53 protein-coding genes and 1 other RNA gene (1 of these 54 running past the window's edge) are annotated in these 57,671 nt (G+C 47.2%); 21 read left to right on the top strand and 33 right to left on the bottom strand.

Annotated elements, in window-relative coordinates; all coding sequences use genetic code 11:
- The coding region (locus H595_RS0108655) for a transposase (protein WP_027670855.1) at positions 1 to 326 on the top strand (326 nt) is incomplete at its 5' end.
- Between the two features lie 106 nt (positions 327 to 432).
- On the opposite strand, the gene lpdA is transcribed toward H595_RS0108655, so the two are convergent.
- The 6 genes from lpdA to ampD all read right to left on the bottom strand — a co-directional run bounded on the left by lpdA (position 433) and on the right by ampD (position 9,022).
- The gene (gene lpdA / locus H595_RS0108660) at positions 433 to 1,845 is read right to left on the bottom strand and encodes a dihydrolipoyl dehydrogenase (protein ID WP_027670856.1); all 1,413 of its coding nucleotides are present in this window, start codon (positions 1,843 to 1,845) and stop codon (positions 433 to 435) included.
- 156 nt (positions 1,846 to 2,001) lie between these two features.
- Positions 2,002 to 3,678 (bottom strand): dihydrolipoyllysine-residue acetyltransferase, encoded by a 1,677-nt coding sequence (gene aceF / locus H595_RS0108665; RefSeq protein ID WP_027670857.1) that lies wholly within the window; start codon positions 3,676 to 3,678, stop codon positions 2,002 to 2,004.
- Between the two features lie 11 nt (positions 3,679 to 3,689).
- Positions 3,690 to 6,356: a pyruvate dehydrogenase (acetyl-transferring), homodimeric type gene (aceE, locus tag H595_RS0108670; protein WP_027670858.1), complete on the bottom strand. Its 2,667-nt coding sequence runs from the start codon at positions 6,354 to 6,356 to the stop codon at positions 3,690 to 3,692.
- A 65-nt stretch (positions 6,357 to 6,421) separates the two neighbouring features.
- The gene (gene pdhR / locus H595_RS0108675; protein WP_027670859.1) at positions 6,422 to 7,180 is read right to left on the bottom strand and encodes a pyruvate dehydrogenase complex transcriptional repressor PdhR; all 759 of its coding nucleotides are present in this window, start codon (positions 7,178 to 7,180) and stop codon (positions 6,422 to 6,424) included.
- Between the two features lie 430 nt (positions 7,181 to 7,610).
- Positions 7,611 to 8,468, bottom strand: a complete 858-nt coding sequence (gene ampE, locus H595_RS0108680) for a regulatory signaling modulator protein AmpE (RefSeq protein WP_027670860.1) — start codon at positions 8,466 to 8,468, stop codon at positions 7,611 to 7,613.
- Complete coding sequence (gene ampD / locus H595_RS0108685; RefSeq protein WP_027670861.1) at positions 8,465 to 9,022, bottom strand: 1,6-anhydro-N-acetylmuramyl-L-alanine amidase AmpD; 558 nt, start codon at positions 9,020 to 9,022, stop codon at positions 8,465 to 8,467. Before ampD ends, ampE begins: the two co-directional genes overlap by 4 nt.
- A 68-nt stretch (positions 9,023 to 9,090) precedes the next feature.
- Here ampD and H595_RS0108690 point away from each other — a divergent pair, with 68 nt between their 5' ends.
- From H595_RS0108690 to yacG, 10 genes are all read left to right on the top strand, one after another.
- Positions 9,091 to 9,624: a retropepsin-like aspartic protease family protein gene (locus tag H595_RS0108690; protein ID WP_027670862.1), complete on the top strand. Its 534-nt coding sequence runs from the start codon at positions 9,091 to 9,093 to the stop codon at positions 9,622 to 9,624.
- Positions 9,625 to 9,626: 2 nt separating this feature from the next.
- Entirely contained in the window at positions 9,627 to 10,496 is an 870-nt protein-coding gene (gene nadC / locus H595_RS0108695) for a carboxylating nicotinate-nucleotide diphosphorylase (protein WP_205623198.1), read from the top strand.
- 87 nt (positions 10,497 to 10,583) lie between these two features.
- Positions 10,584 to 11,249 (top strand): DUF1294 domain-containing protein, encoded by a 666-nt coding sequence (locus tag H595_RS0108700; RefSeq protein WP_027670864.1) that lies wholly within the window; start codon positions 10,584 to 10,586, stop codon positions 11,247 to 11,249.
- Positions 11,250 to 11,567: 318 nt separating this feature from the next.
- Positions 11,568 to 11,903, top strand: coding sequence for a pilin (locus tag H595_RS24760; protein WP_027670865.1), 336 nt, complete (start codon positions 11,568 to 11,570; stop codon positions 11,901 to 11,903).
- Between the two features lie 279 nt (positions 11,904 to 12,182).
- Positions 12,183 to 13,880, top strand: a complete 1,698-nt coding sequence (gene pilB / locus H595_RS0108710) for a type IV-A pilus assembly ATPase PilB (RefSeq protein WP_027670866.1) — start codon at positions 12,183 to 12,185, stop codon at positions 13,878 to 13,880.
- Between the two features lie 81 nt (positions 13,881 to 13,961).
- Positions 13,962 to 15,197 (top strand): type II secretion system F family protein, encoded by a 1,236-nt coding sequence (locus tag H595_RS0108715; protein ID WP_027670867.1) that lies wholly within the window; start codon positions 13,962 to 13,964, stop codon positions 15,195 to 15,197.
- A gap of 4 nt (positions 15,198 to 15,201) precedes the next feature.
- Positions 15,202 to 16,080, top strand: coding sequence for a prepilin peptidase (locus H595_RS0108720; RefSeq protein WP_027670868.1), 879 nt, complete (start codon positions 15,202 to 15,204; stop codon positions 16,078 to 16,080).
- Positions 16,080 to 16,685, top strand: coding sequence for a dephospho-CoA kinase (coaE, locus tag H595_RS0108725; RefSeq protein ID WP_027670869.1), 606 nt, complete (start codon positions 16,080 to 16,082; stop codon positions 16,683 to 16,685). The genes H595_RS0108720 and coaE overlap by 1 nt, the downstream gene beginning before the upstream one ends.
- 46 nt (positions 16,686 to 16,731) lie before the next feature.
- Positions 16,732 to 17,478 carry a cell division protein ZapD gene (gene zapD, locus H595_RS0108730; RefSeq protein ID WP_027670870.1) on the top strand — a complete coding sequence of 249 codons (747 nt, stop codon included), beginning with the start codon at positions 16,732 to 16,734 and terminating at the stop codon, positions 17,476 to 17,478.
- Positions 17,479 to 17,537: 59 nt separating this feature from the next.
- Entirely contained in the window at positions 17,538 to 17,765 is a 228-nt protein-coding gene (gene yacG / locus H595_RS0108735; protein ID WP_027670871.1) for a DNA gyrase inhibitor YacG, read from the top strand.
- Positions 17,766 to 17,778: 13 nt separating this feature from the next.
- Here yacG and mutT read toward each other — a convergent pair whose 3' ends face one another.
- Positions 17,779 to 18,198 carry an 8-oxo-dGTP diphosphatase MutT gene (mutT, locus tag H595_RS0108740; protein ID WP_205623199.1) on the bottom strand — a complete coding sequence of 140 codons (420 nt, stop codon included), beginning with the start codon at positions 18,196 to 18,198 and terminating at the stop codon, positions 17,779 to 17,781.
- Between the two features lie 87 nt (positions 18,199 to 18,285).
- Positions 18,286 to 21,003, bottom strand: coding sequence for a preprotein translocase subunit SecA (gene secA / locus H595_RS0108745; protein ID WP_027670873.1), 2,718 nt, complete (start codon positions 21,001 to 21,003; stop codon positions 18,286 to 18,288).
- 198 nt (positions 21,004 to 21,201) lie between these two features.
- Here secA and H595_RS0108750 point away from each other — a divergent pair, with 198 nt between their 5' ends.
- Complete coding sequence (locus H595_RS0108750) at positions 21,202 to 21,675, top strand: DciA family protein (protein ID WP_027670874.1); 474 nt, start codon at positions 21,202 to 21,204, stop codon at positions 21,673 to 21,675.
- A 32-nt stretch (positions 21,676 to 21,707) separates the two neighbouring features.
- Here H595_RS0108750 and lpxC read toward each other — a convergent pair whose 3' ends face one another.
- The 16 genes from lpxC to mraZ form a co-directional block, all read right to left on the bottom strand.
- Entirely contained in the window at positions 21,708 to 22,619 is a 912-nt protein-coding gene (lpxC, locus tag H595_RS0108755) for a UDP-3-O-acyl-N-acetylglucosamine deacetylase (protein ID WP_027670875.1), read from the bottom strand.
- 132 nt (positions 22,620 to 22,751) lie between these two features.
- Positions 22,752 to 23,921, bottom strand: coding sequence for a cell division protein FtsZ (gene ftsZ, locus H595_RS0108760; RefSeq protein ID WP_027670876.1), 1,170 nt, complete (start codon positions 23,919 to 23,921; stop codon positions 22,752 to 22,754).
- 27 nt (positions 23,922 to 23,948) lie between these two features.
- Positions 23,949 to 25,184: a cell division protein FtsA gene (gene ftsA, locus H595_RS0108765; protein ID WP_027670877.1), complete on the bottom strand. Its 1,236-nt coding sequence runs from the start codon at positions 25,182 to 25,184 to the stop codon at positions 23,949 to 23,951.
- On the bottom strand, positions 25,181 to 25,933 hold the full coding sequence (locus tag H595_RS0108770; RefSeq protein ID WP_027670878.1) for a cell division protein FtsQ/DivIB: 753 nt from the start codon (positions 25,931 to 25,933) through the stop codon (positions 25,181 to 25,183). The genes ftsA and H595_RS0108770 overlap by 4 nt, the downstream gene beginning before the upstream one ends.
- 2 nt (positions 25,934 to 25,935) lie before the next feature.
- Complete coding sequence (locus tag H595_RS0108775) at positions 25,936 to 26,865, bottom strand: D-alanine--D-alanine ligase (protein ID WP_027670879.1); 930 nt, start codon at positions 26,863 to 26,865, stop codon at positions 25,936 to 25,938.
- The gene (gene murC / locus H595_RS0108780; RefSeq protein WP_027670880.1) at positions 26,862 to 28,316 is read right to left on the bottom strand and encodes a UDP-N-acetylmuramate--L-alanine ligase; all 1,455 of its coding nucleotides are present in this window, start codon (positions 28,314 to 28,316) and stop codon (positions 26,862 to 26,864) included. Before murC ends, H595_RS0108775 begins: the two co-directional genes overlap by 4 nt.
- Positions 28,313 to 29,413: an undecaprenyldiphospho-muramoylpentapeptide beta-N-acetylglucosaminyltransferase gene (gene murG, locus H595_RS0108785; protein ID WP_027670881.1), complete on the bottom strand. Its 1,101-nt coding sequence runs from the start codon at positions 29,411 to 29,413 to the stop codon at positions 28,313 to 28,315. The genes murC and murG overlap by 4 nt, the downstream gene beginning before the upstream one ends.
- A complete protein-coding gene (ftsW, locus tag H595_RS0108790) occupies positions 29,406 to 30,617 on the bottom strand; it encodes a putative lipid II flippase FtsW (protein ID WP_027670882.1) in 1,212 nt (403 codons plus the stop codon). Before ftsW ends, murG begins: the two co-directional genes overlap by 8 nt.
- Complete coding sequence (murD, locus tag H595_RS0108795; RefSeq protein WP_205623200.1) at positions 30,614 to 31,951, bottom strand: UDP-N-acetylmuramoyl-L-alanine--D-glutamate ligase; 1,338 nt, start codon at positions 31,949 to 31,951, stop codon at positions 30,614 to 30,616. The genes ftsW and murD overlap by 4 nt, the downstream gene beginning before the upstream one ends.
- 5 nt (positions 31,952 to 31,956) lie before the next feature.
- Entirely contained in the window at positions 31,957 to 33,039 is a 1,083-nt protein-coding gene (gene mraY / locus H595_RS0108800; protein ID WP_027670884.1) for a phospho-N-acetylmuramoyl-pentapeptide-transferase, read from the bottom strand.
- Positions 33,033 to 34,409 (bottom strand): UDP-N-acetylmuramoyl-tripeptide--D-alanyl-D-alanine ligase, encoded by a 1,377-nt coding sequence (locus H595_RS0108805; RefSeq protein WP_027670885.1) that lies wholly within the window; start codon positions 34,407 to 34,409, stop codon positions 33,033 to 33,035. The genes mraY and H595_RS0108805 overlap by 7 nt, the downstream gene beginning before the upstream one ends.
- Entirely contained in the window at positions 34,406 to 35,863 is a 1,458-nt protein-coding gene (locus H595_RS0108810; protein WP_027670886.1) for a UDP-N-acetylmuramoyl-L-alanyl-D-glutamate--2,6-diaminopimelate ligase, read from the bottom strand. Before H595_RS0108810 ends, H595_RS0108805 begins: the two co-directional genes overlap by 4 nt.
- On the bottom strand, positions 35,853 to 37,604 hold the full coding sequence (locus H595_RS0108815) for a penicillin-binding transpeptidase domain-containing protein (protein WP_027670887.1): 1,752 nt from the start codon (positions 37,602 to 37,604) through the stop codon (positions 35,853 to 35,855). Before H595_RS0108815 ends, H595_RS0108810 begins: the two co-directional genes overlap by 11 nt.
- Positions 37,601 to 37,909 carry a cell division protein FtsL gene (ftsL, locus tag H595_RS0108820; RefSeq protein ID WP_027670888.1) on the bottom strand — a complete coding sequence of 103 codons (309 nt, stop codon included), beginning with the start codon at positions 37,907 to 37,909 and terminating at the stop codon, positions 37,601 to 37,603. Before ftsL ends, H595_RS0108815 begins: the two co-directional genes overlap by 4 nt.
- On the bottom strand, positions 37,902 to 38,846 hold the full coding sequence (rsmH, locus tag H595_RS0108825) for a 16S rRNA (cytosine(1402)-N(4))-methyltransferase RsmH (protein ID WP_027670889.1): 945 nt from the start codon (positions 38,844 to 38,846) through the stop codon (positions 37,902 to 37,904). The genes ftsL and rsmH overlap by 8 nt, the downstream gene beginning before the upstream one ends.
- Positions 38,847 to 39,311 carry a division/cell wall cluster transcriptional repressor MraZ gene (gene mraZ, locus H595_RS0108830; RefSeq protein WP_027670890.1) on the bottom strand — a complete coding sequence of 155 codons (465 nt, stop codon included), beginning with the start codon at positions 39,309 to 39,311 and terminating at the stop codon, positions 38,847 to 38,849.
- A gap of 371 nt (positions 39,312 to 39,682) precedes the next feature.
- Between mraZ and H595_RS0108835 the strand changes: the two genes are divergently transcribed.
- Entirely contained in the window at positions 39,683 to 40,528 is an 846-nt protein-coding gene (locus tag H595_RS0108835) for a MurR/RpiR family transcriptional regulator (RefSeq protein WP_027670891.1), read from the top strand.
- 27 nt (positions 40,529 to 40,555) lie between these two features.
- On the opposite strand, the gene H595_RS0108840 is transcribed toward H595_RS0108835, so the two are convergent.
- Together H595_RS0108840 and H595_RS0108845 are read right to left on the bottom strand one after the other, a co-directional pair.
- Positions 40,556 to 41,650, bottom strand: a complete 1,095-nt coding sequence (locus tag H595_RS0108840) for a dipeptide epimerase (protein ID WP_027670892.1) — start codon at positions 41,648 to 41,650, stop codon at positions 40,556 to 40,558.
- Positions 41,651 to 41,661: 11 nt separating this feature from the next.
- A complete protein-coding gene (locus H595_RS0108845; protein WP_027670893.1) occupies positions 41,662 to 43,038 on the bottom strand; it encodes an SH3 domain-containing protein in 1,377 nt (458 codons plus the stop codon).
- A gap of 284 nt (positions 43,039 to 43,322) precedes the next feature.
- Between H595_RS0108845 and H595_RS0108850 the strand changes: the two genes are divergently transcribed.
- Positions 43,323 to 46,166 carry a TonB-dependent receptor gene (locus H595_RS0108850; RefSeq protein WP_027670894.1) on the top strand — a complete coding sequence of 948 codons (2,844 nt, stop codon included), beginning with the start codon at positions 43,323 to 43,325 and terminating at the stop codon, positions 46,164 to 46,166.
- Between the two features lie 103 nt (positions 46,167 to 46,269).
- Here the strand turns inward: H595_RS0108850 and H595_RS21930 are convergent, their stop codons facing one another.
- Positions 46,270 to 47,511: a hypothetical protein gene (locus H595_RS21930; protein ID WP_037054217.1), complete on the bottom strand. Its 1,242-nt coding sequence runs from the start codon at positions 47,509 to 47,511 to the stop codon at positions 46,270 to 46,272.
- An 83-nt stretch (positions 47,512 to 47,594) separates the two neighbouring features.
- Between H595_RS21930 and H595_RS0108860 the strand changes: the two genes are divergently transcribed.
- Positions 47,595 to 48,221, top strand: a complete 627-nt coding sequence (locus tag H595_RS0108860; RefSeq protein ID WP_051219805.1) for a methylamine utilization protein — start codon at positions 47,595 to 47,597, stop codon at positions 48,219 to 48,221.
- A 14-nt stretch (positions 48,222 to 48,235) separates the two neighbouring features.
- Here H595_RS0108860 and rnpB read toward each other — a convergent pair.
- Both rnpB and rsmI read right to left on the bottom strand, forming a co-directional pair.
- An RNA gene (rnpB, locus tag H595_RS23455) (RNase P RNA component class A) lies at positions 48,236 to 48,608 on the bottom strand.
- A 20-nt stretch (positions 48,609 to 48,628) separates the two neighbouring features.
- Positions 48,629 to 49,480 (bottom strand): 16S rRNA (cytidine(1402)-2'-O)-methyltransferase, encoded by an 852-nt coding sequence (gene rsmI, locus H595_RS0108865; RefSeq protein ID WP_027670896.1) that lies wholly within the window; start codon positions 49,478 to 49,480, stop codon positions 48,629 to 48,631.
- A 71-nt stretch (positions 49,481 to 49,551) separates the two neighbouring features.
- Between rsmI and H595_RS0108870 the strand changes: the two genes are divergently transcribed.
- From H595_RS0108870 to dolP, 4 genes are read left to right on the top strand one after another with little or no spacing between them, the layout of a single operon-like run.
- Positions 49,552 to 51,399 (top strand): penicillin-binding protein activator, encoded by a 1,848-nt coding sequence (locus tag H595_RS0108870; RefSeq protein ID WP_027670897.1) that lies wholly within the window; start codon positions 49,552 to 49,554, stop codon positions 51,397 to 51,399.
- A 6-nt stretch (positions 51,400 to 51,405) separates the two neighbouring features.
- Entirely contained in the window at positions 51,406 to 51,753 is a 348-nt protein-coding gene (locus H595_RS0108875; RefSeq protein ID WP_027670898.1) for a YraN family protein, read from the top strand.
- A gap of 21 nt (positions 51,754 to 51,774) precedes the next feature.
- Positions 51,775 to 52,356: an SIS domain-containing protein gene (locus H595_RS0108880; protein WP_027670899.1), complete on the top strand. Its 582-nt coding sequence runs from the start codon at positions 51,775 to 51,777 to the stop codon at positions 52,354 to 52,356.
- Entirely contained in the window at positions 52,353 to 52,928 is a 576-nt protein-coding gene (dolP, locus tag H595_RS0108885; RefSeq protein ID WP_027670900.1) for a division/outer membrane stress-associated lipid-binding lipoprotein, read from the top strand. The genes H595_RS0108880 and dolP overlap by 4 nt, the downstream gene beginning before the upstream one ends.
- Positions 52,929 to 52,997: 69 nt before the next feature.
- Here dolP and H595_RS0108890 read toward each other — a convergent pair whose 3' ends face one another.
- The 3 genes from H595_RS0108890 to H595_RS0108900 all read right to left on the bottom strand — a co-directional run bounded on the left by H595_RS0108890 (position 52,998) and on the right by H595_RS0108900 (position 55,152).
- Complete coding sequence (locus tag H595_RS0108890) at positions 52,998 to 53,675, bottom strand: DUF599 domain-containing protein (protein WP_027670901.1); 678 nt, start codon at positions 53,673 to 53,675, stop codon at positions 52,998 to 53,000.
- A 35-nt stretch (positions 53,676 to 53,710) separates the two neighbouring features.
- A complete protein-coding gene (gene rarD, locus H595_RS0108895) occupies positions 53,711 to 54,619 on the bottom strand; it encodes an EamA family transporter RarD (RefSeq protein WP_027670902.1) in 909 nt (302 codons plus the stop codon).
- An 80-nt stretch (positions 54,620 to 54,699) separates the two neighbouring features.
- Positions 54,700 to 55,152 (bottom strand): thioesterase family protein, encoded by a 453-nt coding sequence (locus H595_RS0108900; RefSeq protein WP_027670903.1) that lies wholly within the window; start codon positions 55,150 to 55,152, stop codon positions 54,700 to 54,702.
- Between the two features lie 148 nt (positions 55,153 to 55,300).
- Between H595_RS0108900 and recQ the strand changes: the two genes are divergently transcribed.
- Complete coding sequence (recQ, locus tag H595_RS0108905; RefSeq protein ID WP_027670904.1) at positions 55,301 to 57,124, top strand: DNA helicase RecQ; 1,824 nt, start codon at positions 55,301 to 55,303, stop codon at positions 57,122 to 57,124.
- Here the strand turns inward: recQ and H595_RS0108910 are convergent.
- Positions 57,094 to 57,399 (bottom strand): c-type cytochrome, encoded by a 306-nt coding sequence (locus H595_RS0108910; protein WP_084153542.1) that lies wholly within the window; start codon positions 57,397 to 57,399, stop codon positions 57,094 to 57,096. The genes recQ and H595_RS0108910 overlap by 31 nt on opposite strands.
- A gap of 199 nt (positions 57,400 to 57,598) precedes the next feature.
- Between H595_RS0108910 and H595_RS21935 the strand changes: the two genes are divergently transcribed.
- Positions 57,599 to 57,671, top strand: partial view of a diguanylate cyclase domain-containing protein gene (locus H595_RS21935; RefSeq protein ID WP_084153543.1) — the 5' end (the start) only. 2,501 nt of this gene lie beyond the right edge of the window; 73 of the gene's 2,574 nt are visible here — the first part of the coding sequence; its start codon is at positions 57,599 to 57,601; its stop codon lies beyond the right edge, outside the window.

Raw genomic sequence — 57,671 nt, forward strand, 5'->3', positions numbered from 1 at the left:
TGGATGAATTTGCTGCGACTTGGGATGAAAAACACCCTGGGATCAGCCAGTCTTGGCGAAACAACTGGAGCCGGCTGAGTGTATTCTTCGACTATCCACCTGAAATCCGGAAGGTTATTTACACGACCAACGCGATTGAATCTCTGAATGCCAGCTTGCGGAAAGTGACTAAAACCAGACGTTCATTCCCGAACGACGAAGCCGTGTTAAAACTGCTATATCTGGCTTTACATCAAATTGCGAAGAAGTGGACAATGCCACTTAGGGACTGGAAACCGGCGATGAATCAGTTCATTATCATGTATGGTGACCGTGTATCGCTATGAGAAACAGCCACTTACACAGAAAATTTTACATACTCATAGTATGGATTCTTATTATTGATAAAAAAGGCCGCAGTTGCGGCCTTTGTTTTACTTAGCAAAAAAAACCTTACTTTTTCTTCGCTTTCGGGTTTGGCAGGTCAGTGATTGAGCCTTCGTACATTTCTGCTGCTAAGCCGATAGACTCGTTCAACGTTGGGTGAGCGTGGATGGTTAACGCGATATCTTCTGCGTCGGCACCCATTTCTACTGCTAAACAGATTTCACCTAACATTTCACCGGCGTTAATACCGACAATAGCGCCACCGATAATGCGGTGCGTGTCTTTGTCGAAAATCAGCTTAGTGAAGCCTTCAGTACGGGCTGAGGCGATAGCACGGCCTGACGCTGCCCATGGGAAGGTAGCGGTTTCATATTTTAAGCCCTGCTCTTTCGCTTCTTTCTCAGTAACGCCTGTCCAGGCCATTTCCGGGTCGGTGTAGGCTACTGATGGAATGCAGCGTGGGTCGAAGTAGTGCTTCATGCCCGAGATAACTTCTGCGGCCACGTGGCCTTCGTGTACGGCTTTGTGCGCTAACATTGGCTGACCGATAACGTCGCCGATAGCATAGATATGGCCAACGTTAGTACGCAGTTGCTTATCTACATTGATAAAGCCGCGCTCGTCGACGTTAACACCGGCTTTTGCCGCGTCTAACAGGTTGCCGTTTGGCTTACGGCCAACTGCTACCAGAATTTTGTCATAACGAACCGCTTTTTCTGGTGCGTTTTTACCTTCAAATGTAACGTACAGGCCGTCGTCTTTAGCTTCAACTGCCGTTACCTTGGTAGATAACATGATGTTGAAGTTTTTGCTGTTGTACTTGGTGTAGGCTTTAACTAAGTCAGCATCGGCTGCGGGTACTAACTGGTCAGCAAATTCTACTACCGATACTTTAGAACCCAGCGCACGGTAAACAGTGCCCATTTCTAAACCGATAATACCGCCGCCCAATACCAGCATTTCGCCCGGGATGTCTTTTAATTCCAGTGCGCCGGTTGAGTCGATAACGCGGTCGTCATCTTTTGGAATGAATGGCAGTGCAACTGGCTCTGAACCAGCAGCAATAATAGCCTGTTCAAAGGTGATAGTGGTGTCGCCAACCTGTAAGGTGTTCGCACCGGTAAATTTACCGAAGCCATTAACTACCTTAACTTTACGCATTTTCGCCATGCCGCCCAAGCCGTTGGTTAACTGACCAACTACTTTGTCTTTCCAGGCACGGATTTTATCTAAATCAATTTCTGGTGCGCCAAAAGTCACACCGTGTGACGCCATATCGCGGGCATCGTCAATCACCTTAGCAACGTGTAATAAGGCTTTAGACGGAATACAACCTACGTTTAAGCACACGCCACCTAAGGTGCTGCGGGCTTCAACCAGGGTAACGTCTAAACCTAAATCTGCTGCACGAAACGCTGCAGAATAACCGCCAGGGCCTGCGCCCACGACTACTACCTGAGTTTTAATATCGTTGCTCATCGTATTACCTTTTATATCGGGTCAGTTCGGGTGACTGATAGCAGCATGTAGGGCAAGGCTATCAGGCGAAAAAAGTGGCAGAATTTTAACATCCTACCTGAGCGATGTCCCGTAACTTTTCAACACGGGACCCAAAATTTGCTCAAGTAAAATGTATTACATAATGATCTGGCGAATATCGGCCAGATAACTTGCCAGTGTTGCAGTAAAACGCGCCGCTAAAGCACCGTCTATAACGCGGTGGTCGTAAGACACACTTAACGGCAACATCAGCTTAGGCTCAAACTCTTTACCGTTCCATTTTGGCTTAATGTCAGACTTCGATACCCCTAATATGGCAACTTCCGGCGCATTTACAATAGGCGTAAACGCCGTACCGCCAATGCCGCCTAAGCTTGAAATGGTAAAACAGCCACCTTGCATGTCGGCAGAGGTTAATTTACCTTCACGCGCTTTTACCGAGATTTCTTGCAGCTCGCGCGACAGCTCGATAATGCCTTTTTTGTTAACGTCTTTAACTACCGGCACCACTAAGCCATTGGGTGTATCTACCGCAATACCTAAGTGCACGTATTTCTTTAATATTAAGCTTGCACCGTCTTCTGACAACGAGCTACAGAAGGTTGGGAACTCTTCCAGTGCTTTGGCCACGGCTTTCATAATAAATACCAGCGGCGTGTACTTAACACCCAGTTTTTTCTTCTCGGCCAGGGCATTTTGCTCTTTGCGGAAGTCTTCTAAGCCGGTGATGTCTGCTTCGTCAAACTGGGTAACATGCGGAATGCGCACCCAGTTACGGTGTAAATTGTTACCAGACAGTTTTTGAATACGTGATAGCGGCTTGGCTTCAACTTCGCCAAACTTAGCAAAATCCACTTTAGGCCAGGCGATTAAATCAAAGCCCATGCTATTGCCTGAACCTGAAGTAGCACCGGAGCCCGAGGCACCCGACTCGACCTGTTTCACCAGTTGCTTCACATAGTTTTGTACGTCTTCTTTTACCACACGGTCTTTACGACCGGTACCTTTAACCTTGGCCAGGTTAATACCAAATTCACGCGCTAAACGGCGAATAACCGGTGATGCATGCGCATAAGCACTGTTTTCGACAAAGCCGTCAGCCGCTGTTGCAGAAGCAGCCGGTGCCGCTTCAGCTTTAGCTGTCGGAGCTTCGGTTTTCGTTTCGGCTTTAGTTTCGGCTTTAGTTTCGGCTTTGCTCTCAGCTTTTGGCGCTTCAGCAGCGGTATCGCCGTTGCCTTTTGCATCGCCTGCAGTTTCAAACACCATAATCAGGCTGCCGGTAGACACCTTGTCGCCAACACTAATTTTAATTTCTTTAACCTTGCCACCGAACGGCGCCGGTACTTCCATACTGGCTTTGTCGCCTTCAACACTAAGCAATGACTGATCTTCGGTTACCGTGTCGCCCACTTTAACCATAATCTCGGTAACTTCTACTGCGTCACCGCCAATATCAGGCACGTTAACGTCTTGTACGGCAGCTTTGCTTTCTGTCTTGGCCGCCGTGTCAGCTTTTGCGTCGGTTTTAGTGTCAGCTTTCGCTTCTTGCTTCGCCGGTGCGGCGTCGGCTTTAGCAGCGGCTTCGCCTTCAAAAATCATAATCAGGCTGCCGGTGTTTACCTTGTCGCCTACTTTAACTTTAATTTCTTTTACCACGCCAGCTTCTGCCGCTGGTACTTCCATTGACGCCTTGTCACCTTCAACGCTAAGTAAAGACTGATCTGCGGCAACCTTATCGCCTACCTTGACCAGAATCTCAGTGACTTCAACTTCATCAGCACCAATATCCGGAACTTGAATTTCAATAGTCATTTGCAATCCTCTTATGCGTACAGCGGGTTGGTTTTACCGGTGTCGATGCCAAATTTCTTAATGGCATCAACCACTACCGCTTTTTTCAGTTCGCCTTGTTTTACCAGCTCGGTTAACGCAGCTACCACGATATAACCGGCGTTAACTTCAAAGTGACGACGCAAATTCTCACGGCTGTCAGAGCGGCCGTAACCGTCGGTACCCAGCACCTTGTAAGACGCCGCTGGTACAAAAGCGCGCACTTGATCAGCATAGTTTTTCATATAGTCGGTTGCTGCAATAGCCGGCGCCGCGTTCATAACACTGGCAATAAATGGCGTTTTGGCATCGGCTTCCGGGTTAAGCATGTTAAAACGCTCGCAGTCCTGGCCGTCACGGGCCAGCTCGTTAAACGAGGTTACCGAGTACACATCAGACGCTACACCGTAATCTTTGCTTAAGATTTCAGCGGCTTTACGCACTTCATTTAAAATGGTGCCAGAGCCTAACAATTGCACTTTACCGCGGTCGCCATTTAAGCTTTCCAACTTATAAATACCGCGACGAATACCGTCTTCAGCGCCTTTAGGCATTGCCGGGTGATGGTAGTTCTCGTTCATTACGGTAATGTAGTAGTAGATGTTTTCCTGTGCTTCGCCATACATGCGGTGAATACCGTCATGCAGAATAACCGCCAGCTCAAAAGCGTAGGTGGGGTCGTACGAAATACAGTTAGGCACGGTGCTGGCTAAAATATGGCTGTGGCCATCTTCGTGCTGCAAACCTTCGCCATTTAACGTGGTGCGCCCTGCTGTGGCACCTAACAAGAAACCACGGGCTTGTTGATCACCCGCCATCCACGCCATATCGCCAACACGTTGGAAACCAAACATGGAGTAATAAATGTAAAACGGGATCATCGGTAAATCGTTGGTGCTGTAAGACGTTGCTGCAGCAACCCAGGATGACATAGCACCCAGTTCGTTAATACCTTCTTGCAGTACCTGTCCACCGATATCTTCTTTGTAGTAGCTCACTACAGAACGGTCTTCCGGCGTATAGGTTTGGCCGCCCGGGTTATAGATACCAATTTGACGGAACAAGCCTTCCATACCAAACGTACGGGCTTCGTCGGCAATAATAGGCACAATTTGCTTACCTATGTGCTGATCTTTCAGCAAAATATTCAGCGCCCGCACATAAGCCATGGTGGTAGAGATATCCCGCTTTTGCTCTTCCAACAATGCATCAAAAGCAGATAATGCCGGCAGTTCCAGTTTTTGCGTAAAATTAGGCAAACGTACTGGTGTGTAGCCATTTAACGCCGCACGGCGGTCGTGCAGATATTTCAGCTCTGGCGAGCCTTCCGGCAACTTAATATACGGTAAGTCGGCCACCGCATCTTCGCTGATATAATCTTCCAGACCTAAACGCTTGCGCAATTGCAGCACGTGCGTCATGTCCATTTTCTTCACCTGGTGCGCGATGTTTTTACCTTCTGCCGCATCGCCCATGCCGTAACCTTTAACGGTTTTAGCTAAAATAACCGTCGGTTTATCGGTACATTCTTGTGCTGCTTTAAACGCAGCAAACAACTTAGACGGCTCATGACCACCGCGTTTTAACGCGAAAATTTCTTCGTCAGTCATATCGGCCACCAGCGCGGTGGTTTCCGGGTAACGACCAAAGAAGTGCTTGCGCACATAGGCGCCATCGTTAGCTTTGTAAGTTTGGTAGTCGCCGTCGACGGTTTCGTTCATCAGTTGCAGTAATTTACCAGTGGTGTCTTTGGCCAGTAATTTGTCCCAGCCACGACCCCATACCACTTTAATGACGTTCCAACCGGCGCCACGGAACAAGCCTTCCAGTTCCTGAATAATTTTACCGTTACCCATTACCGGGCCATCAAGGCGCTGCAGGTTACAGTTAATTAAGTAACACAGGTTGCCCAGCTTCTCACGCGCGGCGAAGCTGATAGCACCGCGTGATTCTGGCTCGTCCATCTCACCGTCACCTAAAAAGGCATATACGCGCTGCGCACTGGTGTCTTTTAAACCACGGCCGTGTAAGTACTTTAAGAAACGCGCCTGATAAATAGAAGCAATAGGGCCTAAACCCATCGACACCGTAGGGAACTGCCAAAACTCTGGCATCAATTTAGGGTGCGGGTAGCTAGATAAGCCTTTGCCGTCTACTTCCTGACGGAAGCTGTCTAACTGTTCAGCCGTTAAGCGGCCTTCAACAAAAGCGCGGGCATAAATACCCGGTGAAATATGGCCCTGGTAATACACTAAATCGCCACCGTCTTTGTCGTTTGGTGCGCGGAAAAAGTGGTTAAAACAGGTTTCATAAAACGCAGCTGAAGACTGGAACGATGCCATGTGGCCGCCCAAATCCAGCTCTTTTTTCGAGCCGCGCAGTACGATCATAATGGCGTTCCAACGGATAACCGAACGAATACGTCGCTCCAGGTTAACATCGCCCGGATAAGCCGGTTCTTGCTGCGTAGGAATAGTATTAATGTAGTTCGTTGTTACGCCGGTTGGCATAGCCACACCGTCTAACCGGGCCTGCTCCAGTACTTGCTCTAACAAGAACTGTGCCCGCTCTACCCCTTCGGTGCGAACAACTGATTCCAGCGCTTCAAGCCACTCTTTGGTTTCCAGAGCGTCGATGTCAACTTTACTGACTTCAGACATATCGAGGTTTCCTTTGGTTATGCACGCCTGTGCTATAGATGCCCATGTGCGTTAATAATAAGATACTAGCCTTGCTGCGTGCGCCGTAAAGACCGCTCAATACGCGAGCGCTCTTTACCAACATCCAGCAAAGCTTCTTCAATAAAGGCCAGATGGCCATTGCTAGCCTGGCGGGCTTTTTCTGGCTCGCCATTAATAACCGCTTGCATTAGCCGTTGCCGATGCGAATTCAGCTGGCTGACAATGCCTTCTTTTTGCTGCAGTGTTTCCAGGTTTACCCGGATATTCTGCTCTACTAATGGTGTTAGGCCGCGAACTAAATGCAGTATAACCACATTGTGCGACGCTTCTGCGACGGCTAAATAAAAACTGCCTACAGCACGGGCTTCTGCGTCTATATCGTTTAGCTGCTGCGCCTGACAAATAGCGTCATAGTGTGCAGTAATTTGCGCAAAGTCGGCATCTGTGCCACGCAATGCTGCGTAGTACGCACAAATACCTTCCAGTGCGTGCCTGAATTCCAGTAAATCAAATTGTGACTCTGGATGGCGGGCGATCAGTTCAAACAACGGATCAGTAAGCCCAACGGCTAAATTGTCACACACGTAGGTGCCACCACCTTGACGCCGGCTAACTAAACCCTTGGCTTCCAGTTTTTGAATGGCCTCACGCAACGATGGCCGCGACACCGCAAACATTTCAGCTAAATCACGTTCTGGTGGCAGCTTTTGCCCTGGCGTAAAACTGCCTTCAAGCAACATATTCTCTAGCTGCTCGACAATGCGATCAGAGAGTTTTGCCGGTTTAATTTTTAAATCTGCCATGCTGCGCTGTATGCCCTGGTACAGAGCCCGCATTGGACTCGATGTAAATTGGTCTTACCAATTTATTGTTAATGGTGATAAGGTAGCAGTTTCTGCATAACAAGTAAATAAAGCAGAGAATCTATGCAAAGGCAAAAGCGGAAAATAGTTAGAGTAATAACTCAACATGGCTAAGGTGTGACAGGCAGAGAATGAATTGGTCTGACCAGAGTGGTAGGGCGATGACGATACCAGCCCGGCCACCAGCGCCAACTTCCGCAGTGCTCGCCACAATGGACTTTCGGCAGCCGGTCCGCCTTCAAGCAGGCGGACCGGCTGCGCGAAATGAGTTTGTGGCTGTACTATCGGAGTTAACGCCTACTACGGTTACCCCCCCTCTTTAGCAAAGAGGGGGAGATTCGATGGCTGGGGGAGAGATTCAGACGTTTGCCTAACCCAGCCAGCCAGTCAGCGTTAAAATAGCTGTAAAGGCTAAGAAAAACAGCATATTGCGCTTAGCTAGCTGCACCATATAGCTGCTGTCTTCCAACGTATTTAAGCTCTCAACAGGTAAGGGCTCGGCTGCGGTAGCCACATCAGCAACGACGTGTTCGTTGTCGGCGGTAAAATCAAGGAAATAACTTAGCAGCGTGGTTGAGGCACGTGAAAAATGCCCCACCAACGCAAAACCCAAACCAAATAAACGCGCAGGAAACCAGTGCGCCCAGTGAGCAATACAATGCACCGCCTTGTTGTCATCACCCAAGCAAACGGCATAATCTGCCGCATCGTCGTCTACTACAGTTTCTTGTAGGTGCCTTACCAGCGCATAAGTTATGACACCAAATACGCCAAGTAACAAAAACCAAAACACGACTGTGGCGTAATAGCGAAAATTCAACCACACCAACAGTTGGCCATAGCTGCTTTGCTCACGTTGACTGCCCATATCGGTGCGTATTTGTTGCATGGCCAGAAATGCGGCTTCTTCGTCGCCTCGTTCCATGGCATTTAAATACTGCTTGTACAGCTGACGATAATGCCAACAACCAATTGCCACTAACAACACCAAGGTGCTGACAACCAGTGAGAGCAAATGACTGTCGGCTAAATAAAGTAGCAATGTTAGCGCGGCACCTGGCAATGCCAGCCAGAGATACTGGCCAAGCTGATGCGATGCCAGTTTATTAAGGGCCGACCCTGCGCTAAACCTTACATAAGCCCGACAATAACGACTCGCCTGCCAGGCGTTACTGCGCACCGCCAACCGTTCAATAATTAACGCCAGCAGCATACTAATTAATGTCATACAGAAAACTCCTTGATGGCTCTTTGGTAACGCTTCCAGTCAAACGCGATGCCCGGGTCAGTTTTTCGCCCGGGCGCAATATCACAGTGTCCCACTATACGCTCTGACGTAATAGCCGGATGCTGCTGTAACAAAAAATCCGTCAGCTGTATCAAACTAAGATATTGCTGCTCAGTATAAAGTAAATTGTCGGTGCCTTCTAACTCGATACCAATAGCAAAGTCGTTGCAGCGCTCACGGCCATTAAAATCACTTTTACCTGCATGCCAGGCACGCTTGTCAAAAGGGACATAATTAAAAATGCGGCCATCGCGCCAAATAACACAATGCGCAGACACCCTCATTCCGCGCAAATCGTTGAAGCTAGGATCCGCGTTGCAATCCAAAGTGCCCATAAACAAGGCATCAACGTAACTTTGTTCTGGTTGCAACGTAAAGTGGCCAGCAGGCAGGCTAATATTGTGGATCACTAACAAGCTGATGCTTTCGCCCTCAGGGCGCGCATCAAAATGCGGGCTATGGCGAATGGTCATGGTAGGCGCATGGGCACTCATTAGAAGTTTTGCCTTTGCCGGATGGTATCAGTAAGCTATAGCGCTATTGTCAACGCAGGACGCTATTAATGCAAGCACCTGAACCAACTAACAAATATGGTAAGACCTTTGCCATTATTGCCTGGTTAATACTGATGGTACTGCTGTTTATGTTTTTTCAGGACACCATTGATAAACAGCTTAACCCTAACCAGCAACTACACAGCATACAGGGCAGTGGCGGTGAAACCCGCACAGTATTAATTCGCAATAAAAGCGGCCATTATGTTGGCACTGCACTTATTAATAACCAACCGGTCAATTTTATGCTCGACACCGGCGCCACCACTATCGCCATAGATGACAGCACCGCTAAGCAGCTTGGTATGCCATTTGGTCAACCTATGCAGGTTAGCACGGCCAACGGTGTGACTCAGGCATTTTTAAGCCGGGTAGACAGCCTGCAACTGGGCGATATTAAACTGTACAATATTCCTGCCAGTATAGTACCTAATTTGGCTAATGGTCGTGGCGATGCTGAGATATTACTGGGCATGAGTGCGTTAAAACAGTTAGAATTCCATCAACAAGGCAACCAACTTACCCTGATTCAACATCAATAATTATGCATACTGACTACCTAGATTTGCTGCAACACGAAATACAACGCGCTGTCGCCAGTGCACTATCTGAAGACCTGGGCTTTTTACCGGTAGCGCAAGGCGATATTACCGCGTCGTTAATTCCTGCAACCCAGTTAGCCAGCGCCAACATTATTACCCGTGAAGATTGTATTATTTGTGGTACCGCCTTTGTCGATGAGGTATTTAAGCAACTGGGTAACGACGTCACGGTTGTTTGGCAGGTTAAAGACGGCGATAAGGTTAGCGCCAATGCCACGCTATGTACACTGCAAGGCCCGGCGCGTATTTTGCTCACCGGTGAACGCAGCGCATTAAACTTTTTGCAGCTACTCAGTGCCACCGCAACACAAACTGCGCATTATGTGCAGTTTTTAGCCGGCAGCAACACGCGGTTACTGGATACACGCAAAACTATTCCCGGTTTGCGCTTTGCGCAAAAATACGCCGTCTTTGTTGGCGGTGGAAAAAACCATCGTATAGGCCTGTTCGATGCCTTTTTAATTAAAGAAAACCACATAGCCGCCGCAGGCTCCATTGCCAAAGCTGTGGCAACCGCCCGGCAGAATTTTCCTGACAAACCGGTTGAAGTAGAAACAGAAAACCTCGACGAGCTGCAACAGGCTCTTACTGCAGGTGCGGATATTATTATGCTGGATAACTTTAGCCTGGCCGACATTAAACAGGCGGTTAGGCTTAATAACGGCCGGGCCAAGCTGGAAGTGTCAGGTAATATTACCAGTGAGCGTTTAGCTGAGCTCGCGGCAACGGGTGTCGATTACATATCCAGTGGCGCATTAACTAAACACGTGCAGGCCATTGATTTGTCTATGCGACTAAAGAATACCCCCTAAACAATGCCTAAATAATATAATGTTGTTTAAACTTCTGGTACGTTGTTGTGGTCTCAGGGAGCGAGGCGATGATCCAGGATATGTTTAATGCATTTAACCGGTACAGTGGTGTTTTGGCGCGACGATAAAGGCTTTGGTTTTGTGTTGTGCGACAACACGGCTGAAAAATTGTTTTTCCATATAAGAGACAACACCGACCGCACAGAACGGCCAACACAAGGCGATCGGCTGCAATTTAGCTTGGCACAAGATAAACAGGGCCGTAATATCGCCGCACCTTGGCAGTTAATGGCAACCCGCACTGCCAGTACAAGTAAAAAAGCCATTTCTACTTCTTACCAAGCCGCTGAAGGTTTTAGCATTCAGTATGCGCATCAAATTGCACTTATTTTTCGTATTAGCTTCTTAATTGCGGTTGCGGCTGCACTGCTATTTGGCCGGTTAATCTATGTGCTACCACTACTGTATGTTGAAGCCAGTATTTTTACCTATTGGCTGTATAAAACAGATAAAGAAGCGGCCATAGCGCGGCATGGTAATCGTTTAACTGAAGAAAGCCTGCAATTGTTTAGCCTAATAGGTGGCTGGCCCGGCGCTTATCTGGCGCAGCAGCAACTGGCACATAAAAGCCGAAAACATCAATTTCGGCGTGAATTCGGCTTTGTTATTTTGGGCAATGCGTTGTTGGTAATCTGGTTATTTTCATCCTGGGGCCAGGCGTTTCTTAGCAGAATGGCGCTACTGGCAAATTAGGTTGTCTAGCTAGTAGTTCAAGTTATGCACATTGTGCCCGCAACACACTTTACCCTCGCCAAATTCGCCGGGCAAAAAGGAACAGGCTAAAAAAGTCAAAAAAACAGGCAAAACAAGAAAACTTTTAGAGCAACTAAACTAGTAATTTTATACTAGTATTTTCTAAAAAAAACCTAGCGCCATTCAGATAATATTCATAAATAGCAGTAATTTAGAAATAACTGACAAAATTAGTTACATTTAGCTTGCACCTGAGGCGAAAATGACCAAAATATGAGGTAGCCCCAAGCGGCTATTACAACATCAGGAGAAGTAATTATGAAACGCGTACAACAAGGTTTTACCTTAATTGAATTAATGATCGTGGTAGCGATCATCGGTATTTTGGCTGCCATCGCATTACCAGCGTACCAAAACTACACTATTCGTTCTGCAAATAATGCTTGTTTAGCTGAAACTAAAGCCTACGTAAATACCGCATTAGCTGAATTACATGACGGAAATGCACCTGGTGCTCCAAACTTATCCGCATGCACTTCAATTACGACACCAACTTCTTTTGCAGACACAGTAGCGGGAGATCCAGCTGATCCAGGCACTGGATCTATCTCTTGTGTGTTAGCTGATGGTGGCAACTGCATACTAACGCCTTAATAATTTGTTTAATTAAAAAACCTCCTTTGGGAGGTTTTTTTGTAACTATATAACCCTTACTAATAATTAGCCTTTAATAATTAAACCCTTCTACTGATGGCTCGCATCAGCTTATACCCAAAGCAATAATCGTATCTTTTAAAAATTTTATGAAATTTAAACTAGATGCTTGGGCTTATCACGTTGCAACAGTACTATAAACTTGAATAACCCGCGTTTAGTGGCATAATCAACTGACTATGCAAAGTCTTATTAGCAATATCAGGATGTTTTCGCTTAATGGCCGTTACGACTACCTCTACCTTATTTAGACGCTTAGTGCAGCTGGGCATTATTAATGGCGAGCAAGCCACTAAAATTATTACCGACAAAGGCGGCCAATTTAAAAACCTGCCTGAGCTGCTGATAAGTGAAAAACTGATTACCTCAGATGCCCTTGCCAGGGCGGCAAGCGGTATTAGCCAGGCTATTAGCCTGGATTTAGAACATTACGACCTTGCTTTTGTACCCGAAGATTTACGCAACGAAAAGTTAATCCGCAAAACCGATATGCTGCCGCTAGGCAAACGCGGCCGCAATATGTATTTAGCTGTTGTCGACCCCACTAACATTCAAACCATTGAAGATTTTGAATTTAATACCGGCTTAAACGCCGAAGTGGTTGTGGTGGAATACGACAAACTGCACAAGCTGATTGATAAGCTATTTGATAACAGCATGGGCGGCGATTTTAGCGACAGCGACTGGGATTTAGGCTCAATGGGTATTGAGCAAGCTGAAGAAGACGACGGCCCGGGCGCACAGCCCGATAAAGAAGACCAGCCGATTATAGCCTTTATTAACAAGATGCTGCTGGATGCCATTCGCAAAGGGGCCTCTGATTTGCACTTTGAGCCCTACGAAAAAACCTACCGTATCCGCTTTCGTATTGACGGCATTTTAAATGAAGTTGCCAGCCCACCCGTAGCCTTATCTACGCGGTTATCGGCGCGATTAAAAGTCATGTCACGCTTGGATATTGCGGAAAAACGGGTACCTCAAGATGGCCGTATTAAACTAAAACTGTCGGCAAAAAAATCTATCGATTTCCGTGTGAGTACCCTACCTACGCTTTGGGGCGAGAAAATTGTAATGCGTATTCTTGACTCAGACAGTGCCATGCTGGGTATTGATGTGCTGGGTTATGAAGAAAACCAGAAAAAGCTCTATCTAGATGCGTTGGCCCAACCGCAAGGTATGATACTGGTAACAGGCCCAACAGGTTCGGGCAAAACGGTATCTCTCTATACCGGTTTGGCGATTCTTAATACCAGCGAAACTAATATATCAACCGCAGAAGACCCGGTAGAAATTAACTTAGCCGGGGTAAACCAGGTACAGGTTAACCCACGTGCAGGCCTAACATTCGCCTCTGCGTTAAAAGCCTTTTTACGACAAGATCCCGATGTCGTTATGGTGGGTGAAATCCGGGATTTAGAAACTGCTGAAATTGCTATTAAAGCCGCACAAACCGGTCACTTGGTATTATCTACCCTGCACACTAACTCGGCGCCGGAAACCTTAACCCGCTTGCTTAATATGGGTGTGCCATCTTATAACGTTGCCAGCTCGGTATCATTAATTATTGCCCAGCGCCTAGCCCGCAGGCTTTGTGGTCAATGTAAACAACTAGAAGTATTACCTGAAGCTGAACTGTTAAAGCAAGGCTTTACACCTGAGCAGCTACCTAGCATAAAAATATTTAAACCGATAGGTTGCGACCATTGCACTAATGGTTATAAAGGCCGGGTAGGTATTTATGAAGTGATGCCAATCAGTGGCAAGATGGCCGACATCATTATGCAAGGCGGTAACTCGTTAGATATTGCCACCCAAGCCCAGAAAGATGGCGTGAATAATTTGCGTCAGTCAGGTTTAATTAAAGCAGCTGCTGGTTTAACCAGCCTTGCTGAAGTAAACCGGGTAACCAAAGGTTAAATTTATCTTTACAATCATTAAGCGGTGCGGCAATTTACCCCGCTTAGAAAGTGCGTTTAAGTTCAGCAACAGGATACAATTATGGCTCAGGCACAACAATTTAAAATAAAAGAGCTGGAAGCATTTAGCTATAAGGGCGTAAACCGGCGCGGTAAAAAAGTTGACGGTGAAATTAAAGGCACCAGCATATCGGAAGTAAAAGCCTTACTGCGTCAGCAAGGCATTACGCCATCGGGAGTTAAGCGCAAACCGAAATCGCTATTTGGCGAAGGCAAACCGATTAAACCAGTAGATATCGCGATCTTTACCCGACAAATAGCCACCATGCTGGGTGCTGGCGTGCCGTTAGTGCAATCAATTGATTTGATAGCTAATGGCTCTGACAATAAAAATATGCGAACTTTAATGCAGAAGATATCGGTAAAAATACAAGCTGGTTTACCGTTGTCAGACACCTTGCGCGAACACCCTAAGTATTTTGATGCATTATATTGTGACCTGGTGAAATCAGGTGAATCATCAGGCTCATTAGATGCGATCTTTGACCGCCTGGCCGTTTATAAAGAAAAGGCTGAGGCACTTAAATCTAAAATTAAAAAAGCCATGTTTTACCCGATAGCTGTTGTCGTCGTTGCAGCAATCGTTACCTCTATTTTGTTAATTTTTGTGGTTCCACAATTTGCCCAAATTTTTGCCGGCTTTGGGGCTGAGCTACCCGCATTTACCTTATTTGTATTAGGCATATCGGAATTAATGCAAAAATACTGGTGGATTGTTTTAGGTGTAGTAGTGGCAATTGGCTACATGGTGAAAAAAAGCTATGCCAATAACTTAACGTTTCGGACCTGGGCAGACGGTCGCATCATTAAACTGCCCGTTATTGGCAATATATTAAATAAGGCCGCAGTCGCACGTTATGCACGTACACTCTCTACCACCTTTGCTGCCGGCGTGCCATTAATTGAAGCGTTAGAGTCTGCTGCAGGCGCCGCCGGTAACGAAGTGTATAAAAACGCCATCTTGTTTATTCGGGAAGAAGTCTCCTCAGGTAATCAAATGTATTTAGCCATGAAACAAACCGACCAATTCCCTGAAATGGTGGTGCAGATGGTATCTATAGGTGAAGAGTCAGGCGCGCTCGATGGTATGCTGGGCAAAGTGGCCAATATTTATGAGCAAGAAGTAGATGATGCTGTAGATGGCCTAACCGCACTACTTGAGCCAATGATTATGGCTGTTTTGGGTGTAGTTATTGGTGGCTTAATTATTGCTATGTACCTGCCAATTTTCCAACTTGGTGATATTGTAGGGAGATAATAGATTGCAGGAACTGTTTATCACTTTGCAAGAATATCAAACGTTATTTATCAGTTTAGTAATTATTTTTAGCCTGATGATTGGCAGCTTTTTAAATGTGGTGGTCTACCGGCTGCCAAAAATGATGGAAAACGACTGGCAACAAGAATATCAGGCCTATTTTAACGCGGACCAAACGCAGCCTGAGGCTGGTAAGTTTAACCTGGCCGTGCCACGCTCTGCCTGCCCTAGCTGTAATGCACAACTTAAGGCACGAGATAATATACCCGTGCTTAGCTGGCTGCTATTAGGCGGTAAATGCCGCAACTGTAGCGCACCGATTAGTAAGCGCTACCCGGCTGTAGAGACGCTTACTGCGGTTATGTCTGGTGTCGTAGCGTGGCAGTTGGGTTTTGGTGTTCCGGCGTTGTTACTTATTATCATTACCTGGGCGCTTATTGCACTCACGTTTATTGATATCGACAGGATGCTACTGCCTGATCAATTAACGTTACCTCTCTTGTGGTTGGTACTGGTATTTAGTCTGTCAGATTCAGCCTTTGTTAATCCTTCACAGGCCATTATTGGCGCCGCTGCAGGTTACCTTAGTTTATGGTCGGTATACTGGCTATTTAAACTGCTTACCGGTAAAGAGGGCATGGGCTACGGTGACTTTAAGTTAATGGCCGTGTTTGGTGCTTTGTTAGGCTGGCAGCAGTTGCCACTGATTATTCTATTGTCGTCGTGCGTTGGCGCGGTAGTGGGCATTACATTACTAAGTGTGCAGGGTAAGGACAAGGCGACACCAATACCTTTTGGCCCTTACATCGCCGCCGCAGGCTGGATAGCTATGCTGTGGGGTGAGCAACTAACAAACGCCTATCTACGCTATTTAGGCGTGTAATGTCGGGCTTTGTAGTGGGCCTTACCGGTGGCATAGGCTGCGGCAAAAGCACCATTGCTACGCTTTTTGCCGACTTAGGTGTTGGCTATGTTGATGCAGATATTGTGGCACGTGAAGTGGTGTTACCTGGCACGCCTTGCCTTCAGGCAATTGTACAGCGATTTGGTAACACCATTTTGCAAGCAAATGGCGAATTAAACCGCCATAAACTGCGGCAGCATATTTTTAGCCATGCCTCCGACAAAGCCTGGCTGGAACAATTGCTTCATCCTGCAATAAGGCAGCAGCTACTCGAGCAATTGCACACGCTAACGTCACCCTACGCTTTGCTGGTGGCACCCTTATTGTTGGAAAACAAGCTAAACCAATATGTGCAACGGGTGTTGGTTATAGATTTACCTGAAAGCCTGCAGCTAGAACGCGCGATGACACGTGATGCAGCCAATGCTGAACAGATTAATGCCATAATGGCTGCACAGATGTCGCGTACGCAACGGCTGAAACTGGCCGACGATATTATTACTAATGACAGCAGTCTCTCTGAATTGCCCGCTAAAGTTGCCGCCCTGCATAAGCAGTATTTGTTGCAGGCAACATCACAGTAGTTTCTGGCGTTGAGTGTGTTGTCCTAACAGGTGTAACAACATACCAATGACTGAAATACTTTATGAACACCCACTCAATGAAAAAATGCGCACCTATTTGCGCCTAGAACACTTACATAATCAACTGCAAAATTTAACGTCGCTTGAAAATGAATGGCAGCAACAAGCTTTTTTTAACGTACTGTTTGAAGTGATAGATGTGTTAGATCGTAATGATATCCGGCCTGAACTGATTAAAGACTGCGAACGAACCGAGTCAGCCCTGGTTGCATGGTCTAAACATCCATCGGTGTCTGACGATAAGCTAACACCGGTATTGCAACAAGCTGTACGCTTACAAAGTGAGCTGTTACGCAATGGCAAGCTGGTAGGTAATTTAAAAGACGACAAGTTTCTCGCCCCACTGCGACAACGTTTCGCCATACCTGGCGGCACCTGCTATTTTGATGTACCACAATTGCACTATTGGTTTAACTTAGCCATTGAGCTGCGTCAACCCGCCGCACAGCAGTGGTGTAGCGAACTTAGCCTGGTGCAGCAGGCTGTTAGTTTTATACTGGGTTTTACTCGCGAGAAAGGCGCCTTTGTTGAGATAAAGGCCAAGAACGGATTTTACCAAAGTAATACCGAGCAACACGAGCTATTGCGTATTCGCTACACACCGCTAGAACATGCTTACCCAACAGTCAGTGGCAACAAATATCGCTATGCCATCAGGTTCATGCAGCTTTGCGAAGAAACCGGCCGCAGTAATAGTGATAAACATGTCAGTTTTCAATTGGCATGCTGTTAACGTTCAAACAATAGACTTGAAAATGCTAGAATGACGGCAACTGAATTCGGAGTTACGTTATGAAAATTAAATGCCCTACCTGTGATAAAGATGTCGTCTGGTCGGCTGATGCCCCCTTCAGGCCGTTTTGTTCTGAACGTTGCAAATTAATAGACTTGGGCGACTGGGCAGCAGAAAACCACCGTATTCCCGACAAGGCACCAATAGATGCGGCCTTGTCAGAAGAATATCTAGCAGAGCTGGAACAAGAATTTATTGCACAGGACAACAATTTTTTCAAACACTAACACCATCTGTGTGTTAGCTCTGTGACAAATACTCTTGGATACGCTCAACGATGGGCTGATTTGCATCGGGGAATTCGATAGTGCTCAACTCGGTTGAACTTGCCCAGCGTAGCGGTTGCCCTTCACGGCCATGCGGCTGGCCGTCAAAGCCGGTAACCAGATATATATCCAGCAATACCGTTTTCTCGGGGTAGGCGTACTCTAGCTGCATAAAAGCGCTGCTTTGTGTTACGGTAATGGTTATCTCTTCATACAGCTCACGGCTAAGCGCTTGTGGCACTGTTTCACCAGCCTCTACCTTGCCACCGGGAAACTCCCATTTACCGCCCTGATGCTGTGTGCTGCTGCGTAGCGCCAGTAAAACCTGACTATCACGCAATATCACCCCGACGGCCACATGAACAACCTTCACCATGCTGTTTGTTTGCTGCATTGTCTTACCTTGCAAAATAACACCCTAGTCTAAAACAACAAAGCCAGCTTAAGCTGACTTTGCGTTAACCCTGTGCCACCGAGTTGGTTAAACTAACTTACCGTGACACTGTTTGTATTTCATACCTGAGCCACAAGGACAGGGATCATTACGACCTACTTTATCTTGTTCGCGAAACACCGGACCGCGTGGTAAATCGTCTGGCACATTACCACTAACCTGCTCAGCCGGGGCGTGTTGATAAGCATGTGGTACGGCATCCGCTTTTCGGCGTTGCTCATCAACCGCGGCAACATCTTCAGCCGCTTTTACCTGAACCCGGCCTAATACACCGACAACATCAATCTTCAGGTTTTCTAGCATAGTAGAAAACAACTCGAAGGCTTCACGCTTGTATTCTTGCTTCGGGTTCTTCTGTGCGTAACCACGCAGGTTAATGCCCTGACGCAAGTGATCCATTGCCGCCAAATGCTCTTTCCAGTGCGTATCCAAACTTTGTAACATAATTGCTTTTTCAAATTGGCGTAATACGTCTGGGCCAACCATTTGCTCTTTGTCGCTGTACGCTTTTTCAACTTCTTGTTGAATACGCTCGCGAAGCTTTTCTTCAAATAACTTCTTATCCTCTGCCAACCATTGCGTAATAGGCAAATTCATTAAGAAGTCGGCTTTTAAGCGTTGCTCTAAACCTGGTATGTCCCACATCTCATCCAGGGACTGAGGCGGAATATACTGGCTAATAATACCGTCAATAACATCAAAACGGATTGCAGTGATGGTTTCACTGATATCAGTCGCATCTAACAGCTCGTTACGCTGTTCGTACACCACTTTACGTTGGTCGTTTGCTACATCATCAAATTCAAGCAGTTGCTTACGAATATCAAAGTTACGCGCTTCAACTTTGCGCTGTGCATTTTCAATGGCACGGCTTACCCAAGGGTGCTCAATCGCTTCGCCTTTTTCCATCCCCAAACGACGCATCATCCCAGCCATACGGTCGGAAGCAAAAATACGCATCAGGCTGTCATCCAGCGACAGATAAAATCGGCTTGAACCCGGATCGCCCTGACGGCCTGAACGACCACGTAACTGGTTATCAATACGGCGTGATTCGTGACGCTCAGTAGCGATAATATGCAAGCCACCCGCGCTAATTACCGCATCGTGTCGCACTTGCCATTCGGCTTTCACTTTTTCTTTATCAGCATCAGTAGCGTCAGCACCCAGTGCCGCCAATTCGGCCTGCAAGTTACCGCCCAATACGATGTCTGTACCACGACCTGCCATATTGGTTGCAATGGTTACCGTACCAGGTTGGCCGGCTTGAGCGATAATTTGCGCTTCATTCGCGTGGAACTTGGCGTTCAGTACCTGATGCTTAATTTTGGCTTTGTTTAACAGGTTAGATAAGTACTCTGAGCTTTCAATTGATGCAGTACCCACCAACACCGGCCGTCCGGCATCGCGCGTTTCAATAATGTCGGCAATAATCGCCTGATATTTATCTTCAGCATTTAAGTAAACTAAATCAGCCATGTCTTTACGAACCATCGGCCGGTTAGTTGGCACTACAATCGTTTCCAGACCATAGATTTGCTGAAATTCAAAAGCCTCAGTGTCAGCTGTACCTGTCATGCCAGACAGTTTGTCATATAACCGGAAGTAATTCTGGAATGTGATGGATGCCAGCGTTTGGTTTTCGTTCTGAATTTTAACGCCTTCTTTGGCTTCAACAGCCTGGTGCAAACCCTCTGACCAACGGCGGCCTTCCATTGTGCGACCTGTGTGCTCATCGACAATGATGATCTCACCCTCTTTTACGACGTAATCAACGTCGCGCTTAAACAGCTGGTGCGCCCGCAGTGCAGCATAGACGTGATGCAGCAAGGTAATGTTAGCCGCTGAAAACAAGGTGTCATGCTCTTGAATTAAGCCATGCTCACGCAGCATGTCTTCAACTTTTATTTGACCTTGTTCAGTTAAATACACCTGGCGGGCTTTTTCATCGACGGTAAAGTGGCCATCGCCGTGAGCACCTTCTTCGTCTTCTTTGTCCTGCTTAACCAGTTGTGGTACCAGTACGTTAATTTGTTTATACAGCTCTGAGCTGTCTTCAGCCGGACCAGAAATAATTAATGGTGTACGGGCTTCGTCGATTAAAATTGAATCCACTTCATCGATAATGGCAAATGCTTGATCACGTTGAGCACGATCTGCTGGCGAAAACGCCATATTGTCGCGCAAATAATCAAAGCCGAATTCATTGTTTGTACCGTAAGTAATATCCGCAGCATAAGCCTGTTGCTTTTCATGCGGCGCCATACCAGGAACGTTTACACCCACGGTTAATCCCAGGAAAGAAAATAACGGCGCATTGGTCTGTGCATCGCGCCGGGCCAGATAGTCATTCACGGTAATAACATGAACACCGCCGCCACTTAACGCATTCAGGTAAGCGGGCAAGGTTGCCGTTAAGGTTTTACCCTCACCGGTACGCATTTCAGAAATTTTGCCCTGATGCAGCACCATGCCACCGATTAACTGCACATCAAAGTGGCGCATACCAAACACCCGCTTACTGGCTTCGCGCACAGTTGCAAATGCCTGCGGTAAGAGGTCATCTAACGTGCTGCCATCGGCTAGTTGTTGTTTAAATTCTTGTGTTTTATGTTTCAGCTGGTCGTCGGATAAGGCTTCAAACTCTGCCTCTAACGCATTGATCTGCTGTGCTTGTTTTTCTAATTTTTTTAAGAAGCGGTCGTTGCGGCTACCAAATAATTTGGTAAAAAGTTTTCCAAACATTATCCAAATACCATGTTAAGTTAAAACTGCAGTGCAGCCCTGGCGGCGCTCGGCCCGACCAGTAATAAGATTAAAACCCCAGCATATTACGCCAGATATGGTGACCAATGCTAACGCTTTCAAGGTGCAACATTCTTTGTCTTCACAGAAGCTGCTACACTGGGCCAATATATATAATGCTGCAAAGGCACAGAAGCAATGGCCCGTTATACACAAAAACCTCAGGACATAAGTAAGGTGTTATCGCACAGCACGTTAGCTTTGCAGCAGCAACAGGTTAGCTTGGTGCAACAGCTAAATCAGGTACTTGCTGAGGTACTCCAACTTGAGCAGCTCAGTTTCTGCCAGGTTAGCTGCATTCGCGATGGCCGGGCAGTCATATTATCTGCCTCTGCGCCCTGGCTAACCCGTTTAAAATTGCAGCGCGACGCCATTCTAGACAATTTTCGCCGAAAAATCTTGCCTGATTTGGCAGGAATTGACATAGAGGCCTCTCCAAATGGCCAGATCAATAAACTGCAAGTGCCAATACCTCAAAAAAACAGCCATCATTTATCTGCCAGCGCAGCTGTAGCATTGCGGGCCGTGGCAAAAGGTAGTGATGGCGCGTTAAAACAGGCACTGCTAAAACTCGCGCAAAACGCCGATATCAAAAATAATAAAACCCGGTAAGAACCGGGTTTTATGTTGCTTTTAAGCTGACGTTACGCCAATTGCGGCGCTAAATAAGAAATAGGCATCTGTGCTTTGTCTTCAAAACTCACAAACTCCCAGTTTTCCTGATTGGCAAGTACCGCACACAATAACTGGTTATTCAGTGCATGACCTGTTTTGAAAGACTTAAACTCGCCCAAAATACTGTAACCTGCCATATACAAGTCACCAATGGCATCCAAAATTTTGTGCTTAATAAATTCATCGTCATAGCGCAAACCATCTTGGTTCAGCACTCGGTATTCGTCCAATACCACAGCATTATCAAAGCTGCCACCCAGTGCAAGATTATTAGCTCGTAAGTACTCTACTTCATGTAAAAAACCAAAAGTACGGGCGCGACTAATATCCTTAATAAAACCCGCAGCAGAAAAATCCATTACCATATGTTGGGTGGTTTCTGCGATGACCGGATGAGCAAATTCGATGGCGAAATCAATTTTAAAACCATGGTGAGGCTTCAACTCTGCCCATTTATCACCATCTTCAACCCGTACCGCTTTTTTGATGCGAATAAATTTTTTCGCTAAGCGTTGTTCTGCAACACCGGCTTCAAGTAGTAAATAGACAAAGGGGTTGGCACTGCCATCCATAATAGGAATTTCGGCTGAGTCTACTTCAACAACTAAGTTGTCGATTCCCAGCCCGGCAATGGCCGCCATCAGGTGTTCAGTGGTGGATAACCGCACGCCATTTTCATTAATTAAACAGGTACACATTACTGTATCACCGACTAATTCCGGCTTTACTTTAAAATCGACAACAGGGTTAAGATCGACACGACGGAACACAATGCCCGTATTATCCGGCGCAGGTCGGAGAGTAAGCGTAACCTTTTCGCCTTTGTGTAATCCCACTCCAATGGAGCTTACTGTCTTGTCGATAGTACGTTGTTTAATCATAATTTCTTCCTGCTCAAAATTTAAGCAATCACAAAATGGCGGCGAAGCATAGCATAACGTGGCAATTATGCCAAATTTCACTGAACAGCAGCTTAATCCTGCTGTCGGCCTTGCCTGCGACTCAGTATAGACTTAGTCGGCTTGTTTGCGTAAAAACGCCGGAATATCAAATATATCGATATTTGCCTTACTTTCAGCCTGAGGCTTAGCTGACGCTGCCTGCGGCTGCTCCAATTTAGTATGTTGTACTTCTGGATTCAGTGCTGCGCCACCATGAGTGCCATAAAACGGTTTTTGCGTCTCTACCGGGCGGTTGCTCGGCACTAAGCTGATATCTGGGCGGCGATCGATACCGATACCCGTTGCAACAACGGTTACCCGCAATTCATCTTGCATCGTCGGGTCGATAACAGCACCTACAACCACAGTCGCGTTTTCAGAGGCAAACGCTTTAACTGCATTACCTACGGTTTCAAACTCATCAATGCTGATATCTAAACCGGCTGTAATGTTAACCAAAATGCCCTTCGCACCCGACAAATCAATATCTTCCAACAGCGGGCTGGAAATGGCCTGCTCGGCAGCTTCTTCTGCCCGATCAGGGCCAGAAGCACGACCACTACCCATCATGGCAGTACCCATTTCTGACATCACAGTACGTACGTCAGCAAAGTCAACGTTGATTAATCCCGGACGGGTAATCAGTTCGGCAATACCCTGCACTGCACCCAGCAACACATTGTTCGCTGCTTTAAACGCATCCAGTAAGCTGGTGCCTTTACCAAGTACCTTTAATAACTTGTCATTTGGAATGGTGATCAGTGAATCAACGTGCTTGCTCAGTTCCAGAATACCTTCATCAGCAAAAGCGGTACGCTTTTTACCTTCAAACGGAAATGGCTTAGTAACCACTGCTACAGTTAAGATACCCAGTTCACGCGCCACTTCGGCCACGATTGGCGCTGCACCAGTACCTGTACCACCACCCATGCCGGCTGCGATAAAAATCATATCTGCGCCTTGAATGGTTTTTTTAATTGTCTCACGATCTTCCTCTGCTGAGCGACGACCAATTTCAGGGTTAGCGCCTGCGCCTAAACCCTTAGTTACGTTCGCGCCTAACTGCAGCGTGATGTGTGCTGAAGAATTACGCAGTGCCTGTGCATCGGTATTCGCCGCGACAAACTCTACACCTTCAATATTGCTAGCAACCATATACTCGACTGCATTACCGCCGCCGCCGCCAACACCAATCACTTTAATTACAGCTTCTTCGCTGTGGTTTTCCATTAACTCAAACATAGCTCTCTCTCCGTTTCTACGCTTACTTTAAAATTCGCCTTTGAACCAGCTGCTGATCCGTTTAAAGAAACTGCCAACTGAATCCCGCACATCCGCATTTTTTTTCTGCTGAGTGCGTGCGTCTTTACCATACAGCAATAACCCCACTACGCTGGCGTAGGCCGGGTCCTGTACGTATTCTTTTAAACCGGTAACATGCATAGGCTGCCCTACGCGCACCGGCATTTGAAAAATGTCTTCGGCAAACTCTACCGCACCTTCCATTTTGGCGGTGCCTCCGGTTAGCACAACGCCGGCGGCAATTTGTTCTTCAAGGCCACTACTGCGAATTTCTTCCAGTACCAGCTCAAACAATTCCTGATAGCGCGGCTCTACTACTTCAGCCAAGGTATGACGGGACATAGACCGCGCAGGCCTGCCGCCAACACTGGGTACTTCAATACTTTCCTCTTTGCCCACCATGCTGCGAAGTGCGCAGGCATACTGCACTTTAATGTCTTCAGCATGACTGATTGGCGTACGAAATATTTTGGCGATATCACTGGTAACCTGATTTCCGGCTACTGGAATAACCGCGGTATGACGCAAGGCACCATTGGTATAAATTGATATATCAATAGTGCCGCCGCCCATGTCGACGACACAGACACCCAGTTCTTTTTCGTCTTCAGTCAGTACCGCAAAACTTGATGCCAGCGAGGTAAAAATAAGCTGGTCAACATGCAAGCCACAACGCTCAACACATTTTTCGATATTTTTTGCCATATCATTAGCACAGGTTATAATGTGCGCTTTTGCTTCCATCCGCACACCAGACATACCAACCGGGCTTTTAATGCCTTCTTGCATATCAACTGAAAACTCTTGCGGTAGCACATGCAACATACGGCGCTCGGCAGAAATAGGTACTGACTTTGCCGCATGAATAACGTTAGACACGTCTTCAGCCGTTACTTCAGTGTCATTAATCGGCACCATGCCACTTTCGTTCTGGCAGCGAATATGTTTTCCGGTGATACCTAAATACACAGAAGAAACCCGGCAATCAGCCATCAACTCAGCTTCGTCAATAGCGCGTTGAACAGCTTGAACCACCAGATTTAAATCGTTAACACCGCCTTTATCCATGCCACGAGATACATGAGTACCGACACCTACAATGCTAAGTTTGTCGTCTGCCGTAATTTCGCCTACCACCGCTTTAATTTGTGCAGTGCCGATATCAAGGCCAACAATCAAATCTCTATCTAACGACTTCGTCATGCTTTTCTCTTTTGTTCAGTGCTATAACGCACCGCTATGCCAGTGTCGTAGCGTAAATCTACTTCAGCGACAGCGTCGGTTTTATGTTGACTGATCACCTGATACAGCTCTATAAAACGCTGTACCCGTTTCAGAGTATCATCTCTACCTAACTTCAACGCCACACCATTACTTAAGCTTAACTGCCAGGAAAAGCGCTCGGTTAACCCCAGCGCTACTGCATTAAATTTATGCAGGGCCAGTAAGCCCTGCATATGGCGGAACATGGTCAGAGCGTCCTGCTGGCTGCCTTCGGGGCCGGTTAGCATAGGTAGTTCCGTTTTCAGCTGCTGTAAGGGTGCTTGAAATACCTCACCCTGCTCATTTAATAATCGCTGCTGATTCCAAATAGCTACCGGCTGTTGTTCTGTAACAACCACAACCAGGGCATCAGGCCATTGTTTGCGCACGGCTACCTGATATACCCAAGGTTGTTGCAGTAAGAACTGCTGTACCTGATCCACATTCACGCTAAAAAAGTTACCAACATACTGCTGCTGCAAAATTTGTTGCAATACGCCGGAGTTAATATGATTAAAATCACCGTACAGCCTAACGTGCCGTACAGGTGCACTTTGCTGGCTTTGCAGCCAGTCTGATACTTTAACTGCACCCCAACCTAGCGTCAGCATGGCGGCAATAAAAAACAGCACCCCGGCATAAAACGCCGGACGTTGTTTAAATTGCAGCTTCGGCAAACGCAGGTTCATGACTATTTGTTCCCATGTGTTTGCGCCAATATGGCCAACACCAGTTGTTGAAAACTCAAGCCCGCTGCCTTAGCGGCCATCGGCACTAACGACTTCTCAGTCATACCCGGCACGGTATTTACTTCGAGCAAATAATGCTGGCCGCTGTTGTCCAGCATTATATCAACCCTACCCCAACCCGATGCACCGACTGCTTTAAAGGCACTAAATGCAGTCTGCTGCATGGCGGCAGTCACTTCAGCGTCTAACGGGGCCGGGCACAGGTACTCGGTGCTGTTAGCCTGATATTTTGCTTCGTAATCGTAAAAAGCACGTGGCGTGCGCATTTCAACTATGGGCAAAACCTGATCATTTAACATGGCAACCGTAAACTCACGGCCAGTTATCCAACGTTCGACTAATATCTCACTGTCGTATTGCAAAGCAGCCGTAACGGCTTGTTGTAACTCTATTGCTGTGCTCGCCGCGCTCATACCAATACTGGAGCCTTCATTGGCGGGCTTAACCATTACTTTACCACCCAAGCTGGCTAAAACGCCGGCAAAGTCAGTATCATTGCTATGCACTACCGCAAAAGGCGCTGTTGGTAACTGCTGTGCCTGAAATAACCACTTGCAGCGAATTTTGTCCATGGCAAGTGCCGAACCGAGTACGCCGCTGCCAGTATAAGGTAAACCCTGCAGCTGCAATGCCCCCTGCATGGTGCCATCTTCACCACCGCGGCCATGCAATACGATAAACACCCGCTCAGCTCCGATTTCAACCAGTTCAGTAAGCGCTTGCTGCTGTGGATCAAATGCAAACGCATCCACACCCGCATCTGTTAGCGCTTTAAGCACTGCAGCACCGGAGCGCAGCGACACATCGCGTTCAGCTGAATTACCGCCAAACATCACCGCAACCTTACCAAAAGCACTTACGGTACTGCTCATGCCTTTTCTCCTGCGCTGAGTTTAAGTTGTTGAATATTTAACTGCATTGCAGCCAGTTGTTTGACTAAAGCACCAATATTGCCAGCGCCCTGGGTTAAGAGTACATCGCCATCTTGCAGCACGGTCGCCAAACTAGGCGCTAGTTCTTGAGGCTCAGCAACGTATACGGGGTCTATCGTGCCACGTGCCCGTATAGAACGGCATAAGCTGCGGCTGTCAGCTCCGGCAATCGGTGCTTCACCGGCACTGTAGACTTCCAACAAAAGCAATTTGTCTACGCTAGATAAGACCTTTGAAAAATCTTCATATAAATCGCGGGTACGGGTATACCGGTGCGGCTGATATGCCATCACTAAACGCCGTTCAGGCCATGCCGCACGCACTGCTGCTACTGTTGCGGCAACTTCCGTAGGGTGATGGCCATAGTCGTCTAGCAATAATACGCGGCCATTACCGGTATCAAATTCACCATATTGCTGAAAACGCCGGCCGATACCTTCAAATTTGCTCAATGCCTGTAAAATAGCGTGTTCGGCAATTCCCTCATCCAACGCCAACGCATAAGCTGCAGTAGCATTTAAAGCGTTATGCCTGCCTGGCAAATTAAGCACTACCTCTCGCTGGTTACCATTATTATCGGTAATGGTGAACTGGCTTTGTGTGCCACTCTGGCTAAATTCGCTGATAACAAAATCAGCATCCTCACTAAAACCATAGGTTAAAACCGTACGTCCAATTTGCGAAATTAAGCTGCGTAATACCGGGTCATCAATACACACCACAGCAACACCATAAAAAGGCAGGTTATGACAAAACTCCAGATAGGTTGCTTTGAGCTTCTCAAAGTCACCTTGATAGGTGTCCATGTGGTCCGCTTCAATATTGGTGATCACGGTGGCCAGCGGCTGCAAATGTAAAAAAGAGGCATCACTTTCGTCTGCTTCAGCAATAAGGTAACGACCTGCACCTAAACGTGCATTTGACCCGGCAGAATTAAGCAAACCACCAATAACAAAGGTGGGGTCAGTGCCCGCTTCGGCAAAGATAGACGCCAATAAACTGGTGGTAGTGGTTTTTCCGTGGGTACCAGCAACAGCTATACCATGACGAAAACGCATTAATTCACCTAACATTTCTGCCCGGCGAACTACAGGAATGCGTAGCTCACGGGCTGCGGCGATTTCCGGGTTAGTTAAATTAATTGCACTTGACACCACCACAACACTGGCACCTTCAACATTAACCGCGCTATGGCCCAGAGTGACACTGGCGCCTAAACTAACCAGCCGCTCTGTCACAGCATTAGGCGCAAGATCGGAGCCTGAAACATTATATCCTTCGTTTACTAATACTTCCGCAATACCGCCCATACCGGCGCCGCCGATACCAACAAAGTGAATGCGCTCAACCCGTCGCATCGCGAGTTTTTTCTGCTGTGGAGTAGTTATCATATTTGTTGTCCTGTTACTGGCTCAGCCACGGTGTGCTGACACAGCGCCACTACCTGTGCGGTTGCTTGATCTAACGCACAGGCACGCGCTTTAACGGCCATTTGTTCTAACGCTGCTTTATCCTGTAGCCACGTTAGCAGCATTGGCAGCAGGTTCTCCGAAGTTAATTGTGTCTGGGGTAATAACAAGGCTGCACCTTGCTCACTTAACCAGCGAGCGTTAGCCGTTTGATGATCATCTATCGCCGAAGGTAATGGCACAAATATCGCGGCAACACCGGCACACGCCAGCTCACTTACCGTTGAGGCGCCTGCGCGACATATCACCAAATCAGCCCAAGCGTAAGCGTTAGCCATATCGTCGATAAACGCACTTACTTCGGCAGTTAAGTTTGCGCTCGTCAGCTGCTGATAGCCATGCTCAGTTTGTTCCAGTAAGGCATTGCCTGTTTGATGCCGCACCATCAGACTGCCATGCACAGCAGCCTGAGCAAATATCGCCGGCAATGAGTCGTTTAATACCTTGGCGCCAAGGCTTCCGCCAACCACCAATATTTTTAACGCGCCGTTGTAATCATGCTTTGCCGCAATATTGATAAGCTCTGCACGCACCGGGTTGCCTACCACATACTGTTTGGCATCGCCTGCAAACGCCGCAGGAAACGCCACCATCACTTTACGTGCCAGCCGTGACAGCATTCGATTGGTGCTGCCGGCAACGGCATTTTGTTCATGTATCAACAAGGGGGTACGCTGTAGCCAGGCAGCAACGCCACCGGGGCCACTGGCGTAGCCGCCAAAGCCAAGCACCAGATCCGGCTTTATCCTCTTCAGTACGTTGAAAGCTTGCCACACCGACTGCACTAGCATCCAGGGTGCTTTAAGCAGTGACATCAAGCCTTTGCCCCGCAAACCTGAAACGTCAATGGTATGAAACGGCCAGCCAAACTGCGGCACCAGTATCGCTTCCATCCGATTTGCCGTGCCTAACCAATGCACCTGCCAACCGGCATCATGCAGCGAAGACGCAACCGCTTGTGCTGGGAATATATGCCCGCCAGTACCGCCAGCCATGATCAGAATGCAGGGTTTAGTCATGCCGACCTCCTGCAATAGCTTGTTTGCCTTTAAGTCGGACTTCAAAATCGATACGTAGCAATAAGGCTGCCGCAGCGAGCATAATAATTAAGCTGCTGCCACCTGAGCTAACAAAGGGCAGTGTCAGGCCTTTTGTCGGTAAGGCCCCCGTTGCAACGCCGATGTTGACGGCCGATTGGAAGCCAATCCATACCGCCAATGCATAAGCAAGAAGACCATGAAAGCTCATTTGTTTTGCCAGTGCACGCTGGCCAATCCATAACGCGCGATATACCAACATAAACAACATACACAGCAACACTGTTACACCAATGAAGCCTGTTTCTTCAGCAATAACGGCCAAAATAAAGTCGGTATGTGCTTCAGGCAGATACTCTAGCTTTTGAATGCTGTTACCTAATCCCTGACCAAGCCAACCACCACGGCCAAAGGCCATCAACGATTGGGTAAGTTGATAACCACTGCCAAACGGATCAGCCCAGGGATCCAGAAATGCGGTTACCCGTTTCCAACGATATTCGCTATAGACAATTAACACGCCAATTGACAATAGGCCGGTAAAAATAAGGCTAAAAAACTGCCATAACTTGGCGCCGGCTAAAAACAGTAGCGCGACCGAGGTCGCAAACATCACAATAACCGTGCCTAAATCTGGCTGCATTAGTAACAACACGGCAAAGGCAAATAGCACAATCAAAGGTTTAGCAAAGCCCTTAAAGTTTTCGCGCACTTCTTCATGTTTGCGTACTAAGTAACTTGCTAAATAAACAAAATAGAATAGCTTTGCTGGCTCAGCAGCCTGCAAACCAATGGGACCAATTGCCAGCCAGCGCGTACTACCATTTACATTTCGGCCAAATAGCAATACCGCCACAAGCAGCGCTAATGCAGCAAATAACAACAACATATTACTGTTATGCCACCATTGTACTGGCATATTGAGTACGACTAATCCGACTGAAAGCCCAATACCAAGGTAGACCAGGTGGCGGATAGTGAAATGGAGCTCGTTGTCGTATAAGCGGGTTGCTACAGGCACCGAAGCACTGGTCACCATCACCACACCTACCGCGACAATCAATAGCAGTAAGGTTAAAAATAGTTTGTCATATGTCGCATCATCGTCAGCACGCCACCAATTGCGAATACTTTGCATGGGATGTTGTAGCGGTTGCTTTAACGCATGCAGTGCTAGCTGTTTCATAGCACCTCCGCTTTTACCGCGGCAACGAATTGCTCACCCCGGTCGCTGTAGCTGGTAAACATATCTAAACTGGCACACGCCGGCGATAGCAACACCATGTCACCTGCTTGCGCTATTTTTGCAGCCTGTTTCACCGCATCGTGTAAGGTTTTAACCTGCACACTATTTTGATGAAGTGAAGCAATTGCAGGACCATCTTTACCTAACGTAATAAGGGTTTGCACATCTCGCGTTAGTACCGGTAACAGCTCTGCCATATCGGCGCCTTTGCCATCACCACCAGCGATAAGAATAAGTTTGCCGGCTACAGAAGCCCGTAAGCCGGCAATAGCAGCAAACGTGGCACCTATATTGGTTGCTTTGGAATCGTTAACCCAGCGCACATTATTTTTTTCTGCCACCAACACACAGCGATGTGGTAACGACTCAAACTGCTTTAACGCTTGCACAATACCGGCACGGCTAGCACCTGCCGCCAATGCCAGACTGCAAGACACTAAAGCATTAAATTCATTGTGAGCGCCAAAAAGCGTCATCTCACTGACTGGAAGTAGTGGCTCTTTGTCAATCACTATCCAGCGTTCTCCGTTAAGATCTGCAATACCAAAAGTATTGTCGGCTGGAGTAATACCTAGAGTATGTTCTGCTTGTTCTGGCGTTGTAGCGACATCATCTAAATTAAACACCGCCAGATGAGTATGTTGGTACACCCGCTGCTTCGACGCGGTGTAAGCCGCCATAGTGTGGTAGCGGTCAAGATGGTCGGCGCTTACGTTCAAAATACAGCTAGCCACGCTATGAAGACTGTAAGTGGTATCCAATTGAAAACTGGATAATTCCAATACAAAGACGTCGGTATCGTGCTGTGCTACCGCATCAAGTATTGGTAAACCAATATTGCCAGCCGCTAACGCCTTGACGCCACTGCTTTTTAGCATAGCTTCAACCAGTTTTGTCACGGTAGACTTACCATTTGATCCGGTAATTGCAATTACTGGCTTGTCGTTAACGCGGGCAAACAACTCGACATCGCCAAGCAATTCGGCGCCCTGAGCAACCGCAAAGCGTATCGCCGGATGTGTAGGAGACAAGCCCGGACTTAGAACAATCATGTCCATTTTAGCAAGCCGGTTTGCGTCTAGCTCACCCAGATAAATACCGTCTACTTTTTCAGCGGAAATATGCTCCAGCCCTGCAGGTTTAGTGCGGCTGTCCATAAGTATTGGCTTAACGCCCATGCTAAGCAAAAAACGCACCGTAGCTAAGCCAGATAAACCTAGCCCCACTACGGCAATACGTTTTTTCGCTAAATTGTGCATAAGCGCAGTCTTCATCGTAATTATCTCAGCTTCAGGGTGGCTAGGCCAACCAGCACAAAGATGATCGATAAGATCCAAAAGCGCACGATAACACGTGGCTCCGGCCAACCTTTTAACTCATAGTGATGGTGAATGGGCGCCATGCGAAAAATACGCTGGCCGCGCAGTTTGTATGATCCCACTTGTAAAATCACCGACAGTGTTTCCATAACAAAAACACCGCCCATGATAAACAGCACGATTTCCTGACGCACCAGGATAGCAATTACACCCAGTACTGCTCCCAGAGCAAGTGAGCCAACATCGCCCATAAACACTTGCGCTGGATAAGTGTTAAACCAAAGGAAACCCAGCCCGGCACCAATCAGCGCCGCACACACCACTACCAGCTCACTGGCGTGGGGCAGATAAGGGATATTTAGGTAACCGGAAAAATTAACGTTACCGCTAACATAAGCAATTATGGCAAAAGCCGAGGCCACCATGATGGTTGGCACTATGGCTAAACCATCAAGACCATCGGTTAGGTTTACGGCATTGCTGGTACCCACAATAACGAAATAACTCAGAGCCAAAAATAGCAAGCCAAGTTGCGGCATAACGTCTTTTAAAAACGGCACCAGAAGGGCTGTTTCAGCAGGTCGTTCAGCAGTGAAATACAAAAACGCCGCCGTTATAATGGCAAAGAGCGACTGCCAGAAGTACTTCCAACGTGCAATTAAGCCCTTAGGATCTTTACGGATAACTTTACGGTAATCGTCTACAAAGCCTATCCAGCCGAAACTCACCAGAACAAACAGCACAACCCAAACATATTTATTTTCCAGGTTGGCCCAGAATAATGTGCTTAGCAACACTGAGCCTAAAATGAGTAAACCACCCATTGTTGGCGTGCCTTTTTTCGAGAAATGGCTTTCGGGGCCATCGCCACGCACTACCTGTCCAATTTGCATGCGCTGCAAGCGGGCAATTAATTTAGGGCCTAAATACAGGCTTAATAATAACGAGGTTAAAATACCCAGAATGGCGCGGAACGTCAGATAACTGAATACATTAAAAAAGCTGAAGTATTGGGTTAAATACTCGGCCAACCAAACTAGCATGGGCTACTCTCCTGCTGACAACTTTCTAGCAAGTCCTGTACTACTAATTCCATTTTCGCACTACGCGAGCCTTTCACTAGCAAGGTAACTTCCTGGTGCTCTGATACCAGTGGCAACAAACGCTGTAACAACGCCTGACGCGAACTGAAATGTGCCCCTTGTCCGTTAAACAAGTCACTGGCGCTCTGAGATAACACGCCGAGGGTGAACAACAGATTAATACCCGCTTTTTTTGCGTATAAACCAATTTCTTCGTGATAAACACGAGCGTCAGCACCCAGCTCAGCCATATCGCCAAGAACCAACACCTGATAACCAGCATAAGACGCTAACAAATCAATGGCCGCCTTAACTGACTCAACATTTGCATTGTAAGTGTCATCAATTAATCGTAAATGTGGGCTTACCATTCTAACGTTGGTTCGGCCTTTAACTGCCTGCATCTGTGCTAAACCCAGCTGAACATCTGATAAGCTAGCACCAACGGTAAGACACGCAGCAGCCGCCGCCAGAGCATTAGCAACATTGTGCTTGCCGGGAATCGTTAACTGAATAAATTTACGTCCTTTGGGGCTCACCAACTCAAAACCGGCGCAACCTGAGCCGTCTAGCGCAATATCCTCAGCGTAATAGTCTGTTGCAACGTTGGCAGAAAACTGCAATACCTGTTTACCCTCTAAGCGGCGTAACCAGTAGCCGCTATACTCACTCTCAGCCGGAATGATGGCAACACCTTCAGCGGAGACAGCATTAAATATTTCGCCTTTAGCCCGGGCGACACCATACACATCACCAAACCCTTCCAAATGTGATGGCGCAACATTGGTAATAATGGCCACATCCGGCTTAGCCAAGGAGGTAGTGTAAGCAATTTCTCCCTGGTGGTTAGCACCCAGCTCTAACACAGCAAAGTCGTGTTTTGCCGTCAATCTGAGGAGAGTAAGTGGTACACCGATGTCGTTATTAAAGTTGCCCTGCGTTGCCAACACCTGCCCCTGACGAACAAGAATGGCAGCGATCATTTCTTTTACTGTGGTTTTACCCGCGCTACCGGTTACGGCAATCGTTTTTGGTGCAAGTCGGGTTTTAATCGCACTCGCTAATTGTCCAAGTGCTAAGCGAGTATCTTTAACAATAATTTGCGGTATATCGACATCAACCGCATGCTCTACCACCACAGCATTGGCGCCTTTCGCTTTTACTTCAGCTACAAAAGCGCTGCCATCGAAATTAGGCCCTTTAAGCGCAATAAACAGATCATTTTCAGCAATTACACGGCTGTCAGTGCTAACGTTATTAATACTGACATTATGCCCGGTTAAGTTACCGTCCAATATTAAGGCAATTTCGGCGCAATTAAGCGGTATCATGCTGACATCTCCGTAATGAGTTGACGCAGATAGGCGCGCTCATCGTATTGCCGATGTTCAGCGCCAATAATTTGCACGGTTTCATGCCCTTTGCCTGCAATTAGCACAATATCACCCGGCTGCGCACTGATCAGCGCTAATTTAATGGCACGTTGACGATCGGGTTCAATGGTATAACTACCATCTGGGCTCATGCCTGACGCAATTTCGTCACAAATGGCAAGCACATCTTCACTGCGTGGATTGTCTGCAGTGATCACAACATGGTCTGCATACAACTCCGCAATCTGGCCCATAATTGGCCTTTTACCTCTGTCACGATCTCCACCACAGCCAAACACACACCAAAGGTGTTTTTTGCAATGCAACCGTAAAGACTGCAACGCTTGCTGCAACGCATCTGGCGTATGGGCGTAGTCAACAACAGCCATAAAATGCTGCGAAAACATGAACTTTTCCATGCGCCCAGGTACCGATTGCAAGTTACGGCTTGCTGCGACCAGCGTGGTTAAGTCGTATCCCAACACTAACATTGTGGTCATCGCTGCCAGTACATTTTGAATATTAAATTCACCCAGTAACGGCAGAGTGAAATTATACTCCGTGGTGTGGCTGCTCAGCTGTAATTGGTAGCCTGACTCTGTTGGCATGACATCCGAATACGCCAGAAAACGGCTAAAACCGTGACAATCTTCTGCTTTGCCATAAGCCCATACCGGTAATTCACTTTGCGCAGCCAATTTACAACCAAACGGGTCAGACACATTAACAACCGTTGCTCTGCAGTACTGTGGTGTGAATAACATTGCTTTTGCAGCGCCGTACTCTGCCATTGAGCCGTGATAATCCAAATGATCACGGGTCAGGTTGGTAAATACGGCAACATCGAACAGTAAACCGGCTACACGTTGCTGTACCAAAGCATGAGACGACACTTCCATCGCGACTAACTTGGTTTTATCAGTTGTGCAAAGCGCCAAAATACGTTGAATGTCTACATAATGCGGTGTGGTATTGGGAAGTGGCGTCAACGAACTGCAGTGGCCATATCCCAGTGTTCCAATTACCGCCGCTTTTTGTGCCAACTGCTCGGCCAGTTGATTTACAAAAAATGCGGTGCTTGATTTACCATTAGTCCCGGTAATTCCAACAAGCTGTAAATGACGCGCTGGTTGCTGATAAAAGCTGGCCGCCAACGCTGGCAGAAGCTGCATTAGATCAGGTACAACCAGCACTCTGGCGTCGTTATACTCACCCTCATCTGTGAGCACCAGCGCCGCGCCTTGCAACAGAGCTTGCGATATAAACTCTTTGCCATGGCTATGTATGCCGGGTAGGGCTAAAAACACATCATTGGCGCCCACTTTTCGACTATCCAGCTGCAATTGATTTAGCGAACAGTCGGGGGCCGCACTACCATATAATCCTAACCAGGCTTTACTGTTAACCGGCATGGCGATCTCCTGCAAGTGCGGAAACACGAGGCTGGCTTGCTGCGTCTGGTGTCAGATTCAACAGCTGTAACGTCGCACCCATAATGTTGGCAAATACTGGCGCCGCAATTTCGCCGCCATGATAAAAATCACCCGCAGGTTCGTTTATCACCACGACACAAGCAATTTTTGGATTTGAAATCGGCCCTACGCCAGCAAAAGATGCGACATAGTCCTCGCCATAGCCGCCTGCAATCGCCTTACGAGCTGTGCCTGTTTTACCGCCAACACGAAAGCCTTTTACCTGTCCTTTAGTTGCTGTGCCGCCAGGTAGAATATTCGCTTCCATCATCTCCAACATTGCAGCAGCATACTTTGCATCTAGCACCTGCTCAGCCGGGAATGACTCGTTATTTTTTAGAATGGTCAGCGGCATACTCTTTCCGCCATTGGCCATGGTGGCATAAACCCGGGCCAACTGCGCGGCGGTTACTGACAAGCCATAGCCAAAAGACAAAGTAGCCCGTTCATGATCTGACCAACGGTTGCGGTGGCTCAACATGCCGCTACTTTCGCCGTTTAAGCCAAGACCAGTGTCCACACCCAATCCCATGTTAGCGTACAGGCTTAACACATGCTCTACTGACATTGACAACACCAGTTTGCTTACGCCCACATTACTGGAGCGCTGAATAATACCTGTTAAATCAAGAACCTTATTGTTTACACCATCGCGTACCCAACTGCCTCCAACACGGATATACCCAGGATTAGTATCAACATGCGCATCTAATGACGTTGCACCAAATTCTAATGCACTAAGTACCGCCAACGGTTTCATCGTTGAGCCCGGTTCAAACGTATCGGTAATAGCCCGATTGCGAAATAAATAGGTGGGTGTGTTACCTCGGTTATTGGGGTTAAATGATGGGCTATTTACCATCGCCAGCACTTCACCTGTTTGTACATCAACCACCACTGCAGAGCCAGAGGTTGCGCCGTAAGACAATACGGCCTTTTTCAATTCACGGTAAGTCACCGTTTGAATACGTTGGTCAATGCTCAACTGTAAATTACCGGGTTCGCGTGCTTGTGCTCGTTCTAACACCTCTATTTCACGGCCTTTGGCGTCTTTACGAAATACTTTACGTCCGGCGGTGCCCGTTAAGAGCTCGTCATAACGCTTCTCAATGCCCTCTACGCCGACATCGTCAACATTAGTAAACCCAATAAGCTGTGCAGTAACTTCGCCAGCAGGATAGTAGCGACGCGATTCCTGGCGGAAGTATATGCCCGGTACTTTAAGTTTTTTGACGTATTCCACTACGGCTGGATTGACCTGGCGTTGCAGGTAAACAAACCGTCGCTGCGGATTATCGCCAATTTTGTCTAGCAGTTGTGCCGGCGTCATTTGCAAAATGTCAGCTAGTGCATACCAGCGTCGTTCATCTGTACTGGCGTGGCGCTCAATAACTACTTTAGGATCAGCCCAGATGGCTTCAACCGGAATACTAATCGCCAGCTCTTCACCGTTGCGGTCGGTAATCATGCCTCGCATTACGGTGTCAGCTTCTACCCTTAGGCTGCGCATGTCGCCCTGGCTAACCAGCATATCGGGCTCTACCACCTGCAACCAGGCAGCACGCACCACTAAGGCCGTAAATACGCCCGCCAGACTCAGCAACACAAAAGCAAAACGCCATCCCAGTACTGACGGCACCGTTCTGGCTTTTGCTTGAGGTACTTTCTTTTCCCTGTTCATGGTACAGTTACCGCGATATCACGCTCACCAGACGGGCGTAACATCTGTAAACGGTTGCGGGCGATATCTTCAACCCGACTATGCTCAGCCAACGCACGCTGCTCTAACACTAAATTGCGCCATTCAATATCTAACTGGTCGCGCTGCTGATATAACGTGTCTTGTGCAATAGTAAGCTGACGGTTTAAATGAGCGAAATGCACCACAATTAAAGCCGATACAACGCAGGCCAATAGCAGTAAAACCACCCAGCCATGCTGGCGCCAGTCTTGTGCAATGAGGCGGTGCAGGCTAATACTACTCATGGCTCTGCTTTTGCGCGATGCGAAGCACGGCACTGCGTGCTCGCGGGTTAGCCAATAGCTCTTGCTCTGACGGCATAATCGCTTTACCAATCAGTTTGAGCTCAGTACGTTGATTCATTTGTGCCGCAGTTAGCGGAATACCACGCGGTATTGGCTCACCTTTGGAGTAACGGCGCATAAATTGTTTTACGAGGCGATCCTCCAACGAGTGGAAGCTGATTACAACCAACCTGCCGCCTGGTTTTAACACCTGCATAGCGGCATGCAAAGCTTGGTTTACTTGCTCCAGCTCACTGTTAATATAAATACGAATAGCCTGGAAGCTGCGGGTGGCCGGGTGTTTTTTCTCTTTATTACTTTTTGGCACAGTGTCACTAATTAGCTTTGCTAACTGAGCGGTACGGGTTAAAGCCGTCTCGACACGGGCAGCAACTATGGCTTGCGCAATACGCCAGGCAAATTTCTCCTCACCATATTCACGCAAAACAAAACTGATATCCTCAACGTCGGCCTTGGCTAACCAATCTGCAGCACTCATACCTGAGCTGGGATCCATGCGCATGTCTAATGGACCATCGCGCATAAAACTAAAGCCTCGATCTGCGTCGTCAAGCTGTGGGGATGACACACCAAGATCAAGTAAAATACCGTCCAATGCACCGTTGATGTGCAGTTGTTCAGCAATCGTTGCCAGGGCGGCAAAGGGGCTGTGTGTGATATGAAAACGACTATCGGTTTTAAACATCTCGGCAGCAGCTATCGCGGTGGGGTCGCGATCTATAGCAAACAACCGGCCATTGGTACCCAGTAACGCCAATATGGCACGACTGTGGCCGCCACGGCCAAAAGTACCGTCCAAATAACAGCCGTCAGGCTTTATCGCTAAGCCTTCTAATGCTTCTTCGAGCAAAACTGAAATATGCGCCGATGCGTTCATTTACAGTATAAAATCCTGTAATCGATCTGATAGCTCCACTTCTCCGGCTTGAGCCTGTTCCAATGCAATATCTGCAGCTAGACGGTCATGCCAGGTTGTTTCGTCCCAGATTTCAAATTTGTTTAATTGGCCAACCAGACGGATACCTTTACTTAGGCCTGCGTGTTGACGCAGTAGTGCAGGCAATAATATACGCCCGCTTTTATCCATATCGCAGTCAGCAGCGTTGCCCAGTAGAACGCGTTGCAACCTGCGTTCTTGAGGGTTAAAACTGGATAAGCGTTTGAGTTTTTCTTCTATTTCTTCCCACTCAGCCAGCGGATATAACAATAAGCAGGGATCATGAATATCTACAGTACAAACCAGGTGCCCCTGACAATCAGACAGCAGAAATTCACGGTAGCGCGCGGGTAGCGCTAACCGTCCTTTCTCGTCCAGTGTCAACGTAAATGAGCCACGAAACATAAGCTTCCTGTGCGATAAAATTTAGCTTTAGTTTGTCGGTAATTCCAAAATGATCCACTATTACCCACAAATCCCCACAACGATACAGTTTAGGGTGCAGGTTTAGCCATTGTCAAGGTAAAAACTGATGGATTGATCGATTGCGAACACAGTAAAAATAAGCGCTGCAGCAAAGGTGATGATTTTGGTGGGAAAAAGTGGAGGCAGATCAAAAGCGATACAAAATAGCCCTGTTTTTATGTACAGCACTTAACTTTCTGCTGGTTTTTTCTGCACTAACTTGCCAACATGGAATAAATTATTCAATACTGAATACAAGCTTTAATAACAAATTATTGCTATTACCGCTAGCCGGTACAGGACTTTCATCAATGGTGTGTTTACTTAAAATCCGCGGCATGCTGCAACAAATGTCTGTGATTGAACGCAAGCTGGCAGATTTTATTCTGGATAACGCCAATTTGCTTCGCGACTATTCATCACAGCAGTTAGCAGATGCAGTGGGAACTAGTCAGTCCAGCGTGGTTAAGTTTTGCCAAAAACTGGGCTATAAGGGCTATCCTGATCTAAAGCTGGCCGTCAACGAAGCGGTGATTACGGCTTCAACATTGCAACGTGATAGCGCTGAACCCCGGCAAGTACAAAATAACTTAACTGCGATGGTTGAACAGCTGCAGTTTAGTTTGCAAAGCCACTTACGCGGTATTTTAGAAATTAACGCAGAAAAAACCTTGTTAGAGGTTGCGGATATGCTCGCTAAAGCAGACAACGTGTTACTGGCTGGCTATGGCAAATCGGGTATCGTGGCGCACGATATGCAGTTTAGATTACTGCAATTAGGCAAACTGGCGTTATTGCACAGCGACCCCGCAATCGCGTTGCAAATGGCGAGTATGTTAAGCCCGCAAAGCATTGTTTTACTCGTTTCTGAATCAGGACAGAATGCAGATTTGCTCAAACTGGCGCGTTACGCCAAGCAACGCCAAATTCCTGTTATAAGCCTGACCAGCTTCAAAACAAATGCCTTAAGCGTAGCAGCCGATCAGGCCTTGTTTGCCCTTAGTGGAGATGAGAATGTACGAATAAATCCAATATTGGTACAGTTGGCACAACAACATCTGTGTCATATTCTTTATCTGTTGCTTTGTCAGCAACAAAATAATGACCATCAATTGGAAGAAAACAGCAAGCTACTTAATATTTTGGCGCAGCCTTAGACTGCTTGAATTACGCTATTCACCTAATTAAGGTAACATTTCAAGGCCGTCAATTTCGGTGATACCCAATCCGGGTGCATCCTCAATAGTGATATCAGCATCATTAAATTTGACACTGCTTTTTACCGGATCAAACAGGCATAGTGACGGACCGTCTAAATCAATTTTCGTTATTACATCGGATTTAGCTACCGCCACATGTACCGCTGCAGCCACACTGATACTGCCTTCAAGCATACAACCGATCATGCACTGCATATCGTAGAATGAACAAATATCAGCAATCTTAATAGCATTGGCAATACCGCCGGTTTTCATCAGTTTAATATTGATGATGTCGGCTGCGCGCATTTTAATAAGGTCTATGACCTCTCTTGGGCCAAAACTACTTTCGTCAGCCATCACTGGCGTGTGTACCCGCTCGGTAATGTATTTCAAACCATCCAAGTCATAGGCTTTTACCGGTTGTTCAACTAGCTCTAACCGCACTCCGTCACTTTCTAACTTATGTAGTGCATACACTGCCTCTTTTGCACTCCAGCCTTGGTTTGCATCCAGCCGGATCAGTGCTTTGCCTTCCACCGCAGCGTAAATGGCTTTTACCCGCTCTATATCGACACCAATATCTTTGCCCACTTTTACTTTAAGTGTTTCAAACCCGCGTTCAATAGCGTCTAACGAATCGGCTACCATCTTGTCGATGTAATCAACGCTAATGGTAATATCAGTGGTAATTTTAGGCACGCCACCACCCAAGATTTTATAAAGTGGCGCATTAAACGACTGGGCAAACAAATCATAAACTGCCATCTCAACTGCCGCTTTAGCACTGTAGTTTTTCATAATACAACTTTGAATCAGGCGCACGATATAGTTCAGGCTTGCGACAGGCTGTCCAATCAGCTTGGGTTTTATTACAGTACGAATAGCTTCAATTATAGAACCATGAATGTCACCGGTAATCACCGCCGTAGCGGGCGCTGCGCCATAGCCAATATGACCGGTGTCGGTGATAACCATAACAACGACGTCCTCAATAGCATTAACCGTACGCAGTGCCGTTTTAAACGGCGTTTTTAATGGCACACGCAACATACCCAGTTTTATGTCAGTTATAATCATTGTGGCCTCGATTAACGCAGTGATTTAATAGCATAGAGCGCGTCTAAATATGACTGCTCAGCATTAGCATTTAATGGCAGTAATGGCGTAACAAAAACACCATTTAGCTTCCCACGATACACATCGCCATTCTGCTTTGGGTAAATAAGCGTATTTACGTCGTGGATCATAAACGGTTGGTCATCCAACCGGCCTAAATATAATGAGACATGACCGGGAAAATAGAATAGGTCACCAGGTTGCACATACTTTAGCGCCTCCCGCTTTTCAGCATGCTCGCTTTGTGCACTAAAACGGATATTTTGGCCATATGTTCCCATACCTTGTTCTGACGAATTGCGTGGCATCAACAGCCCCATGCTGCGAAAAATTTCGGAAATAAAGCCCGTGCAATCCCGGCCGTTGTAATCGTGCCCCCAACCGTAACGCTCACCTAAAAATTTAAATGCCTGCTTAATAATATTTTGCTCCGTGAACGGCAAATAGCCCTGCACAACATCTGCACTTAGTGGTATAAGAGCCGGCATAAACACCAGTTGGCCTGCAGCATTACGCTGCGGCAACTTGACAATGTAGCTAGCAGCGATGTTTTGACCATTGACCATCACACCGGTGTCTGACGCATTCAGTAATGGCAATCTTATACCCATATCAAATTGCAGTTCAGACACCTCAGGTTGCTCTGGCGTAAAACCCGTATGCACCTTGGCACCGGTGACAACTAAAAACGGTTGTTGCTCAGTGAACTCCAGTACCTGTTGCTTGTTACCAATAGCAATATCTGCCGTTTTCACCCAACCGGTATAGTTATAACTTCGTACGAAACGCCATTGTTTGTCACTACTGTGATGTAACACTGCCACTGCATCTGCTGGAAATAATGCCGTTTCTGCAAAACGATCTAAATCTTTATTTCCTTCTGCATTAAATACGCGGTCTTCAGTAGGAAAGGCACGTAACGCCGTACGTTTAACAATTAAGCCAAACTGGATCACGTTTTGTGCTTTTATCTCGTCCAGTGCGAGTAATCGCAGGTAAGCATGCCAATGCTTAGCGCTAAGTGCTGTACCATCTTCATAAAACCGGGTGCTAGACGGTTCAGCGCTAACTGTGCGGATAATTTTACGCAAATCCTCCTGACTGTAATGCGCCGGTAAATCAGCAAGCAACTGCATTTGGGGTTGTAGCGCAAAAGTTTGCTTATTACGCGCAGCTACTTGCTCTGAAGTGAGCAGCACTCTGTCGGCGTCGGGCAATGCTGCCAGCCAAAACTGGCTCTTTAAAAAGGTTTTTTGCAGCAACGGCACATCAGAACTAAACTGATTTGCAAACACCGTGCTCTGAGCAAAAGTGCAGCAACTGCACAATAACCACACTATTAACCTCATGCCCCCTCCTTCTGACGTTTATGTGTATCACTTTTCCTGTTTGGCTCTTCAGCCAAACTAACAAGTACAACATAAGGCAATAAATCAAAAATAGTGTCAAGGAATGAAATATTCCAAATTTTTTAAAAATTAAGCATAAATTATTTTCAAAAGGAAAGAAATATTGCTATGTTAATTTTGTGCAGAAAATAGACATGCTGTACACACTCTTAAGCGGGCAGACAGACCCGGGTAACGCAACGCCAGTATAAAAACAGAACAATGCAACTCCAGGAGAGAAAGTGATGAAGTTGAATAAGCTCGTCCAAGCACTAGCCCTTGCAGGCTTAAGCACACAAGTATTTGCCCAAGAGACAACTCAGCAAACCGACACCTCTGAAGCTGACGTCAAAGTTGAACGGATCCGGGTAACAGGTTCCAGTATTAAACGAACAGCACTCGAAGGTGATTTGCCCATTACGGTATTTAGCCGCGCAGACATTAACGCAGCAGGTATTACGTCTGCTGAACAATTGCTATTACAAATGAACATTGCAGGTAACTCGTCTGATAACCTAGCCAGCAATGGTGGCATTGTATCTGAAGAGCAACGCGGGAATAACGGTGTGTCTGGTGCCAACCTGCGTGGGCAGGGATCTGATGCCACACTGGTATTACTAAATGGTCGCCGTGTTGCGACTCATGGCTTGAAGGGTCGTTCAGTAGATTTAAACTCTATACCGTTTGCCGCATTGGAAAGGGTTGAAGTATTACGAGATGGTGCCTCGGCAGTGTACGGTACCGATGCTATCGGCGGCGTTATCAACTTTATCACCAAGAAAGATTATACCGGTGCCGAAGCGTCGGCTTTCGTCGATCATACCGAAGCTGGTGGTGGCAATATCTTCCGTACTAATGTGTTATTTGGTACCGGTGACATTAATAAAGATGGTTGGAACGTATTCGGCACTCTGTCTTACAAAAAAAATGAAGTATTAGCGGGTAATGATCGAGACTTTTCTACCACCTTCCAGCCTAACCGCGGTCTGTCACCCGATACTAGAGGAACACCTTTTGCTACGGTATTTAATCGTGGTTCTTCTCAAGCCAATTTAATTGGTACCGGCTTAATTGACCCGCTTGATGGACAATCTGTTACCGCCATTAATATTCTGGATTTACCAGGCGCAGCGGGTTGTGAAACCGGTGGCGATTTAATGGGGCCTTACGATCATAAACTTTGGAGTTCTGAATCGTCACGCTATGCCTGTGCTTATGATTATCCGGCAGCAGCCCGTATCCAACAGCCACAAGAAAGCATCGACTTTATCGGTCGTGCCACATTTAAATTGGCTGAATCTCATATGGCAACGCTGGAGTTTGTTGCATCACAAGTCGATGTGAGTAAAGCCTTTGAACCGAATCAAATTTCGCCAGGTTCAACCTTTGGCCCCGATGCTTGGTATCCTAGTACCGGTGAGTCTTATGACGCTATTTATAATGCATTGTCCGGTTACTTTGGCGCAGATCAGCTTAACTACGGTGAACGCATAGCTTACCGTTGGCGCTGTATAGCATGTGGCCCGCGTGAAATAGATACCTCAACAAAGGCATATCGTTTTCTAGCGGCTTTCGAAGGCATAATAGCCGACTGGGATTACAACATTGGTATTTCACGCGCATCCAGCGAGTCTGATTCAACCTTGGGTACCGGTTATCATTACACTGCAGAGTTGCAGCAAGTTCTGGGCAGTGGCCTAATTAATCCTTTCTTGCTACCAGGGCAAAGCCAGTCTGCAGCAGGTATGGCTGCATTAGAAGGCGCGTCAGCATACGGTGTTAAATTGTATGGCGGTGAGTCTATCATGACACAGATAGACGCCACTTTTTCTCGTGAGCTGAATTTCAGCCTGCCCGGTGGCAACATCATGATGGCAGCCGGTGTAGATCTTCGCCGTGAAGAGTTTAAATTTAACGGTGATGAACGCGCTGAACTGAGACCAGTCTTTAATGCCCCGTTTGATAATGCTAACGTTTTAGACAAAGTAAGCCGCGACATCAAAGCAGTGTTTGCCGAAGTATACTTCCCGATATTAGATAATTTAGATGTCACCTTAGCCAGTCGATATGACAAATACGATGGTTTTGGTAGCAGCACTAATCCTAAATTATCGTTTAGTTATCGCCCAATCGAGGAATTAATGTTCCGTGGTGCCTTTAGTACTGGCTTTAAGGTGCCGTCGTTTAATCAACTGTTCAATGGTGTAACGGAATCACAGTACACCGGTTTAGATCTGGCAGACCCAGCTACTTGTCCGGGGGGCGTTGCGGATGAAAATATTGCTGGCTGCGAGCGTATTCAACCAGTAGAAATTTTCGGTGGTAAAGAAGACCTTTCACCGGAGGAGTCTGAGCAGAAGAGCTTTGGATTTGTGGTGGTTCCGGTTGATTACTTCAATATCAGTATCGACTGGTGGGAAATTGAACGCACTGACACTATTCGTTCAGCACCGCGTGACGTATTGATTGAAAACTATGACTTGTTTACAGCGAACTGGATCCGCAATGGGCAAGGCGACATCGTGGCGATAGACCGTCGTTATATCAACTCGGGGGGTACTTTAACTCGCGGTATTGAACTTGACGCTAACTTAACCGGGGAACTCGCCGGTGGAGCGTGGAAGTTAAACCTAAACGGTAGCTATATAGACACCTTTAAAAGTAAAGGTATCGATAGCTTACCATACAGTGAAAATCTGGTTGGTGAGTATGTACGCTATTACAACCTACCAATTAAATGGAAGCACACGCTCAACTTTAGCTATGCTCATGGCGATTGGAGCCACAGCCTAACGCAACTGTACCGTGATGGTTATAACGATGAGCTACCAGTAAGTGTGCGTAATGAAAGCTATGTGCCATCTGGCTGGGATCCTAAAGTAGATACCTATGTCACCTATAACTACAGCGTTACCTACAAAGGTATCGACGATTTGAGCATGACCTTTGGTATTAAAAACTTATTTGATGAAGACCCACCATTTACCGCACACCAAAACGATTTTGCTGCGGGAGCAGGATGGGAACCTCGTATAGCAGATCCACGTGGACGCGCTTATACCTTGTTAGTTGAATATAAGTTTATGTAACAAACATTACCCGTTTAGCGTTTACTGAACGGGTAATGCTGCGTCATGGATGACCTCAAACTCAAGCTGTTCCTGGTCTTTAGCCCGCTTTGCGCGGGCTTTTTTATTGCCAACGCCACGTAAGCACTAATTTTGTCAACGACTGCCGTTGCTTTGCAGGCCAGAGCCATTGCTGCTGACGATTCTGCTGCTCGCTATTTAGCCGTACATGTTCCAGTGCAACATTAAGGTGGTCATTAACACTATAACCAAGCGCCAGCAGCATCGCCTGGCCGTTACCGCTATTGTTGTCAGTGGGAATATTGTCCTTGTCATCCACGTTAAAATCATCATATCGCACGGTCGCATTAAGTGCGCCATGCTGCCAATGTGCCAGTAAAAACCAGGCGGTAAAATCGGCAGCTACCACACTTGGCCCCATTAACGTATCGCCTTGTAACCACTGCCCAACGAGTTGCCAGTCGTCATTAATCACATGTTGTATTGCGACACTGCTAAAACGAGTGCGCCAGGCATATTGCTGGTGCCGAAACACTAGCGGATCGCCCTTGTTATCATAATAGTAGGCTCTAACACGCGTTTGCTGCAGATGTTCCCAATGCAGCCCCACATAATAGCCGGTGCGGTGGTCTAACTCTCGGGTGGGTTCAACCCAAGCAGGTTGTAATGTCAGAGGATCAACTTGAAAACTGGGGTATCTGGCAAAGTTAACCCGCTCGCCCAAACCGGTCTGTAAATTGTGCAATGCAAAGCCGCGCCAGGCTAAAATGGTTCCAGCCGGATCATTACCCTGAAACGCGCCAAGCACGGCGGTCCAACTATGGTTGGCGTTAAAAAAACGTCCAGGCCGGCTTATACTCAGCTCACCGCCACGCGCCCGAACTTCTTCCGCCACCCAACTATTAATGGCAGAAAAGGTACTGCTGTAAGGTGATGTCCATGCGGTATCGGTATTTTCCAATGACAATTGTGGATAAAAGTACCCCAGCCTCCCCCGTAAACGATAGCCCGCCACCGGCAATGGCGCCCAGTTTAACCAGGCTTCAGTTACCGATGCTCCAGCTTCTGGCTTAGCATGCCACTGCGCATGCACTCGCGCAGAAAATGCACTGTCTGTTAGCGCATCAATAGCGACATATTGCGGCCCCAAACCGATTGCCTGTTCAGCATAATCAAGCTGTCCGGTGCCACGGTTAAACCAGGTTTTGTTTACGAGCTCATTAGGTTCCGTTTGTGAAAGATACGCCTCACCTTTAGCACTAATCATTAACTCAACGGCTGCAGCACCGTATAACGGTAGACAACAAAACAAAGCACATATGCAGCGAGTATTGGGTTTTATCATCGACAACCTCTTGGATGTTTTCGGTGCTTTTATGCAACGAATGTACTATCGTGAAGCATTATTCAGCAACTACAAGCCTAACTATGCAAAAGTTAATAACACTTATCCTGTTTTTATTTTCTTGGCATGTCGCTGCAGCAACACTGCATATAAAGGTTATTGATGCAGAGCAAAAACCATTACCTTATACGGTGATAGAGCTGATAAACAATCAATATCCTGCTGTGCCAGAGCCGGCTGGCGCGCAGGTGATTCAACAAGACTTAAACTTCCAGCCTTTTGTTAGTCTTGTGCCGCAAGGAACCTTAGTTGAATTTCCAAATTTAGACAAAACCCGACACCATGTTTATTCTTTCTCCAAAACCAAAGCTTTTGAACTGCGTTTATATGCAGGCAAGCCAGAAGCGCCGGTATTGTTTGATCAAGCAGGTGTGGTAACACTGGGCTGTAACATTCACGATAATATGCTGGCATACATTTACGTTAGTCACAGCCGGTTTAGTGTCATGACAGATGCCAATGGCGAAGCGCATTTTAACGATATACCCGAAGCAGATTTTCAGCTCGCAGTATGGCATCCGTGGCAGAAACAACCACAGTTACCACAAGACATAAGCATTAGAGCAGGAGAGCAGCAAAAAGACATTATGCTGAATATAACCCAGCAAGCCTTACCAAAAGCGCCCAAAAAAGGCTTTGGCGACTATTAAGTCACTGATATAAAAGTGTGAGCCGGCCGTTAAGCCGGGTTCTGTGCTCTGTTGCCAGAGTGACAATCATTCCTCTAGGACTTAAGTCACCTTAAGCCTCAAGCAATCTACCCGCCCCCAACGCGGGCCGCGCCAAAGGGGGCCTATTTGATCTTGCTCCGGGTGGAGTTTACCGTGCCACGAACTGTTGCCAGCCGTGCGGTGCGCTCTTACCGCACCCTTTCACCCTTACCTGATCCCGAACTTGCGTACGGGCCATCGGCGGTTTGCTCTCTGTTGCACTGGTCGTAGGCTCACGCCCCCCAGGCGTTACCTGGCACCCTGCCCTGTGGAGCCCGGACTTTCCTCCCCCTGTTTTCACAGGCAGCGATTGTCTTGGCCGACTCACGGCGGCGATTATACCGGTTTTATTCCGTTTCACCAGCCCATTGCAAGCCCAGTTTGTACAAGGCGTTCTTTTTCATACCATGAATGTCAGCGGTCAGCGCAGCGGCTTTTTTCAGCGGCAACTCGGCTAACAGCAGTTTAAGTGTCGTTTGCGCAGCATCACTGATTTCGCTGTCGGCTTTGGGTGTTGGTGCAATCATCAGCACCATTTCGCCCTGACATCGCTGTGGGTCTTGTTCCAGCCAAGCCGTTATCTGCGCTGCGGTACCGTATTCCAAATGTTCAAAGGTTTTAGTCAGTTCTTTGGCCAGCACCAGCTCGCGATCGTTGCCAAATACTGCGGTGACATCCTGCAAGGTGTCTTTAATACGCCGCGCGGTATCGTAACAAATTATGGTGCCAACGCCTGCAGGCACATCGGCCAGCTGATTCTGTCGCTGTTGGCTCTTCGGCAATAAAAAACCAATAAAGTGAAATTTGTCAGTGGGTAGACCAGCGGCACACAGTGCGGTAATTAACGCGCAAGGTCCGGGGATAGGTATTACACGAACTCCCGCCTCTCTGCACTGGCGAACTAAACTGTAACCTGGGTCACTTATAAGCGGCGTACCGGCATCCGACACCAGGGCCACATGCTCGCCAGCCTGACATTTTAGAATAATGCTGGCTGCACGTTGTTTTTCGTTATGGTCGTGCAGGGCAATAGTCTTGGCACTAATACCAAGATGCGACAGCAAGCGCCCGGTATGGCGGGTGTCTTCAGCTGCTATCCAATCAACTTGCTTTAAGGTGTTGATTGCGCGCTGGCTAATATCATCCAGATTGCCTATTGGCGTAGCCACTACATATAAAAAACCGTTATCTTTTGCCATTTCGTGATTAATGTACGCTATTTAATTGAGCTTAACCGGCAGTCTCAGTAAGATAAGACCATTGTTTCGCTATGGTACTGTGCATTGTGACTTCCAGCAAATTAAAGCCCGTGTTATTTATCTGCCTTGGCGGCCTTCTGACCAGTTGCGCTCAGGGGCCGGTCAAACCGCCGTTAACTGAGAACCTCCCAGTTACTTCAGCAGCAACACCACAACCACAGCAGTTGTCAGCGAGGGAAATGTATCAACTGGCAGGCAATTATCAACAGGTATCTCAGCAAGAACATTTAATTAAAACTGCCCGACAAGCGCTAATTGATGAAGATTACCTGCTAGCACTGGCAATTACTGAAAATTTAAAGCACAGCAACCATAAGCCTATTGTTCAGCAAAATACCCTATTGCTGCTAAAAGCTTACCTGGCGACAAACCAGCAACAAAGTCTGTCATTGCTACTAGAAAATACCGATACAGAAAATGTTCCCGTCGCGGACAAAGCGGAGTTTTTATGGTTGATTAGCCAGCAGCACAGTAACCAGTTACGCTATTTAGCAGCGTGTCGCACGTTGTTGCAGTTAGAACAACAGCAGGATGCGTTGCTGCTTTACCCACAGTATCCGGATCTATTGTGGCAAAACCTATCTGCCCTCAGTGACAGTCAGTTGGAAACCTTAGCTACTGATGCAAGTTATAATACTGCTGCCTGGTTAAGCTTAGCGCAGTTAAGTAGGCGTCATATAGGCCAGCCCGAGGCATTACAACAAGCTTTCGCTGACTGGCAGCGTCGCTATCCTACTTTACCCGCGCTTGAGCACTTACCGGCTGGAGTGCAACAACTTATCCACTTAAAACCTTATCAACCTCAACGTGTTGCCGTTGTTTTGCCACTTAGCGGTCAGTTCAGGCCTCATGCGCAAGCTCTGCAATACGGTATTTTAGCTGCGGCCACAAATCAGGGTATTGCCAATCTGGTGTTTATTGACAGCCAACAAAGCGCCGTTGAAATTCAGCAGCAAATTAGTCAGGCACAGGCTGAATTTGTTATCGGCCCTTTGCTAAAAGAGCAGGTAGACAGTATTAGTCAGTTGACTGACTGGAACTGGCCAACGTTGTTTTTAAATAATAAAGACAGCAACTATGATTCGAAACCAGAACACTTTTATTTCGCGTTAAGCATGGATGATGAAGCCGCACAAATGGCTCAGTTGTTTAGTCAAAAAAACTACCAACGCCCAGTGGTAATAAGTGCGGCTAGCAACGTTAGCTTGCGCATGCAGCAGCGTTTTACCGCGCAGTGGCAACAATTAGGCAATACGGCAGTAGAACAACACCAATTTAGCAGTAAAGAAGAGCTGGAAAACTTGATTAGCCGCTTACTGGAAACCGACCGCAGCCGCGAAAGGGTGACACAAATCAGCAATTTAATGCCGCAAAAGCTTGAAGCAGACCCGCACAGCCGGTTGGACATTGATGCTATTTATTTAATTGCTGATCCGGTACAGACTCAATTATTTAAACCTTTTATCGATGTGTCGGTTAGTGAAACTGCGCCCAGACTTCCTGTCTACGCCAGCTCGCGCAGCCACAGCACCGGCTTAGATACAACAGACCAACGTGACCTCAACGGTCTGACATTTACAGAAATGCCCTGGATGCTGGGGGAGAGAAGCAGTAGCGTACTGCGCCAACAATATCAGCAACTATTTCCGGAACAAGACGAAGCCCTGCAGCGATTATTTGCCATGGGCTATGATGCCTACCAATTGATTGGTAGCCTACGACAGCAACAGCAACTACCTGCGACGGTGTTTTCCGGCTTAACGGGGCAATTACGTCTTAACAACAATGGCAGCATAGTGCGCCAACTAAGTTGGGCAAGTTATCGTAATAACCGCTTACGGCCGCTGCAGGAACCCTAACAGGTAATGAATACGCTAGGCCAACTTTACGAGCAGCTAGCGCTGGACTATTTACAGCGTCAGGGCCTGACTTTGCTGCAGCAGAACTTTCGTTGCAAGGCAGGCGAAATTGACTTGGTTATGCAAGACGGTGTCTGCCTGGTGTTTGTAGAAGTAAAATACCGTGCAAGCAACGCGTTTGGTGGCGCTGCAGCAGCGGTAACGGTAAGTAAACAACAAAAATTATTACGTGCCAGTCGTTGGTATTTACAACAGCACAAATTAACAGAGCAGGCCTGTAGGCTTGATGTTATCGCCATAGAAGGTCAAGCACCTTATCAGTATCATTGGATAAAAAATGCCATTACTCAATAGCACAACAAGCAGGATAACCTGATGCAAGAACATATTCGCCAGCTTTTTAGCGAAAATATTCAAACCATGATCGCAGCCGGAGAAAGCCTGTCAGGACCACTTGAAAATGCCGCCTTCGTTATAGTTAATAACCTGGTTAGCGGTGGCAAAGTCATTTGTTGTGGTGATGGCGCTACACATGCATTAGCATGCCATTTCTCTCAGCTTCTGTTAGATCAATTTGAAACAGAACGCCCCTGCCTGCCGGCTATAGCATTGCAACAACATAACAACAGCCTGCAGCACAGTCATCAGCTGGATTATCTGGCGCGACAAATTAAAGCCATCGGTAATAGCAATGATGTATTGTTGGTCGTTTCCATCACAGGAAGTGAACCCAGTTTAATTAAAGCGGTCGAAGCTGCATTAACCAACGACATGAAAGTTATTGCGTTAACCGTGGATGGTAGTGGCGAACTGTCTGGGCTACTAAACCAACAAGACGTTGAATTAAAAGTGCCGGCTCATCGGCGGGCACGCATTTTTGAATGTTATACCTTTTTACTTCACAGCTTATGTGAGCTAATTGATATGACCCTATTTCCGCAACAAGGAGAGCTATGAATACCGTAAAGCTGCTTTGCGCCTGCACACTGCTGGCATTGTTACAAGGTTGTGCTGCGGCAGTGGTAGCCGGTGGCGCCACAGCTATGACAGCAGCAAACGACAGGCGCACTCTGGGTGCCCAAATTGATGACAAAAACGTGGTATTAAAGGCGCAAAGAGCACTGGCTGATAACCCAACAACAGCCGAAGGCAGCAACATCAATGTAACCAGTTACAATGGTGTTATCTTGCTAACAGGCCAAACAACTAGCGAGCAAACCCGACAGCAAGCTCAAGTGGTGCTAAGTGGAATTGATGGCGTGCGTGATGTGCAAAACCAAATTAGATTGGGTAACAATACCGCAATGACCACCCGCACCCGAGATGGCTGGATATCGACTAAAGTAAAAAGTCAGCTGTTAGCCGATGAACAGGTAAGTGGTTTAAATATTAAAGTCGTCACAGAAAATGCAGAAGTCTTTCTACTCGGTATTGTCACCGCACAAGAAGCGGCGAAAGCCGTCGATATTGCCCGACATGTTGATGGCGTATCGCGGGTGATAAAAGCCTTTGAAATAAAACAGAACTAAGCGCAACAGCCGCATAAAGCAAGGTCGCAAACAGCCAGGTTTTGTGCGGCAAAACCCAGCAATTTTTAACTAGCATTCTTTTAATGCTTTTAACACTTTAGAATGAAACTCACGTTGTTTCATTACCAACATAACCAATACTGATGCCACCATGAATAAAATGGGATCAATGAACCAGGCTAACGCTGACAGTGAAAAGTAAATAGCGCGCAAGCCGTAATTAAACGAGTGTCCCGCCTGATCAATCACTTTGGCCGCCCGATTGGCATACAGTTGTTGCTCTTCAGCAGCCATTGCCCGTCCGTCTGGCGCCGCACCAATTAACACGCCGCAAAAGCCATACTGGCGCAATGACCAGGTAAACTGAAAGAAAGCAAATACAAATATAAAAGTCAGTAGCAACAGTTTTAGTTGTATTGCGCCCTCTGAATAGCTGGCCCAAGGCACCAAATTAGTTAACATGACACTCAGTTTATCTGCAGACGCCATTGCAGTAAGTAAACCAGCGAGGATTAGCAGGGTACTTGAGGCAAAAAAAGTTACATTGCGCTCCAAGGTAGAAATAAGCCCCACATCAGCCATTTTATTGTCACGCAGTAACATGTTCTGCATCCAGTCGTTACGCTTGCGGCGCAATTCAAACGAGAGACAACTGACCGATTTTGCCCGATGCTTGGCAAACAAGGTATAGCCGACCCACAACCCAAAAAACCAGATAACAGCTATAAAATCTATGATATTAGCCATTACATATCTCCTCGACATTCATAATACCAAACACCTTAACTTACTCCGGTTTGTAACCTGCGCTGACGACTAGCGTGCCAGGCATCAATGGTATATACCAGTAGCGCTAGCCAAATTAGCGCGAATGTTACTAACCGTTCTGCAGCAAAGGGTTCTTGGTATAACCACACCCCGAACACAAACATAAAACTAGGACCGATATACTGGAAAAACCCCATGGTCGACAACTGTAAACGCCTGGCTCCGGCAATAAAACACAAAAGGGGGACTGTTGTTACTAAACTGGCTGCAACCAAATAACTATTCAGCTGCCAACTATTTTGCAGTAAATTAGCTGCGCTACTGTCGGCATAATGCCACCAAAACCACAATGCCAGCGGCAACAGCAACAGTGACTCATAAAACAGCCCAGTAATTGCATCTACCGCCAGTTTTTTTCGCATTAAACCGTAAATAGCAAAAGACCCTGCCAGCGTAAGCGCTATCCAGGGCAAAGAGCCATAGGTAATAAGTTGGATAAGTACTCCGCTGCATGCCAGCCCAACCGCAGCCCATTGCAGCTTTCTAAGCCGCTCACCCAGAAAAAGCATACCTAATAAAACATTTAGTAATGGATTAATGTAATAACCCAAGCTGGCATCCAGCATATGGTTGCTGTTTACCGCCCAGATAAACAAGCCCCAGTTACCGCCTAACAACAATGCAGATATAAGTAACCAGGCTAATATTTTTGGCTGACGCATTAGCGCGATAACCTTGCGCACTTGCTTAAGCGCAACTAACACAAGCAATAACAGCAGAAAAGACCAGACAATACGGTGCAGCAGAATTTCCGTGGCAGGTATAAAATCTATTTGTTTAAAATACAGCGGGGCTAATCCCCACAAACTATACGCGCTGGCGGCAAAGATCCCACCTAGCTTTTGTTCACGACTTAAAGACATGCAGGCCCGCTCCGCTGATTAAGCCGGCATTATACGCTTATTAACAGCACAGCGGCAGGACACTTACCGGTAAAAAACGGTCAGCCAACTAAATAGGTACCGGTACCCAGCGCAATATGCACACCCTGCTCATTGTGTAACTCCATTCTGCACACTGCCACTTTATTACCGGCTCTGATTACGCGCGCGGTTGCCGTAAACATCACTCCTCTGCCTGGGCGCAAGTAATCCGTACGAATATCAATAGTGCTCATTTTACCTAGCCTTTCAACCAGCTCGGCAGGTTCAACATCATTAAGTCGTTCTAGCGCCGTCGCTATTGCCATAATGCCACCGGCAACATCCAATACAGACGCAATAACACCGCCGTGCAGGATTTTCTGCACAGGGTTGCCCACCAACTGTTCTGACCAACCAAAACACACCTCTACGCCCTCTTCTGCAAAACGAGTAACGGTTAACCCTAACACCTTATTGAATGGCATTTGATCAAAAATCTGGCTGAGCATGGGTAGTAATGGATTGTTTTGCATCACATTCTCACTGGTAAGACCTTATAAGCGTTATGCTGTAGTCTACCGTAGCTAACTACTCTGGCAAGTTTTGTGGGTAATTTATTGTTTCTGTCATTCCGGTTTAGCTTTAGAATAGCGTCTTACTTTTGCTATCAACAGGTTTTAAGTGACACACGATCTGCTACCGCTGTTAAAACAAGCCTTTGGATACAGTGAATTCCGCGATGGTCAGCTAGATGTTATCCATGCAGCATTACAAGGTCAGGACAGCTTTGTACTTATGCCAACCGGAGGCGGTAAATCGCTGTGTTATCAGCTGCCCGCCTTAATGTTGCCACAGGTAACAGTGGTGGTGTCACCGCTAATGTCGCTAATGAAAGATCAGGTCGATGCACTGCAAGCCAACGGCATTGCGGCAGAGTTTGTCAACAGTAGCCTAACGCGGGAGCAGGTCATGCACGTGTTTGCGCGGCTGAGAAGGGGCGAGCTTAAACTGCTCTATGTTGCCCCAGAGCGTCTGTTACAACCGCAGTTTTTAGAGCGCATACAAGACGTTGGCGTAAGCCTGTTTGCAATTGATGAAGCGCATTGTATCTCACAATGGGGGCATGATTTTCGCCCGGATTATATGGCACTGGCGTTATTAAAACAGCGCTTTCCGACCGTTCCGGTGATGGCACTCACTGCAACGGCAGATTCTGCTACCCGGCAAGACATTCTGCAACAACTCAACCTGCAGCATCCTTTAGTGCACCTGGGTAGCTTTGACAGGCCCAACATTCGCTACACGGTACAAGAAAAATTCCGCCCGGTTGAACAGCTGGTCGGTTACCTGCAGCAGCAAGAAGGCAGCAGTGGTATTGTTTATTGCGCATCAAGGCGCAAAGTAGATGAACTTACAGAGCAGCTCAAACAGCGCGGGTTTAATGCCGCAGCCTATCATGCCGGCATGACTAGCGATGAACGCAACAACGTACAAGACGCGTTTAAACGCGATGACTACCAATTAATTGTGGCAACTGTTGCCTTTGGTATGGGAGTCAACAAATCGAACATTCGTTTTGTCGTGCATTTTGAATTACCGCGCACTATAGAAGCCTATTATCAGGAAACGGGCCGCGCGGGTCGGGATGGCGTGGCGGCTGAAGCCATGATGTTGTTTGATCCGGCCGATATTGGGCGGATGAAACGCTGGTTGGACGCAGAAGAAAATGCACAACGTGCGGAGGTCAGTTGGCAGAGATTTTTGGCCATGGCCGCTTTTGCAGAAGCACAAACATGCCGTCGCCTGGTACTGTTAAATTATTTTGGTGAAGCACGCCAAACACCCTGTGGCAACTGCGATACGTGCTTGCAACCACCCCAACAGTTTGATGGCACCGAGCTTGCACAAAAAGCCCTTTCCTGTGTTTACCGCGTAGGCCAAAGTTTTGGTATGCATCATGTTATTGATGTATTGCGGGGCGGGCAAACGCAAAAAATTACTGAGTTAGGGCATGATAAATTATCAACCTGGGGCATTGGAAAAGCGGTAAGCCACGATTATTGGCTTAGCATTTTGCGGCAACTTATTCATTTTGGTTTGCTGCAACAAGACATTACGGCCCACTCCGTACTTAAGCTAAAACCGGCGGCGCGCACAGTGTTGCGCGGCGAAACCCGATTATCTCTGGCGGTACCGCGCTTACAAAGCGCAAAACGTGAACCGGAGCGACTGAGTAAACAACAATATGACCGTCCGCTGTTTGCCCGGTTAAAAGCGTTACGAAAATCCATTGCACAGCGTGACGATGTACCGCCTTTTGTTATTTTTAGTGACGCCAGCCTAATAGAGATGAGCCAGCAGCTACCCACTGATAATCGCAGTTTGCTGGCTATTTCAGGCGTAGGGCAAACTAAATTGGCCCGCTACGGTGCCGACTTTATTGACGAAATTTGTAACTATCTCGCAGATGAGTCTCAACCCCCTGCAGGTAAACTGGCAAAATAGGCCGCAATATTAGCAACATCGGCATCGGTTAAACCGGCCGCCATTGGCGACATTATCGCGTTTTTTCGCTCACCATCACGATAAGCTTTAATCGACATTTGCAGATATCTCACCTTTTGTCCGGCTAAATTAGGGTAATCAGGAATGATAGAAATACCATTAGCGCCATGACAGGCGGCGCACACCGCTGCCTTGGCTTTTCCCGCCTCAATATCTGCAGCATTAACAACCGACGTCATTACCAGCAACCCCAATATGAATATTCCTTTTAACATGTTGATTGTCTCCCATTATTAGTTATCTGCTTAAGTTATAACCTAAGTCACTGAATGCTCAAGCCATGTATACGGCTATGTCACGGCTTTTAGCCCAGAATAGCTAAAAGCCTTTTTCTGCTGACACCTTTACTCTCTCTATGTTACTGTTTACGCCGCAAATCATTAACATCGTTTATCGGTAAAGGGAGTTTACAACGTGAGAACCGCCGTGCATGGGATATTGTTGCTGCTGTGGCTCTTCAGCGCTGGCGTTCATGCTTTTCATGCCG

This window comes from Rheinheimera baltica DSM 14885 (assembly GCF_000425345.1).
Lineage (GTDB): Bacteria > Pseudomonadota > Gammaproteobacteria > Enterobacterales > Alteromonadaceae > Alishewanella > Alishewanella baltica.

Coding starts and splice junctions, on each gene's coding strand:
- lpdA (WP_027670856.1), bottom strand. CDS start 1,845: ATGAGCAACGATATTAAAACTCAGGTAGTAGTCGTGGGCGCAGGCCCT.
- aceF (WP_027670857.1), bottom strand. CDS start 3,678: ATGACTATTGAAATTCAAGTTCCGGATATTGGTGCTGATGAAGTTGAA.
- aceE (WP_027670858.1), bottom strand. CDS start 6,356: ATGTCTGAAGTCAGTAAAGTTGACATCGACGCTCTGGAAACCAAAGAG.
- pdhR (WP_027670859.1), bottom strand. CDS start 7,180: ATGGCAGATTTAAAAATTAAACCGGCAAAACTCTCTGATCGCATTGTC.
- ampE (WP_027670860.1), bottom strand. CDS start 8,468: ATGACATTAATTAGTATGCTGCTGGCGTTAATTATTGAACGGTTGGCG.
- ampD (WP_027670861.1), bottom strand. CDS start 9,022: ATGAGTGCCCATGCGCCTACCATGACCATTCGCCATAGCCCGCATTTT.
- H595_RS0108690 (WP_027670862.1), top strand. CDS start 9,091: ATGCAAGCACCTGAACCAACTAACAAATATGGTAAGACCTTTGCCATT.
- nadC (WP_205623198.1), top strand. CDS start 9,627: ATGCATACTGACTACCTAGATTTGCTGCAACACGAAATACAACGCGCT.
- H595_RS0108700 (WP_027670864.1), top strand. CDS start 10,584: ATGCATTTAACCGGTACAGTGGTGTTTTGGCGCGACGATAAAGGCTTT.
- H595_RS24760 (WP_027670865.1), top strand. CDS start 11,568: ATGAAACGCGTACAACAAGGTTTTACCTTAATTGAATTAATGATCGTG.
- pilB (WP_027670866.1), top strand. CDS start 12,183: ATGGCCGTTACGACTACCTCTACCTTATTTAGACGCTTAGTGCAGCTG.
- H595_RS0108715 (WP_027670867.1), top strand. CDS start 13,962: ATGGCTCAGGCACAACAATTTAAAATAAAAGAGCTGGAAGCATTTAGC.
- coaE (WP_027670869.1), top strand. CDS start 16,080: ATGTCGGGCTTTGTAGTGGGCCTTACCGGTGGCATAGGCTGCGGCAAA.
- zapD (WP_027670870.1), top strand. CDS start 16,732: ATGACTGAAATACTTTATGAACACCCACTCAATGAAAAAATGCGCACC.
- yacG (WP_027670871.1), top strand. CDS start 17,538: ATGAAAATTAAATGCCCTACCTGTGATAAAGATGTCGTCTGGTCGGCT.
- mutT (WP_205623199.1), bottom strand. CDS start 18,198: ATGCAGCAAACAAACAGCATGGTGAAGGTTGTTCATGTGGCCGTCGGG.
- secA (WP_027670873.1), bottom strand. CDS start 21,003: ATGTTTGGAAAACTTTTTACCAAATTATTTGGTAGCCGCAACGACCGC.
- H595_RS0108750 (WP_027670874.1), top strand. CDS start 21,202: ATGGCCCGTTATACACAAAAACCTCAGGACATAAGTAAGGTGTTATCG.
- lpxC (WP_027670875.1), bottom strand. CDS start 22,619: ATGATTAAACAACGTACTATCGACAAGACAGTAAGCTCCATTGGAGTG.
- ftsZ (WP_027670876.1), bottom strand. CDS start 23,921: ATGTTTGAGTTAATGGAAAACCACAGCGAAGAAGCTGTAATTAAAGTG.
- ftsA (WP_027670877.1), bottom strand. CDS start 25,184: ATGACGAAGTCGTTAGATAGAGATTTGATTGTTGGCCTTGATATCGGC.
- H595_RS0108770 (WP_027670878.1), bottom strand. CDS start 25,933: ATGAACCTGCGTTTGCCGAAGCTGCAATTTAAACAACGTCCGGCGTTT.
- H595_RS0108775 (WP_027670879.1), bottom strand. CDS start 26,865: ATGAGCAGTACCGTAAGTGCTTTTGGTAAGGTTGCGGTGATGTTTGGC.
- murC (WP_027670880.1), bottom strand. CDS start 28,316: ATGATAACTACTCCACAGCAGAAAAAACTCGCGATGCGACGGGTTGAG.
- murG (WP_027670881.1), bottom strand. CDS start 29,413: ATGACTAAACCCTGCATTCTGATCATGGCTGGCGGTACTGGCGGGCAT.
- ftsW (WP_027670882.1), bottom strand. CDS start 30,617: ATGAAACAGCTAGCACTGCATGCGTTAAAGCAACCGCTACAACATCCC.
- murD (WP_205623200.1), bottom strand. CDS start 31,951: ATGAAGACTGCGCTTATGCACAATTTAGCGAAAAAACGTATTGCCGTA.
- mraY (WP_027670884.1), bottom strand. CDS start 33,039: ATGCTAGTTTGGTTGGCCGAGTATTTAACCCAATACTTCAGCTTTTTT.
- H595_RS0108805 (WP_027670885.1), bottom strand. CDS start 34,409: ATGATACCGCTTAATTGCGCCGAAATTGCCTTAATATTGGACGGTAAC.
- H595_RS0108810 (WP_027670886.1), bottom strand. CDS start 35,863: ATGCCGGTTAACAGTAAAGCCTGGTTAGGATTATATGGTAGTGCGGCC.
- H595_RS0108815 (WP_027670887.1), bottom strand. CDS start 37,604: ATGAACAGGGAAAAGAAAGTACCTCAAGCAAAAGCCAGAACGGTGCCG.
- ftsL (WP_027670888.1), bottom strand. CDS start 37,909: ATGAGTAGTATTAGCCTGCACCGCCTCATTGCACAAGACTGGCGCCAG.
- rsmH (WP_027670889.1), bottom strand. CDS start 38,846: ATGAACGCATCGGCGCATATTTCAGTTTTGCTCGAAGAAGCATTAGAA.
- mraZ (WP_027670890.1), bottom strand. CDS start 39,311: ATGTTTCGTGGCTCATTTACGTTGACACTGGACGAGAAAGGACGGTTA.
- H595_RS0108835 (WP_027670891.1), top strand. CDS start 39,683: ATGGTGTGTTTACTTAAAATCCGCGGCATGCTGCAACAAATGTCTGTG.
- H595_RS0108840 (WP_027670892.1), bottom strand. CDS start 41,650: ATGATTATAACTGACATAAAACTGGGTATGTTGCGTGTGCCATTAAAA.
- H595_RS0108845 (WP_027670893.1), bottom strand. CDS start 43,038: ATGAGGTTAATAGTGTGGTTATTGTGCAGTTGCTGCACTTTTGCTCAG.
- H595_RS0108850 (WP_027670894.1), top strand. CDS start 43,323: ATGAAGTTGAATAAGCTCGTCCAAGCACTAGCCCTTGCAGGCTTAAGC.
- H595_RS21930 (WP_037054217.1), bottom strand. CDS start 47,511: ATGATAAAACCCAATACTCGCTGCATATGTGCTTTGTTTTGTTGTCTA.
- H595_RS0108860 (WP_051219805.1), top strand. CDS start 47,595: ATGCAAAAGTTAATAACACTTATCCTGTTTTTATTTTCTTGGCATGTC.
- rsmI (WP_027670896.1), bottom strand. CDS start 49,480: ATGGCAAAAGATAACGGTTTTTTATATGTAGTGGCTACGCCAATAGGC.
- H595_RS0108870 (WP_027670897.1), top strand. CDS start 49,552: ATGGTACTGTGCATTGTGACTTCCAGCAAATTAAAGCCCGTGTTATTT.
- H595_RS0108875 (WP_027670898.1), top strand. CDS start 51,406: ATGAATACGCTAGGCCAACTTTACGAGCAGCTAGCGCTGGACTATTTA.
- H595_RS0108880 (WP_027670899.1), top strand. CDS start 51,775: ATGCAAGAACATATTCGCCAGCTTTTTAGCGAAAATATTCAAACCATG.
- dolP (WP_027670900.1), top strand. CDS start 52,353: ATGAATACCGTAAAGCTGCTTTGCGCCTGCACACTGCTGGCATTGTTA.
- H595_RS0108890 (WP_027670901.1), bottom strand. CDS start 53,675: ATGGCTAATATCATAGATTTTATAGCTGTTATCTGGTTTTTTGGGTTG.
- rarD (WP_027670902.1), bottom strand. CDS start 54,619: ATGTCTTTAAGTCGTGAACAAAAGCTAGGTGGGATCTTTGCCGCCAGC.
- H595_RS0108900 (WP_027670903.1), bottom strand. CDS start 55,152: ATGCAAAACAATCCATTACTACCCATGCTCAGCCAGATTTTTGATCAA.
- H595_RS0108910 (WP_084153542.1), bottom strand. CDS start 57,399: ATGTTAAAAGGAATATTCATATTGGGGTTGCTGGTAATGACGTCGGTT.